29 protein-coding genes and 1 pseudogene (1 of these 30 running past the window's edge) are annotated in these 50,665 nt (G+C 42.3%); 1 reads left to right on the forward strand and 29 read right to left on the reverse strand.

Annotated elements, in window-relative coordinates:
• From NBH14_RS18170 to NBH14_RS18190, 5 genes are all read right to left on the reverse strand, one after another.
• Positions 1–505 carry the beginning of a hypothetical protein gene (locus tag NBH14_RS18170; protein WP_186960443.1) on the reverse strand. 1,565 nt of this gene lie to the left of the window's left edge, so the window shows 505 of its 2,070 coding nt (coding positions 1–505); it begins with the start codon at positions 503–505; the stop codon falls past the left edge of the window.
• Positions 506–676: 171 nt separating this feature from the next.
• A complete protein-coding gene (locus NBH14_RS18175; protein ID WP_250817701.1) occupies positions 677–2,476 on the reverse strand; it encodes a RagB/SusD family nutrient uptake outer membrane protein in 1,800 nt (599 codons plus the stop codon).
• An 18-nt stretch (positions 2,477–2,494) separates the two neighbouring features.
• Complete coding sequence (locus tag NBH14_RS18180; RefSeq protein WP_186960442.1) at positions 2,495–5,980, reverse strand: TonB-dependent receptor; 3,486 nt, start codon at positions 5,978–5,980, stop codon at positions 2,495–2,497.
• 211 nt (positions 5,981–6,191) lie between these two features.
• Positions 6,192–7,160, reverse strand: a complete 969-nt coding sequence (locus NBH14_RS18185; RefSeq protein WP_186960441.1) for a FecR family protein — start codon at positions 7,158–7,160, stop codon at positions 6,192–6,194.
• A 99-nt stretch (positions 7,161–7,259) separates the two neighbouring features.
• Positions 7,260–7,823, reverse strand: coding sequence for an RNA polymerase sigma-70 factor (locus NBH14_RS18190; RefSeq protein ID WP_128133604.1), 564 nt, complete (start codon positions 7,821–7,823; stop codon positions 7,260–7,262).
• 269 nt (positions 7,824–8,092) lie between these two features.
• Between NBH14_RS18190 and NBH14_RS18195 the strand changes: the two genes are divergently transcribed.
• Positions 8,093–8,983, forward strand: a complete 891-nt coding sequence (locus tag NBH14_RS18195; RefSeq protein WP_128133603.1) for an AraC family transcriptional regulator — start codon at positions 8,093–8,095, stop codon at positions 8,981–8,983.
• A gap of 46 nt (positions 8,984–9,029) precedes the next feature.
• On the opposite strand, the gene NBH14_RS18200 is transcribed toward NBH14_RS18195, so the two are convergent.
• From NBH14_RS18200 to NBH14_RS18310, 24 genes and pseudogenes are all read right to left on the reverse strand, one after another.
• Positions 9,030–11,675 carry a glycoside hydrolase family 38 N-terminal domain-containing protein gene (locus NBH14_RS18200; RefSeq protein WP_186960440.1) on the reverse strand — a complete coding sequence of 882 codons (2,646 nt, stop codon included), beginning with the start codon at positions 11,673–11,675 and terminating at the stop codon, positions 9,030–9,032.
• A gap of 2 nt (positions 11,676–11,677) precedes the next feature.
• The gene (locus NBH14_RS18205) at positions 11,678–13,837 is read right to left on the reverse strand and encodes a glycoside hydrolase family 3 C-terminal domain-containing protein (RefSeq protein WP_186960439.1); all 2,160 of its coding nucleotides are present in this window, start codon (positions 13,835–13,837) and stop codon (positions 11,678–11,680) included.
• 75 nt (positions 13,838–13,912) lie between these two features.
• On the reverse strand, positions 13,913–15,901 hold the full coding sequence (locus NBH14_RS18210; RefSeq protein ID WP_186960438.1) for a DUF5054 domain-containing protein: 1,989 nt from the start codon (positions 15,899–15,901) through the stop codon (positions 13,913–13,915).
• 83 nt (positions 15,902–15,984) lie between these two features.
• Complete coding sequence (locus tag NBH14_RS18215; RefSeq protein ID WP_186960437.1) at positions 15,985–17,973, reverse strand: DUF5054 domain-containing protein; 1,989 nt, start codon at positions 17,971–17,973, stop codon at positions 15,985–15,987.
• 125 nt (positions 17,974–18,098) lie between these two features.
• The gene (locus NBH14_RS18220; RefSeq protein ID WP_186960436.1) at positions 18,099–19,109 is read right to left on the reverse strand and encodes a uroporphyrinogen decarboxylase family protein; all 1,011 of its coding nucleotides are present in this window, start codon (positions 19,107–19,109) and stop codon (positions 18,099–18,101) included.
• Between the two features lie 153 nt (positions 19,110–19,262).
• Positions 19,263–21,140, reverse strand: coding sequence for a right-handed parallel beta-helix repeat-containing protein (locus NBH14_RS18225; protein WP_186960435.1), 1,878 nt, complete (start codon positions 21,138–21,140; stop codon positions 19,263–19,265).
• A gap of 108 nt (positions 21,141–21,248) precedes the next feature.
• Complete coding sequence (locus NBH14_RS18230) at positions 21,249–21,944, reverse strand: DUF3823 domain-containing protein (RefSeq protein ID WP_186960434.1); 696 nt, start codon at positions 21,942–21,944, stop codon at positions 21,249–21,251.
• A 17-nt stretch (positions 21,945–21,961) separates the two neighbouring features.
• A complete protein-coding gene (locus NBH14_RS18235) occupies positions 21,962–23,737 on the reverse strand; it encodes a RagB/SusD family nutrient uptake outer membrane protein (protein ID WP_250817702.1) in 1,776 nt (591 codons plus the stop codon).
• A gap of 19 nt (positions 23,738–23,756) precedes the next feature.
• Positions 23,757–27,092: a TonB-dependent receptor gene (locus NBH14_RS18240; protein ID WP_186960432.1), complete on the reverse strand. Its 3,336-nt coding sequence runs from the start codon at positions 27,090–27,092 to the stop codon at positions 23,757–23,759.
• A 228-nt stretch (positions 27,093–27,320) separates the two neighbouring features.
• Complete coding sequence (locus tag NBH14_RS18245; protein WP_186960431.1) at positions 27,321–28,361, reverse strand: FecR family protein; 1,041 nt, start codon at positions 28,359–28,361, stop codon at positions 27,321–27,323.
• A 42-nt stretch (positions 28,362–28,403) separates the two neighbouring features.
• Positions 28,404–28,979, reverse strand: coding sequence for an RNA polymerase sigma-70 factor (locus NBH14_RS18250; RefSeq protein ID WP_186960430.1), 576 nt, complete (start codon positions 28,977–28,979; stop codon positions 28,404–28,406).
• Between the two features lie 489 nt (positions 28,980–29,468).
• A complete protein-coding gene (locus NBH14_RS18255) occupies positions 29,469–29,756 on the reverse strand; it encodes an HTH domain-containing protein (RefSeq protein WP_350464049.1) in 288 nt (95 codons plus the stop codon).
• Positions 29,747–29,833 (reverse strand): annotated as a pseudogene (locus NBH14_RS28845) (AlbA family DNA-binding domain-containing protein); the annotation flags it as partial. The gene NBH14_RS18255 and the pseudogene NBH14_RS28845, both read right to left, overlap by 10 nt.
• A complete protein-coding gene (locus NBH14_RS18260; protein ID WP_186960427.1) occupies positions 29,833–31,065 on the reverse strand; it encodes a glycoside hydrolase family protein in 1,233 nt (410 codons plus the stop codon). The gene NBH14_RS18260 and the pseudogene NBH14_RS28845, both read right to left, overlap by 1 nt.
• A gap of 18 nt (positions 31,066–31,083) precedes the next feature.
• Positions 31,084–33,423: a GH92 family glycosyl hydrolase gene (locus NBH14_RS18265; RefSeq protein WP_186960426.1), complete on the reverse strand. Its 2,340-nt coding sequence runs from the start codon at positions 33,421–33,423 to the stop codon at positions 31,084–31,086.
• Positions 33,424–33,556: 133 nt separating this feature from the next.
• Entirely contained in the window at positions 33,557–34,237 is a 681-nt protein-coding gene (locus NBH14_RS18270) for an SGNH/GDSL hydrolase family protein (protein ID WP_186960425.1), read from the reverse strand.
• A gap of 85 nt (positions 34,238–34,322) precedes the next feature.
• On the reverse strand, positions 34,323–36,212 hold the full coding sequence (locus NBH14_RS18275) for a glycoside hydrolase family 97 protein (RefSeq protein ID WP_186960424.1): 1,890 nt from the start codon (positions 36,210–36,212) through the stop codon (positions 34,323–34,325).
• Positions 36,213–36,342: 130 nt separating this feature from the next.
• On the reverse strand, positions 36,343–38,520 hold the full coding sequence (locus tag NBH14_RS18280) for a glycoside hydrolase family 3 C-terminal domain-containing protein (RefSeq protein ID WP_186960423.1): 2,178 nt from the start codon (positions 38,518–38,520) through the stop codon (positions 36,343–36,345).
• A 4-nt stretch (positions 38,521–38,524) separates the two neighbouring features.
• Positions 38,525–40,792: a hypothetical protein gene (locus NBH14_RS18285; RefSeq protein ID WP_186960422.1), complete on the reverse strand. Its 2,268-nt coding sequence runs from the start codon at positions 40,790–40,792 to the stop codon at positions 38,525–38,527.
• 33 nt (positions 40,793–40,825) lie between these two features.
• Positions 40,826–43,168 (reverse strand): YyaL domain-containing protein, encoded by a 2,343-nt coding sequence (locus NBH14_RS18290; RefSeq protein ID WP_186960421.1) that lies wholly within the window; start codon positions 43,166–43,168, stop codon positions 40,826–40,828.
• Between the two features lie 27 nt (positions 43,169–43,195).
• Positions 43,196–46,168: a LamG-like jellyroll fold domain-containing protein gene (locus NBH14_RS18295; protein ID WP_186960420.1), complete on the reverse strand. Its 2,973-nt coding sequence runs from the start codon at positions 46,166–46,168 to the stop codon at positions 43,196–43,198.
• Between the two features lie 96 nt (positions 46,169–46,264).
• A complete protein-coding gene (locus NBH14_RS18300) occupies positions 46,265–48,160 on the reverse strand; it encodes a right-handed parallel beta-helix repeat-containing protein (RefSeq protein WP_186960419.1) in 1,896 nt (631 codons plus the stop codon).
• Positions 48,161–48,277: 117 nt separating this feature from the next.
• Positions 48,278–49,987 (reverse strand): RagB/SusD family nutrient uptake outer membrane protein, encoded by a 1,710-nt coding sequence (locus NBH14_RS18305; RefSeq protein ID WP_186960418.1) that lies wholly within the window; start codon positions 49,985–49,987, stop codon positions 48,278–48,280.
• A gap of 14 nt (positions 49,988–50,001) precedes the next feature.
• A complete protein-coding gene (locus NBH14_RS18310) occupies positions 50,002–50,442 on the reverse strand; it encodes a hypothetical protein (protein ID WP_186960417.1) in 441 nt (146 codons plus the stop codon).
• Positions 50,443–50,665: the final 223 nt, after the last annotated feature.

Raw genomic sequence — 50,665 nt, forward strand, 5'->3', positions numbered from 1 at the left:
CCTTTTCCGGCAGACCTTCCGGATTAAAACCATCCATCGCCTTCACACGCAATTGCGTACGAATCCCCGGCGCATCCGGGAAAACCCATACAACATGCTGTATCTCCAGCCGGGCAGAATCATAGCGAAGATGGGTTATCAATTCCAAATGGGGATTGATAAAGCCATCATCATCACTCTTACGCGCTTCCAAAGACACAAAGGTTGCCTGCGAATTGGGATTGATAGCCCCCGGCAGATTCCAGTCGCAAGTAATCTCAGGTCTCTCCTTTCCCCATTCTTGATTCAACGACAGGTCTTTTATGGAGATTGTTTTCAATCCGGTTTTATTCCAACACCATTTACGTTCGATCTTCCCGGTCGAGGCGATTAGGGTATCACCGACAACCGATACTTTAGCACCTTTTAGTTTTTTACTATATCCATCGGGAAGGGTTTGAGCTGTTATTCCTCCGGATAATAAAGACAGGATAACTCCTGATACTATCACTAAATTCTTTTTCATCCTATTTCCATTTATAGTTTACGACACCATTTTTCTACTCTTCTCATTATATCTAATTCCTCCTTTTCGAGTTCGTTGCCATCCACAAAATATACTTTTGTTATCCAGGTATAAAAGAACGGGGAAAATCAAGACTCTAATTTTCCCCGAACTACTATGCTCTAAGAACTATCACTTTGGAGAATCCCAACCAGGATTCTGTTTCAAATTCGGATTTATCAAAAGCTCATTTAATGGTATAGGGCTTAAATAATCTCTTTCAGGTTTGAAATGGAAACCTCCACCATTCAAGCTCACTTTATACGGATCAATGTAACCTTCTTCATCGAGTTGTACATTCGGTTGTACCCCGATCTTATCATAATCAGATTGATCGAAACGGAAACCTCTCGGACGTTTTCCGTCAAACAGCTTATGAGCCCTCCACCTTTTCCAATCATTTGAACGTAAACCTTCTCCGGCTAATTCCACCCGGCGTTCCTGCCTGATTATTGCTAAGTTATCAGAGATAGGGTATCCATAATCAGGCCACCATTTTTCAACAACAGGTTTTACCTCCGTTAATGTCGGCATACCGACACGTTTACGAATCAGATCAATGTTATCGGATAAGTCAGGAAATGCTCCATGCAATTCAACATAAGCTTCCACATAATTCAATAATAATTCAGAAACACGAAAACCTATACCTGAAACCAGAGGGTCAGACTGATTGATAATCGGTCCTTCCGGATTATGCGATTTTTTAGGAGAAAAGCCAGTTGTTGTATTTCTGGCTGCTTCCGACAAATGTATTTGAGGCACAGTAAACAGAGAATCGATGAAACCAGCTGTTACCGAATTAATAAGATCTCCAGGAGTAAATACAATCTGCCTGTATCTTGGATCCAGTGTATTTGCCAAATTTAAAAGATAATCACATCCCTTACCCGGTATAACCGAAGAGTTTGTTATATCGACAGATTGTCCGGATTTAGATAAATAACTCTGTATGAGATCTAATGTATAGGAACAATTATAATACCCATAAGACCAAACCTGTACATTCAAATTATTAGGTATTCCTAATGCCCTGGAGTATTTTTTACTCAATGTCACTTCCTGAATATCCGCATAATCAAAACGATTGAACAAGTTATAATAATCCGTATCTGGATTACCTGTAGAATATAATTTGCCTTCAAATCCTCCGCATAGTTGCTTAAACTGCGTATATGCTTCTATAGCCTTTTTGAAATAGGTATCCGGATCTACATCGGAAGCAGAAGGCGTACCCGCATGATATTTGGCCCAAGTCGCTTCAAACAAAGCAACCCTGGATTTATAAATTAATGCTGTTTCCTTATTGAGTCTGTTTACTCCCACTACAGACCGGAGTTGTAAGTGATCAACAGCCTGATCTATCAAACCCATTATAGAATCCACAACCAAAGACCTCGGATCACGCGCTTTATTCAGTAATTCCTCATCTGTATCTGAAATCACAGACGAATACCAAGGAACATCCCCAAAATTCTGAACCAATTCATGATATTTGTACGCTTTCAAAAAGCAAGCCTCACCATACGTTTGTTCATACGAGCTAAAAGGTGATTCACAAAGCGTATAATTGTCGAAAAACATATTTATCTCCCGAATGGCACCCCAATTCCAATTACCACCACTGACCGGAGTCGTGTTGTTCTCTCCATTCATCCAAGCCGGGTGATTGAGACCCACGACCATGTCATCTGAATTTTGGTCTTGAACTAAATATCCCATTCCCCATGCACCAAAATCACCGGGAAGCCAACTGTATTTTCCCATAATATAAGCATCCAACTGTTCCGGAGTTTTCCAGAAAGTTGCTTGTGAAACCTGGTCCAATGGTTCCCTATCCAGAAAACTTTCACAGGAAGAGAATAGCATCGTCACGGTAGAAATGCATAATAAGCGTCCTACGATCTTATTTATTGATTTTATCTTTTTCATATCTTAAATCTTTTACTATTAGAATCCTATATTAACACCAAAAGAATATACAGCCTGTTGTGGATACATTCTTCCTCCCCCAACAAATTCAGGATCTATGTAAGAAGGCAATGCCGATAACACAAACAAGTTTTCACCGGAGAAATACACACGGCAATTAGCCATTCGTACTTTCTGAAGAATCTCACGAGGAAGAGTATAGGCTATCTGTAAATTCTTCAACCTTACATACGCTCCATTTACCAGATATTTCGTGCTCGTCTGGAAGTTCTTTCCTCCTTCGTAAGAATCATAAGGCCTTGGAAAATAGGCGTCCGTATTCATCCCCATATATTCCAATAACCTGGGAGCAGAAGTCTCATCCCTGTAAAAATCCATATGTTTTCCTTCATAAATGGATACGGAATAAGAATTACCGACACTAGATCCCCAGTAAAAATAAGTACTGCCCATAAACAGATCTCTTTTAGCAACGCCTTCAAAGAACAGCGACAAATCCAGACGTCCGGCTTTTCTGAAATTATAACCAGTTGCAAGGTTCAGTCCAAAACGATACCTCGGAGTTGAATTTCCTATTTTACGTAAATCTCCAGGTTCTTCTACCGTACTATTACCTGTTGTTATCTTTCCGTCTCCATCCAAATCTTCATACTTCACATCTCCCGGGAACCAATTCGCATTAATCTGGCTCTGATCTATTTTCAGTTTACCATCCGCATCAAAATCATCTTTAGTCAGGAGACGATCCGCCTTATATCCCCAGATCTCGCCAAATTCTTTACCAACATACCATTTCTCACTACCGTCAGAATTCTGCCCAAAAGAATTTGATTTCGTATTATATTTTGTAATCTTGCTCTTTGCATCCGACAGAGTTACTCCAATACTATAATCCCAGTCAGAATTAATCATATCACGCCATGTTGCCTGCAAATCCCAACCTTTTGTCACAAACTCTGCATTATTTATTTCAGGAGCACTTGTTCCCAACACTGCCGCCTTCGGAGTTGCCGGTCCAATTATATCCCATGATTTTCTATTGAAATAATCAACTTCGGCAGACAGCCTGTTATCTAAGAATTTAAGCTCTAACCCAACATTCAGTGTTGTAATCTTTTCCCATGTTCTCAACATATTCAGAATAGCCGGAGTTTTCACGTATGGATAACGTTTACCATCGATAATCCAATTCGCCTGATCACCCACTTCCATGGTAGGAATATGTATATATCCGGCTGAATTTCCCTGATTACCCAATGTTCCATATGATGCTTTCAATTTTGAAGCATTCACTACCGGTTTGATATTTTGCCAGAAAGTTTCTTCGCTCATATTCCAACCGACAGATACTGACGGGAAAAATCCCCAGCGATTACCACTGGAATATCGTCCGGAACCATCATAGCGTCCGTTCAACTCCAATAGATAGCGTTCTTTATAATTATAGTTCAGTCGTCCAAAGAATCCGGCTACTGCCCAATCATTTATTTTGTCATTAAAAGTTCTTTGTCCTTGAGCTATCGCTACAGCATCTAAATCCGGAACAAACAACTCCTGAGCGGTACCAGACAATTCGCGATAAGATTGTTCTTCTACCTGGGCACCTATCTGCAACCGGAAAGTATGGTCTTTTATTTTCTGTTCATAGGCAGTATATCCCTGTATCGTCCAATATTGGTTCATACCAGTTTGTTTAGCCAAAGAAGATTCCGTACCTCCAAATAGAAACATATCTCCCGATGGACGTGCTCCATAAACAGGTTTTCTATGTGTTTGATAATCCTGAAAATACATACGCCATGTTCCATCGACATGGATTGTCCAGTTTTTGGTCGGATTAATATCAAATGCCAAAATATTATCAACCCGATGCTGCAGATCACGTCTATTTCCGGCTCCCAGTCCTGTACCTATTCTATTCCCTTCATTATAATAACCATCCGGATTCTTAACAGGCGTTACAGGCCATGCCCCATAGGCAAAATCATAGACAGCCTGCCGTCCCCAGTTGTACTCAAAACAAGGTTCCTTCATGGCTGAATATGAATAACGTGAACGATAAGTTAGTTTAAACCAATCCGTCACATCTGTTTCTATCCCACCATTCACATTAAAACGAGAATAGTTATCAATATCTTCTACAAACTCAAAAACACCTGGCTGATACACATATCCGGCAGAAACAAAGAATGATGTTTTTTCACCACCTCCCTTTACAGACAAATCATGCTGATGACGGAATGATGAACGCATCCAGATATCGATATAATCATTATTTTCATACGAGTTATTACCCCACCCCCAGGTATTACCTTCACCCGGATTCAAATCATAAGATGTATATTTGCCCGGATTATTAATGTTATCCAAAATCAAATCCAGCTTTTCATCAGAAAAATGAGCCGGATAACGGGTATTCAGCATAGCCTGGTTTTTCATTAGGGCGAATGTATACGAATCAGCCATCTTAGGCATACGAGTCGGAGAAACGATACCATAATTACCGGAATAATTAACAGACACTTTTTCATTCCTACGTCCCATTTTTGTTGTCACCATTAACACTCCATACGGAGCACGCGCTCCATATACAGCGGCAGCAGCGGCATCTTTCAAGACAGAGACACTTTCTATATCCGTCGGATTCAAAGCATTAAAATCATTCATTTCCGATGGAATTCCATCAATTACGACTAACGGAGGAGTCGTCCCTGATAATGCAGCCTGACCACGTATCTGCAATGTTGGTGTTGCCCCCGGCGTATTTCCACCATTCGGAGTACTGAATGTAATACTGGAAACTTGCCCCTGTAATAAAGAGCTTGCACTGGTTACCGGACGATTTTCCATATCTTTCGAACTGACCACATCTACCGCACCAGTCAAATGCGCTTTCTTTTGTGTTCCATAACCAACTACAACAATCTCTTCTAAAGTTTGATTATCTTCTCGAAGAATAATATTTAACTGAGTATCTTTCCCTATCTTTATCTCTTGGGACAAATACCCGATATATGAAATTTGAAGAGTCGCACCTTCTTGCACATTAATGCTGAAAGCACCATCAATATCTGTTACGACTCCATTGGTAGTTCCTACTTCGATTATATTCGCTCCAATAACAGATTCTCCGGTTGCATCTTTTACATTTCCCGTAATTCTTCGACTTTGCTGGGCTACTCCTGCAACAGCATCTCCACCCCCTTGTCGTGGTGATAAAATAATATAAGCTCCATCCACCGTATACTTCACCTCTGTACCATTGAATAGCTGGTCCAGAACCTCCTCCAACGGACGTTTGTTCAGATTGAGAGAGACCTTGCGGTTTACGTTTACATATTTGTTATACACAAAGAAGTAATCCGTTTGTTTTTCAATATCGCTCAGAATATTTTCAAGTTCCGCATTACTCTTTTTTATAGTAACCCTGACATTCTGAGAATTTGTATTTTCTGCATGTAGACAGAAGATCAACACGAATAAAAATAAAGTGGTTATCTTCATGATTCTGAAAAAGTGTTTACATCGTTGGGTTTTGTCATAAAAAGCCCACGATAAGAATTTTTTATTCATATCTTTGTAATTGTAGTATGTTAATACAGTTATTTATTAATTGTGTTAATTAGATGCCGATGAGTGTGGGGCACTTGTCGGCATTTTTTAAGGTTAATGCTACTTTCTTTTTATTCCATAGGCTATTCCATTTTAATTAGACTTATTTTATATAGATAATAGAGTTGTCTTCGTTCCTTTCAAACGTATACCGTGCATCCCGCTGCAAAATACGAAGCGCATTGTCTACCCCGTCCGATATACGGAATTTGCCACTACACGTGTATTCTTTCAGATGCTTATTTTCCACGATGATCTGTATACCGTAACATTTTTCGAACCGTGTCATCAGTTCATTAAATGCAACATCCTTAAAACAAACCAATCCTTCGCGCCAACGGAAATGATCATAATCGCTAATGGATGAAACCGCCAGCCGTCCACCCTTTAAACGGACTTCCTGATCGGGCTTCAGAAGAACTGAACGGGATGACTTGCCGTTACCCGTCACTTTCACCGAGCCTTCCATCAAGGCTGTAGAAAAATCCCCCGAACCGGCATAAGCTTCCACGTTAAACTTCGTTCCCAACACTTCTATATCACACTTTTCTGTCCGGACAACAAACGGATTTTCCACATTATGTGTGACTTCAAAATAGGCCTCCCCGTTCAACCGTACTTCTCGTTTTCCACTGGAAAAAACGGCCGGATAGACGATCTCGGAACAAGCATTCAGCCAGACCAAAGTACCGTCCGGCAACTTCAGATTCACTCGCTGTCCGATGGGTACAGAGATTGTGTTCATCACCGACAACAACTCCTTCTTATCTGCCAAATGAAAATACAGCCCGCAAGCAACCGTTATGACTACCACAGCAGCCACCTTCAACATTTCACGCGCGAAAGAATGTATCCGGAATCCGGAACGTTTCCGTTTCCGTTTCTGTTCCCCTTCCTCCTTTCCTTTAACGTCTTCAGCACTTCCTGCCAGAATCATTGCATCAAAAAACTCACGTTCCCTAAGCAATTCCTTCTCATTGGCAGGAGTAGTATCCAACCAGTGATAAACAGCCTCCTCTTCTTCACGGGAAGCTATACCTTCAAAATATCTATATAATGTTTTTTTCTCCATTTTTTCGCCTTTCTATTTATTAAGCGTTTAGCAGGAAGATATCCCTAGTGGAAAAGTGATTTATTTTGCAGAATACTTCAAATAAACCTGATTAGTCTTTTATTTCATCAGTAAATACAAAAATACGGGCAGGTAATCTTTCAAGGCGACACGCAATACTTTCAAAGCCTTGGTGATATGAAACTCGACTGTTTTTGTAGAGATACCCAACGCTTCGGCAATTTCTTTATGACTTTGATTATTGTAACGGCTTCTGATAAAAACATCACGTGTCTGTTCGGGAAGTGAAGCCAGCGCCTTGTCGACAAGACTCTGGAGTTCGTCGGAAAATATCCTTTCCGGATTGCAAGCTTCCAGGGTAGCAATACGTAAATTCAGCCTGCGGGTTTCATATTCCTGCAGGTATTCTACAAAATCCTCCCGGGTACGCATCCTGCGCAAATGATCCAGACATTTGTGTTTAACTACCGTCAGGATATAAGCCAGAATATTCGAATGATCATCCAATGTCTTCCTGTTTTCCCAGTAATACATTAAACTCTCGACAGCAATATCTTCCGCCGTCATTTCATCATCCACATACGTCCTCGCAAAGTGGGTAAACCGTCCTTTGTAATTAGTAAACAGATGGTTAAACGTTTGTATCTCGGTGCTCTCCTTCATAATAATACACTAACAAATGATAAAGATAAACAAAATCTGTCCTGCTACACGCTCTTAGCATAAAAACATTGCATCACTCCTATTCCATATCCCTTTCCGGATCGGATTTACTTTAGTGTCGCCTAATACGATCTCCCCTTATTGTAGGCCACACTTTAAGTAAGTTACAAATATAAAGTCCTACCAACCTATAAAAAATAGCAAAATCTTGTCTTATTTGTGGATTATTATTGCTTATTTTATACTGTGAATAGCGAAATACATGAAAAATGGCAAAAGTAGAACTAGGATTTTCCGGTGAACGTTTCATCTATCTTCCTATCCCGATGATCAATCTGATGGAAGATAGTCCACTGACAGGTGACTTGTATCTTTATTCGATGGGATACTTCTCAAGGGCTTCCCATCATTATATCAACCGACCAACCGGGTGCGATGAGTTTCTTTTCATCTATTGTAAGGAAGGATGCGGCTGGATAGAGTTGTACGGGAAACGGCAAAATCTGGAGGCTAACCAGTTCATTATCCTGCCCCGGAATATCCCGCATGCTTACGGAGCCGATGAGACCAGTCCCTGGACGATCTACTGGATTCATTTCCGGGGAAGCAAAGCCCCTCTTTTCTCCAGCCGTTTCGATAAGCCGACGACGGTCTCTCCTTCCGCCCAGTCACGCATTGAAGAACGGCTCGACCTGTTTGAGGAGATTTTCTTTACGCTGAACGAAAGTACCTCTATGGATCATATGCATTACGCCAATCTGTGTTTTGCCCATTTCCTGGGTTCTTTCCTGTTCATCGATGTCTACCGGAATAACTTCCGCCCAAAAGAGTATTCTGAAAATGTGATGAACCGTGTCGTACATTTCATGAACGATAATATCGAAAACAACCTCAAGCTGGCCGATTTCGCTAATTTCTGCGGATATTCGGAATCATACTTCTACCGCAAATTCGTTAAGGAGACAGGCCACTCCCCTATGGATTATTTCACACGTATGAAAATAAACAAAGCCTGCAAGTTACTGATCCAGACAGATATGAAGGTGAATCAGATCGCTCACAAGCTCGGTTTTAAAGAGTCCCAATATTTCTCCCGCACATTCTCCAATGTAATGGGGCTTTCGCCGTTGGAGTTCAGGAGGCAGAATTTCAGGCTGTAAAACTATTGGCATGGACTGTTACAAAACCGCCTCTGCCGCAGATACATTATTCCAATATAAAACTGGCTGGCGCATAAGCACCCAATTCCAATTCAAACTTTCCGGATTTAACGGGAATAGGTTCTCCTTTCTTTTCCCCACGTAAATTTACCGGTACTGCCACTGAAGTATTCATTCCTTTTGGCAATGTTATCATCAGTTTCCCCGAAACTCCGGCCTGTTCCCAAACGCGTAACAACGTTCCAGTATTCCCGTCCGGATCCGCACCAAAAGCAGTGACAGTCACTCCCGGGCGAGATACTTCCAGTCCCGATTGAACAGCAGGCAGATTTCCTCTCTTTTCCTTTACAAGTATAGCTTGTAACGGATTACGTGCTTCCAATGCCGAAGTCATAAACAATCGGGATCTTTCTTCCGGAGTAGTGCCTTTTTCAACCGTCCAGATACGAACACGTGAACTCCACGTGCCGGGATACCAATAGCGAAAATTAGTATTCCACTGATTATTATATAAATTAAGATAAACAACCGGCTGTTCCGGTACGTAATCGTCTGAACATTTCCAGCATCCGGGAACACCCAAACTGATCAACGGATGATCTAGCGGACATACGGCAATACCGGCTCCATCCGTACCGGTAATGGTTAGACCATGTTCTGCTGTATATAAATGGTGATTTGCTCCCGGAAGAATATCGGTTGCCGGATTCATCACACCTAACTGCCGGTACACATTGAATTCCGGACGATCGATCCGGAAAGGCAAACAAAGCCAATCCGCCTCCGGCCAGTTATCTTTTTCTTTTCCCTGTATAACAACTTCCATATCCATGTAAGGCTGATCTTTATATAAAGATATACGAAGTATAGAAGCCGGAAGATGACGGGATTTATCTGACGGCATCAATAATTCTGCCATTTGGACATAACTATCCCCCGATATTTTCAGATTACCATCTTTCGGAGACGCAGCACGATAAGGGACCTCTTTTTCCGATATCATTCCGGGCTTGTGTATTCCCGGATGAGGCCAATCCCCCGCACGTCCCTGCTGATAAGCCAGGGTATAATCCAATGCCTGCTCAAATGTAAATCGTTCATTCAGATATTGTCCGAAACCAAGATCAGCCTTTTTGTCAACCCATTCCCGACCCGTCTTTTTATCAAACAAAGAAACTATACAACCTTTTGCAGGATCAAAAGTTATTTTATAATAATCATTCTCTATCGAATTTCCCGATTGCTCATGCCCTCCCTTATCCATTGATTTTACAGGAATAACCTGATAACCGCTGGAAGGGATGTTCTTCACATATATTTTCCTACCATCTATTTCTACCACTCCCGAACGTTTCCACGGTAACGGATTATACACGACAAAAGAATTCTTTTTACATGTAACATTCGTTGCTAAAGAATACAGGTTCGACTGGGTTATTCCCTGAACGATATCCGACGCATCACGAATATACCCGGTCTTATCCTCCCAGGATGCTTCGAGATCCTTATATTCATCTGCAGGTAACTTTTCGAAAGCCTCGCCATAAGCCTTCACTGATTTTGAGCCGCCCCACGTATGCTCCCCATACAACGCCATTTTCTCATAAGCCGTTGCAATATCTTTCGACATTGAAGCAACCGGAACACCCCAAACACCCAATTGAGTATTCAATACTTCAGCCGAACTGATAAGCGGATGCACTTCCCGCGACAAACGGACTCCTCCCGGATCACTCATTATACCGTGTATCCATGTATCCGGCATGGCGGATTTAACGACAGGCAATTGCGGATTATCTTTCATTAGGGCTTCATAAAAGTCATCCATCGTTCCCATATGCACATTCACATCCGGCATTTTCTCTTTTATCTCCTGAAACAGTTCTTTAATCCGTTCTGCCGTAGGAGGTCCCGAGTTATCACCTGTCACCAAGATAGCCGGCCAAACCGCATAAGGCCAATCTTTTGCCGGCATCAGGTTTACTCCCATCATCGGATCATTCGGTCCTTGCCATCCTTTAGGACACACTGCACAGTTTGTTCCGTAACTGGCCGAATACAAGGTCAAGACCCTTGAACCGTCTGGTCCCTCCCACCAGAACAATCCCGGCGTTTTCACAAATCCGCTGGGCCAGTTACAGCCGATATGTAAAAACTTTACACCCGCATGAGCCAATACTGTCGCCAAGGCTCCCGTGTGTGAAGGTTCATCCGTCATCTTGCCGGAATAGGATAACGGCAAATTATATTTACGACATAAAGCCGATGAAAAATTCAATCCACGTGCCATTTCTTCCAGACCACAAAAATCAGAGATCATGGTAAATGGTAATGCATGAGGCACAATCTGCCCGGACTTTAGTTTATTATCCAGTTTTTGCCTGCGTTCCGGGGTTTGCCCCTTCCAATCCTCCATCGTCTTTGACAAAACCCACCCGGGAAGTGTCCAGGCAAATTGCTGTTCTTTCGGCAAATCACCGGAAGCATCCATCACTTTAAAGGCCCTGTCAATCATCTCTGTCTGATAATAATTGACCACATCATTCACCCGATGCGTGTAACCAATATCAAAATGGGTCTTACAAATCACAATGACCTCTCTTACCTTTGTATTATATTCTTCCATTGGCTGACTTTTCACCCAAAAAGGAAGCATACAACACAACATTACGTATGTGCTTTTTACATTCATATCTATTTCAATTCAAAGATAACTTTAGCTTTTATATCATCCGAAGCCGAACCGACCAATGCCTGGAATTTCCCCGGTTCAGCCACCCAGCCATGTTTTACCGGATCATAATAGCTCAACGATTCCTTATCCACGACAAAAGAGACATTACAAGTTTCACCGGGTGTTAACCTGACTTTCCGAAACCCTTTCAATTCTTTTACCGGACGAGGCAAGGATGCCTTTTGATCGTTGATATACAATTGAACGGTTTCCGCTCCCTCACAAGAACCGGTATTGGTCACAGGAATTGTCACGACCAGCTGGTCAGACTCATTCATAACCTCCTTGCTTAGAGATATTTTCCCATACTTGAACGTTGTATAGCTCAACCCATGGCCAAACGCGAAAAGCGGTTGGATCTTTTCTTTTTCAGTCCACCGATAACCGACCCAAATACCCTCTTTATACTCGACCGTCTTTCCATCCCCGGGATAAGCCCCCATAGCATGAGCGGCATTATCTTCCAAACGAGCCGGGAAAGTAAAGGGTAATTTACCGGAAGGATTCGTCTTTCCAAAAAGAACCGAAGCGATAGCATTACCACTCTCCGTTCCACCGTACCAAGCCTGAAGAATAGCCGGTACCTCCTTGAGCCAAGGCATTGCATAGGCATTCCCGCTAATCATTACGGCCACCAACCTCGGATTAGCGTCGGCCAATGCCGATATCAAGTCATTTTGACCATAAGGAAGTTCATACGATTTCCGGTCAGCCCCTTCGCTATCCAATCCTTCCTCTTTCGCCAGACCACCTATAAACACGACCGCATCAGCCTCTTTGGCCGCCTGAACGGCTTCCCTCTTCAAACTGTCTGCCGACACCCCTTTCCGGGAAGAATAACCAGCTTGATACACAATTTCCGTTTGCCGGCCCACCCAATTACGAATACCTTCCAAGGGTACTACTTCATATTTAGCCTGCACTTCAGACGAACCACCGCCATTGGCAGTTGTCCGAACGGCATTCTCGCCAACAACCAGTATCTTCTTCAAGTTCGCCGGATTTAACGGAAGCATATTCTTTTTATTCTGCAACAAGACAATTCCCTCTTCGGCTATCCGACGGGCCGCCTCGATATGCTCTGCCGAAGCCAACGATCCCCAAGGACGGTCGGCCGACATATTGGTCCGGTACATCATGCGCAGGATACGTCTGACCTTCTCATTCAGCTCCTTCTCTCCCACTTTCCCCTCACGGATCAGTTTCAGATAAGGATCGGCCAAATAATACTTGTTAAACGCTTCGGCAGAACCCAAACGTGTCCCATACTCCAGATCCAACCCATTGAAAATGGCTTCCTCCGTATTATGCGTCCCACCAAAATCAGACAACAGCACGCCATCAAACCCCCATTCCTTACGAAGAATGTCCTCCAACAGATATTTGTTATGACAACAATGCTGCCCATTATACTGGTTGTAAGCCCCCATCACCGTCCAGACTTTTCCTTCCTGAACCGCCGCCTTAAATGCAGGCAGATAGATTTCATGCAACGCTCTTTCATCGACAAGCGTATTGATGCTATTGCGATTGGTTTCCTGATTATTCACCGCAAAATGCTTCACACAGGCAGCCACATGGTTCGACTGAACGCCCTGGATATAGGAAACGCCCATCTTGGAAGCCAGATAAGGATCTTCTCCCATATACTCGAAATTCCGGCCATTCATCGGCGTACGGAAAATATTCACGCCCGGCCCCAAGATGATATTCTTGTTCCGGTATAACGCTTCCTCGCTATATGCCTTGCCAAACAATACCCCCATTTCCGGATTCCAAGTCGCAGCCAAGCAAATCGTAGAAGGGAAAGCCGTACAGGAATCGTTGTTTGCATGGGCATTGTTCCAGTTGCTCCACTCCATTTCCGGACGCAATCCGACCGGTCCGTCCGTGGGGTTATTATCCGGTATTCCCAAACGGGGAACACCCCAAGAACGATATCCGCCATTAGCATGCAACAGTCTCACCTTCTCCTCTACCGTCATACGGGATAAAGCATCCTCGATACGTTCTTCCATCGGCCGGGTTGCATCCTGATAAACAGGTTTCGTTTGAGAAAAACCGGTTAAACTACTTATCACACACAAAAAAAGTATTTCTATCCTCTTTACAAGTTTCATAAGTTTATATATTTTCAATTAACTCCACACGTTCCTCAACGAAAAGGAACAGGTGGAGCTAGTACAAGACAATTATCAATCGATTTGTTCGATTGTGAAACGATAGGTCAACGAGCCCTCGTTCCACATGCAGAAATTTGTATTCCAAAGATTATTACTCAGATTAAAATGAATGCCTCCCTCTTTGGCTGGATATTTCAATGAGTAGTTTATCCCCTTTGCTTCGCCTACATTGACAAGAAAAGCGGCTTCACTCCATATACGGACAGTTCCGGATGAAGTCACCAGATCCACATAACGGTCGATTCCGTGCTGCTGGCGATTCCCCTTTTCCACCACATCAAATAAATCGACACACCCACCGACTTTTTCCGCCACGATGGAAAGGATATCATCCGTATTGAAAGACAACCAATAGGCTTCCGGCAAACGGACAGCGGGTTTCCCTTGGATAGTCAATGCAACTTCTGCCTTTTTCCCGTTCTTATACTCCAATACGTCCACATACATCTTCTCCGGATATACCCGCCGGTCGACACCCGAATGCTCCGGGAAAACAAGTTCGCTGACTGTCCGTATCCCTTTTTTATCTTTACGGATCTCCTGTTTGATAGTCTGCGCGGGAAGAGAAACGCTTACGGCTTTCGATTTATCCAGTCCCGGCTTGCCTATATCTGCCAAAGCCCATCCGTAATGAGCACGCAAGTAGTTGTCCAGATAGTTTTTATAATCATTGGCATCACACATCTGGTAAGACAATCCTTCGATCTTCAACGCACCGTTTTTCAAAACCGATGCCTGCCAAGGAGTAGAAGAGGTCGCTTTCGCTTTCTTCGTGAACGAAGGAGCTTCCACCCGGTCAATCTTTTTCATTTCAGCCAATGCCTCATCTTGCAAATTTTGAGGCAGATACTGGATCGCGTTATAAATATAGTCATCCAATTCTTTCCACGATGCCTCCGCCTTTTGGAAAGGCGCGGTAGAGCGTGCCGGAAGGAAAAGATCCATATCATACTTGTCCCAATTCTGAAGGTGGGTTTTCACATCGACCCCCTGCGTATGTTCGGCTATCAATCCCAGCTCCAATGCAAAATCGAGTGCTGCATCACTGTTTTTATCTATTTTCTTTTCACGCAACCACCGGGAATAGAGTTCCGACAACGCCCTGAATTTCGCCATCCGCACCGGGGCACTTCCATAGCCGTAAATCCAGGTATCCCCTATCTCGGAAGTAACAACCGGCAACTGATCCTGCATGGCGATCAGTTCCTCCGCTATTTCATTGAAAGAGCAGGCTATCAGACGAGCCTTCGGATAGCGTTTATGTAAATCGGCATAAATAGCCTTCACCTTTTCATAGGAGTGAGGACCGTGATTGTCTCCGGTAAAATTGATCGAGATTACCGATTTTCCATCCGGTAGTACATTCTCAGAGCCATAATCCTGCTGATAAACCAAAATCAGTTCACTGCCATCCGTATCCCTCCAACGGCAAAACTCCGGTACAGAAGGAATCGGGCAAGCCGGATTCACGCCTATATGCAGGAAACGGATACCGGCACGGCTCATCGGGGCCACAATACTGCGTGTATGTCCAGGCACATCCGTCATTTTAGCAGCAATCGTTTTCTTTCCGTATTTTTCATCCAGCTTATGCGACAATAGCAGGCAGGTTTCAAACAAATCCAGGTTCATCGATTCCGATTCGACCGTATAGGGAACCGAATTCCAAACGATATCTCCTCGCCGGATAGCAGCTTCCAGGCGTTTCACATCCTGGGGTGATGCCGTATGGAGATATTTCCAGATCAGCCACGCCCCTGTTGTCCAAACATATTTTTCACTAGCATTCTCTGCACGTAGCTTTTCCGACACGTCCAATGCTTTCGGTATAAATTCCGTTATATAACGTTGGGTTACCACGGAACTCAAATCGGTAAAACCGACATCCAAATGTGTTTTGAAAACAACATACACTCTCTCGACAGAGGTATTTACTTCCTGTCCTTTGAGTTGAAAAAATCCTCCCAACGCAATCAGGAGAAATAATACAATTCGTTTCATATATATATAAATTTGTTTTTTATTTCTATTTACAAATATAAAAGCAGGCTCCACCTTCACGTTTTTAGGAAAAACGGCACTTTTCAATCTATCCGTTCGATCTTAAAACGATACGTCAACGAACCTTCATTCCAATAACAGAAATTGGTGTTCCAAAGATTGTTGCTCAGGTTGAAATGGATTCCCTCTTGTTTATCCGGATATTCTAACGAATAGTTGATGCCTTTGGCCTCTCCCACATTTACTAAAAAAGCGGTTTCGCTCCATACGCGGATGGTACCCTTGGTAGTTACCAGATCCACATAATGATCGATCCCGTGCTGCTGGCGATTTCCTTCTGCTACCACATCTAACAGATCCACACGTTCGCCAAGCTTTTCGGCAACGATTGAAAGAATGCCATCCGTATTAAAAGACAGCCAATAAGCTTCCGGTAAACGGACAGCAGGCTTATCTTTAATTGTCAATGCGACCTCTGCCTTTTTTCCGTTCTTATATTCCAACACATCTACATACATCTTTTGGGGATATACTCGACGGTCCACGTCCTGACGTTCGGGGAATACGAGTTCACTAATTGTACGTACTCCTTGTTTCTCTTTACGCACCTCTTGTTTGACCACCTTCGCCGTGAGAGATACACTTACGGCTTTTGCTTTATCCAAACCGGGTTTAGCCATTACATCATTAATCCACAGTTGTCCATCCCGCATATACTTGTCTATAAAACGAGCGAAATCATAGTGGTCAAACAATTGATAGGACAAACCTTCTATCTTCAACATCCCGCCCTTCAACAATGCCGGATGCCAAGGGGTTACAGATACCGGCTGTGCTTTTTCCGAGAATGAAGGAACTTCCACCTGGTCAATCTTCTTTATTTCAGCCAATGCCTCTTCCTGCAAATTTTGAGGCAGATACTGGATCGAGCTGTAAATGTAATCATCCAATTCCTTCCACGATTTCTCCATCTTTTGGAAAGGTTCTGTCGCACGGGCTGATGCGAATTGATCCACATCAAATTTATCCCAATCGGGAAGATCCGGCCTTACATAAATCCCTTGCGTATGTTCGCCAATCAATCCCAACTCCAAAGCAAATTCGAGTGCCACATCACTGTTCTTATCGATTTTCTTTTCACGCAGCCATTTAGAATAGAGTTCCGACAACGCCCTGAATTTCGCCATCCGTACCGGAGCACTTCCATAGCCGTAAATCCAGGTATCCCCTATTTCGGAAGTAACAACCGGCAACTGGTCTTGCATGGCTATCAGCTCTTCTGTTATTTCATTGAAAGAGCAAGCAACCAGACGGGCATTGGGATATCGTTTTTGTAAATCGGCATAAATTTTCTTCACCTCTCCATAGGTGTGAGGACCGTGATTATCGCTGGTAAAATTGATAGAGATGACCGATTTTCCACCAGGAAGAATACTTTCAGAACCATAATCCTGTTGATAAACCAAAATCAGTTCGCTTCCATCCGTATCCCTCCAACGGCAAAATTCAGGTACAGCAGGAATCGGACTAGCCGGATTTACCCCCACATGCAAAAGACGGATACCGGCACGGTTCATCGGGGAGACAATGCTACGTGTATGCCCCGGTACGTCCGTCATTTTAGCCGCAATCGTTTTCTTTCCGTATTTCTCATCCAACCTATGCGACAATAACAAACAGGTTTCAAACAAATCCAGGTTCATCGACTCTGATTCGAATGTATAAGGAACCGAGTTCCAAACAATATCCCCACGCCGGATAGCTGCATCCAGGTGTTCCACTTCCTGAGGAGATGCTGTATGGAGATATTTCCAGATCAGCCATGCCCCCGTTGTCCAAACATACTTTTCATTTGCATTCTCAGCCCGTAGCTTTTCCGACACATCCAATGCTTTCGGTATAAATTCCGTTATATACTGTTGGGTAACCACGGAGCTCAAATCGGTAAAACCGACATCCAAATGGGTTTTAAACACCACGTACACTTTCTCAACAGAGGTGTTTGCATCCTGTCCTCTAAGTTGAAAAAAGCCTCCCAATGCAATCAAGAGAGATAATATAATTCGCTTCATATCTATAGATTTGTGTTTTATGGTATGAATATTTCCATTTCAAGCAACAAAGTATAAAAGCAGCCATCACTATGAAAAATAGCAAATAACTGCTTGTTTTATGGATTATGATCTTGAATAGCCCATTAATATTTATAAATCAAAAAGGTCTTATACATAGCACGAATATTCTCCAAAGGAATATCAGGACCTATTTCGCCACAGGCAATGATACCACCATCCGGAGTCCCTAAATGCTCAAACACTTCATGAATATGCATTTCGACTTCCTTAGGAGTTCCAAATGGTAACACATGTTGACGATCCAAGTCTGTCCGGAAACACACTTTACCTCTGAAGTTCTTCTTCACGTATTCCAAGCCAATCAGATTTACCTGACAATTAATTACTTTTACTCCCATATCAATCAAATCCGGTATGATTTCATTAATAAAACCATCCGAATGGAAATGGACATCCATGCCGGCACTGATTACTTTGTCAAACAATTGCTTATATACTGGTTTAAAAAAGCTCCGCCAAGTTTCCGGCGGTATCATCAAGTTCAATTGTGTTCCCCAATCATCGGCAAAATGGATCCCGTCATAGTCATATTCCAACCATTGATCTAAATAGTTCAAACTCCACTCCAACAATTTATCCCTGAGTTCAAACAGTTCATCCGGAGCCACCATCAGATCCATCATTGTTTCGTTAAAGCCCCTAAGTTGCTGCAACTGCTCAAAGAATGTGATCCATGCCCCACGTGAATAGTATTCTTTACTACCTGAAACATGCCCGCTATAAAGCCTTGTCTTTGGAGGTGTGACACTAAACACCGGCCACTGGTAACCATCCATCTTCTCGTAAGAATTTATCGGATATTCGATAGGTATGCCGCATATACCTTCCTGCTCACAATACCATAGCGTATGGAAACCGTCGTAATCTTTTCCTTTCTTATATTGTGCCGGATAGTTGCTACGTTCCAAATCTTTTAACTGGTTCCAACCAAAATCCTCATCTACTTCTTCTAATATTTCAGAAAGAGCATCACCGTATTTTATTTGTGCCGCAGGCAAAACCGCATGAGAAATAGGTACCCTATCAGGATTTCTGAAATGTATCGCTCTGGAAACTCGTTCTTTACTGTTCATGCATTCTACAGATTAAGTTTGTATTAATTCTATCGTATCTAATTCTTTCCCTTTGTGATAATTAAGATACTTCATCCAACAAAATTACAGGTTTTGCTTCTCACATAGAATAGCTTTTCATTACCTTTTCTGTGGATTATTCTTGCCTAACCATCACCAAACTCTGATACGATTACCTGATAATATTTCAAACGGACCTATAGAAGGCGAAACTGTTGATCTCTCTTTTCCCAAGAAATCCTTATCCAATAAAAACGGAGTGCCATCGGCATTTTCAAATGGATAGGTCGTCAACTTGGCTACTCCCAAACGTTCCGTATTGACCGATTTACCTTTCAACCGAGACAATTTAGTTTCCCCTTCGAGTGTAATATACACTTCATCCCCAACCTCTTCCACTTTGAAAGAGGGGTTGAACGCATCATCCACCACGCCCTGTTCTTTCTCTTTCATGGGATGAGCACCATTACAGAACAGATTGTCTTCGGCATAAATGGGACTTGTCACTTCATTCAAAAACTCCAAACCATATAACTTCTTATCAGCTCCTCCTACAAAAATATTGTTATAAAAACGCAGGTCGCCATGTTTTATCGGACTTACACCTTTAAGCTCGGTAGAATGGTTCAATTGATAAGGGGTAAAACGGGTATAGTCTGCTTGCAGACCCAACTTTCCCCCAAAAAGATTATTCAGATAAGCTCCTCCATCCGTTGATTGGTAAAGCGACTGGGGAGAAAGAAACAGGTTGTTATCCACAATATACGGACCATGAGATACCTCTATGAACAGATCATTCCATGAATTATTATACATCAAATTGCTCGACACCCGTGTTCCTTGCGTCATCCAATCCAACCACATTCCCAACATACAATCATGGATACGGTTGTTCCTTATCACGGCATCAATCGCCCCATGGAACTTGATCCCGGCAATCTCATACCCGTTATACTGATCCTTTACGTGAATATTGTAGATATGATTGCCGTAAACTTCGCTAAAGGCAGCCATCGTTCCACAAATGGCCGTTTGTTCGCAATTATAGATCGTATTGTTACGGACAATGTGAGAACCTATCGTTTCTTTGTTCCAGCCATGGCGTGTCGTGTTGAATACGACTTCTATATAAGAGATATGTCCATCCTTCACGCCGTCGGCATCATCAGCAGGAAGTACTCCGTCGCCGGTTGTACGCTCCTTGCCCAACGTAATGCCTGTACTCTTGGCATCGTGGATGATATTATTTTCTATAATCCAACCTTTACACCAGTGCGTAGCGATTACCCCCACCTGTTCATTCGTCGGCGAAGCCCACTTCGTTCCGGCCTGGCTCATTTCAAACCCTTTGATGGTGATATAGTCCAATTGCTGCTTATCCGGATAGAAACAAGTCGGACGGGCTACCACCTCGACACATTCCTTATTGGGGTCTGCGGTACCGAAACGAGCCCAGATGGTCGTGTTTTTGTCATCCGTTTCACTATACCAAAAGTCGGTCGTTCCCTCCGGATCCGCCTTGCATATATGCGGCTTCGGATTTTGTAATTTACTCAAAAAATCTACTTCATAGAACGCCTCTCCATTCAAGTAGACTTCCCCCAAATGAGTGACACGCCCATCATTGATAATCCAGTCACCATCAAACAGTTCTTTATAAGGATTGAAATCACCGAATAGCGTGTTAGGAATCACCACCTTCCAAATGCCTTTTCCCTCTTTCTTCCACCCTTTGATCACTTCAGAACCTTTAATCTCCACCTTTTCCCCTTCGGCTGCCTGATAAACAATCCGCCGATTGTCGCTGGTTCCGCCATACATCGGTTTTATCCATTCCCGATACACCCCTTCATGCACCGTCACCACATCACCGGGTAATGCCTTTCGAGCTGCCCGATTGATAGTTTTGAAAGGAGCCTCCACCGTCCCGGCATTATTATCACTCCCCTTGGGAGATACATGATACTCTCTTGCTTGCAACATATTACAACACAAGCTGGATACTAGAATAAGATACAGAATTTTTCTCATGATATTAATTTATCGTTTTAAAACAATAACAACAGTTATTGGCTATCATTGTGTCAATAACTGTTGTTACAATTGAATATACACACGTTATCTTAGAGCAAACAACAATTAATATTCCAACTTAACCGTTTCCGCAAAGTTATAACGTTTGCTCGAATTATTCGTTCGCGCACCAATCTTCACATAATAAGTCTTTCCTTTAGTCAGCCCTGTTATAGTCTGTTTATATGTCGCAGACAAGGCTTCTTCGTCCGATACACTGCTCAAATCGATTATCGGACTCAATGCCGTTGTAAAATAATTCGTACCTACATTCGGATTATCATGAACCACAAATACACGGGTATCCAATATTTTATCACCAACTTTCGGTCTTGATATATTCCATTCTACCTGAATCGCATCCCCCACAATCTCTATCCGATTCGGATGGATCGACAGACAAGGAGTCACTCTAAAATCTATATTTTCAGATTTCTTGATCTTTACCGACACCGGATCAACAGGAAAAAAAGCACCTTCAACTGGTTGCACATCATAAGTAGCACTAAATATTTTGGTGTTTTTAAATGTACCATCAGCCTTTCCCCAGAAATATTCCGGTGTTGCAGATTCACTCCAGCTCGTTTCAACCATCTTGATCCTGAAACCATTCGGCTGCTCTGTAATTAAAGGTTTACCTGTAACATCATCAATCAAACAACCGAAAATGGCGGCATCAGGACCATCCATATTATCTATATCACCACATGACATCATGCCCAATGCAAACATCATACACATTAATAAACTTATTCTTTTCATATTGTCATAATTATTAATTAATAACCTGGATTATTGGGTAATAAATTCGGATTCTTTGCTATTTCACCATCCGGTACTTTTGCATAATTTACTTTCACATCATACGTGTAAGTAGTACCTACCTCCTCCTTGGTAAAGATATACTTACCTTCGTCATAGATATAATACGGGCACAAAGCCGTATATTTTTTATTATTCATCAATTTATCAGCAATTCTCCATCTGCGTAAATCCCAGTAACTATGTTTCTCGAATACCAGTTCCATACGCCTTTCCTTACGGACATTTTCTTCTGCCAATTGATCCAAGGTATACAATTTTGCACCAGCTCTTTCCCTTACCTGATTAATTAAATCCAATGCCTCCTGCTTCTTTCCCAAATAGAAAGCAGCTTCTGCCTTATTCAACAAGATTTCAGCATAACGCATTTCGATATATTGTGTAGTAGAATGCCCATGAACGACCTGGCTATTTGGTAAATTAGGATCCTGATATTTTCGAACAAAGAAACCAGTCGTAGTCGTTTCATTATGTCCCATACCACTTTTACCCATGACCGGCATATCTTTATACATCACGGAAAAATCCGTTGTAGTTTTCAACTCACCATCCGGATAACTGGTCCAAATTCCTTTTCTTATCTCAATAACTTCTCCTTTATAAGTATCGTTCGGTAAAATCACGCTAGCTTTTAAGCGTGGTTCTACATCTTTAAAAATATCATACGGATTGTCATAACGAATGGGGGAACCTTTTTCATCCATTGTTTTTAACACGAATGGATTACCATTGATATCATCAAACAATTCAACAATTTCCAATGTGGGGTTCAAAATACTGGAATATCCTTCCGGCCCTCTTATTTGGAACGGTATTTGATGTACATCCCAACTATGAGCATACTCAGGATATTTATAATATTTGGCAAATATCACTTCCGGATTGTCTTCATCCAAAAACAAGTTCCAATAATTTTCAAACTTATCAGTATACTTATTATATAATGAATATTTTCCGTCTAATTTAGAAGCAGCATCGCATGCTGCCTGATAATAGCTTTGTGCTTTAGAAACCGGCATACCTAAAAGTTCTTCATAGCCACTGACCGGAGTATCAAACTGACAAAGAGATGCAGCATAAAGCATCGCTCTTGATTTTAATCCATAAGCTACATATTTATTTACACGTCCTTGCGTCAAACTTTCTTCAGGCAACAGTTCTATTGCTCTATCCAAATCTTCAGCAACAAAATCCCATCCTTCCTGCTGTGTATTTCGAGGAATCTGTAATTCCTCAATGCTTGTTTCCGGATAGTTTTTCACCTCTTTTACCAAAGGTACAGCTCCATATCGGTTTACCATTGCTAAATAGTAATAAGCACGACAAAAATAGGCTTCTCCCAGCCAGGCATTGATCTTATCTTCCGGGAAATCTGCCTTATAAAGAGGCATATTCTCTATAAAGTAATTTATTTTTCTCACCCGGTCGTAAGCCCAAAACTGAAACATACCACCTGAAGGGGAATCCCACACAAAGAAAAGCATATTGTTCAATAATTCTCCCGACATATGCCCTGCCTGAGGCCAACTATTCCAATAGTTATTAAACCCATTAACAGTAGCCTGATGATCTTGTATCGGCATATCGTTATACAGAGAAGCCATATATGCAGTAATACCAGACTCGGATGCAAAGATATCTTTGTCCTGAATGATATTCAAAGGAGGAACATCCAGCGTATTACAACTGGTTCCTAACATCGCTATAAATAGAGAGACTATTAATTTCTTCATGATTATTCATTATTAAAATTTAGAATGTTACGTTCACACCTATATTATACGTTTTTGTAATAGGATATAAACAGCTATAACTATCGCTCGGATGCTCCGGATCTATGTATTTCAATCCCGTCAGAGTAAACAAATTATATGCATTAAAGTAAAGCCGCAAATTTTGCACACCCACTTTCTGCATCCAATTCTGGGGGAATGTATAGCCTATTTCAGCACTCTTTAAACGAAGATAATTGACATTTTGAATACTACGGGAAGAAGTCCAATAGTTCGTTGTTTCGCCACCGTTGTTTGTTGACGGATAATATCCCGGAATCCATTCCGTATTAGGATCCTTCGTATCTGCACCCATCTCTGCTGTATGCCACCGGTCCATAAACATGGAAAGCCCCCCTCGATCCCAAGTCAACGGCCTTTCCATTTGTACCTGGTTTATGACTGTCCCCTTGGCAGCTCCCTGGAATAATAAATTCACATCAAAGCCTTTATATGTTCCTGCCAAAGTGAAACCAAAATTAATACGCGGGTCTCCGCTCAAATCAATAGGTCTTGCATCATTATCATCGATTACGCCATCCTCATTCCAGTCTTCATACATGTAATCACCCGGGCGAAGAATCGAGTTTCCTTTATTATCCTGAATAGGTGCCGACCATATTTGTCCCATATTACGGAAATAATCCACAAATTCATATCCCCAGTAAAAGTCATTGTACCGGTCATTATAATTATCACGCCAATTACGATACGAGTTATTGGACAAAGCTCTTTCCTGATGTTTTACCATCGTTCTGAAATAAGATAAATTACCAGAAACCGTATAACGGAAATCACCAATCGTATTTGTATGTGACAAGCTTATATCAAAGCCTCTTGTTAAATCACCATTCAGGTTTTCCTGAGGTAAAGCGGCTCCCAGCGTTCCAGGTACGGACAACGATCTGGTTGCCAACAAGTTTTTTCTATTACGGCTAAATATATCTCCCTGGAAACTCAACAATCCGTTCCACATGTCAATATCTAAACCGAGGTCAGCGGTATGGGCCTCAAACCACGTTATATTCGGGTTAGCCATGCCACGGAAGCCTAAACCACTGATAAAAGAACCATCAAACATATACCCTCCGCTCGGATACGTATATCCCGACAGGAACTGATAAGTTGATGCATCATCGTCTCCCAAGATACCGTAAGTACCGCGTATCTTCACATTGTTTATAAACGACAATGCTTCCGTATTCTTGAAGAAGGACTCCTCCGATATACGCCAAGCTCCCAAAAATGCTGGGAAGAATCCCCACTGAGAACCTTTGGCAAACTTAGATGAACCGTCATAACGGAAACTGAATTCTGCCAGATACTTCGATTTGTAATCATAGTTTATCCTGCCGACAAACGCTTTATTAGCCATATCGAAAAAGACTTTAGGGTCTGTATTCATTGTTGCTTGCTGATTGGTCGAACTCCCGGCAAATATCTGGTCAACTGCATCCATTGGCAAATCCCTCTGAGCAGCAAAGTTGTCTGAACGGTTTGTCGTTTCTTCATATAAAGCCAGAATCTTCAGATTATGATCCTCATTAAATGTTCTTTCATAATTCAACTTTAATTGTAACAAAGTTCTCTCCACTTTTCCATAACTGCGTTGTATTAACGACGGAGAATAAGCTTTATAAGGCTGATAAGTATCGGATGCCCCGTCATATTCATACAATGTATATTCTTTTCTGGACAAACGGTTATCAGAATTGTCATAATCATAACTATACATAGCTCCCGCATTGAGTCCCTTTACGAAAGGTACCGAATAATCCAAGGTAAAAGTTCCCTGAAACAGTTTCTGTTGGTTTTTCCTGAAGCCACTAATATCTGCGGTAGTCAGCGCAATAGGATGATAAGCGCCAGGTAATTGTTGTAAGTAAGCCGGATTGTCATTGGCATAAACAGGCAGAGTCGGAACATGCATCCACGCTGCTTTATAAACTTCCCAGGCATCCATTACCGGTTCATTCTTGGTTCCCATCATAGCATTCAACTGCATACCGACTTTCAGGTTCTTCGTTATCTGACCGTTAATATTAGCCCTTACGTTATATCGTTCATAGTTCAAGTCGCCACTGGAGTAGAAACCGTCTTGTTTCATATAACCAAAGTTCAGGAAGTAGTCTATCTTTTCCGATTTTCCCTGAGCACTGATACTATGCTGTGTCTGGGGCGCGATCTTATCAAAACCGACATCAGACCACTTGGTTTCAGGTTTTAAACCATTACGATAAGCAGCTATATCTTCTGCTGAAAACATAAGGCTACCGCCCTTATTTATGGAATTCTCGTTTGTCAGTTCCATCCAATCGGCGGCATTCAATGTTTCGGGGATGTTAGATGCCTGTTGCCAGCCAACAGAACCATTATACTCCAATGTTAATTTTGAACTTGTTCCTTTTTTAGTCGTGATGATAATTACTCCATTAGCCGCCTTCACACCATAAATGGCTGCCGAAGCATCTTTCAACACCGTAAACGATTCGATCTCATTTGGGTCCAGGCGATCCATATTCGAACGGGGAACACCGTCAATAATTACCAGCGGAGCACCCATACCACGAATCTGCATATCCGTATTATAACTTCCCGGTTCCCCTGATTTCTGAACGACACGGACACCGGCTATCTTTCCGGAAATCATATTCTTTACATTCTCACTACGAGTCTTTATCAATTCTTCATTACCTATATTGCTGACGGCACCGGTCAATGTGGCCTTCTTCTGAGTACCATAGCCAACCACTACCACTTCTTCCAGATTTTGAGAATCTTCCTTCAGCAATATCGCGAAATCAGAACGGTTGCCTACCGGAAATTCCTGGCTGATATAACCGATATAAGAAACTTGCAACACAGCCTTATTCGCTACTGTAAGAATGAACTTCCCGTCGATATCAGTCACAACCCCGTTCGTTGTCCCTTTCTCCATGACATTGGCACCGATAATAGGTTCCCCGTTCGGGTCTTTTACCGTTCCCGTTATTCGCTTTCCTTGTTGTTGAACTGCTGTATTTCTGGTAAGGAATATATGCCTGTCATTTATCTTATACGATAAATTATATTCCTTTACCAGATGATCCAATATCACAGTGATATTGGATTTAGTCTCTTGGAGACTAACCGGCAAATCATTCGGGATATCTTTACTATTGTAGAAAAAAAGATATTCCGACTGTTTTTCAATTTGTTTCACCACATCATAGAAAGTACCATTTTGTACGTCTACCGATACTTGAGTGGTTTGTGCATAGGTATTAGCAGAGATGTGCAATATGCATAACAGCGTAAATAATAGTGTTAATTTCATGATACGCCTTATTTTTGGAGACAAAAAGCCCCACTCTTGATATTTTTCCATATTTTTGTGTATTATTTTAAGTTTGAAGTCTTTCCGTTACTGTTTTGCCGACGTTGCCGGAAGGACTGAAATGAATAATAGTTCGGGAGGTGCCTCGCATTTCCCGAATTTTTCTTTAGGCTGATCAGTAGGGTGGTTCCATGGTTCTGTTATTTTAAAGTTAAACATCAGGGATTGTTATTTAGGGTAAATACGGATAACCTGTCCTTCCATCCTGTACCGGAACTTATTATACTGCCCCAAAGGTTTCAGCACTTTTTCTATAGTATTCTCCAGTACAAAACTTCCTGTAAAAATGGCCCGGGCTAGTTTTTCATCTTCAATCAGGATCGTGACGTCATAAAGACGTTCCAACTCCGCTACGACTTCGGAGAAAGGCTTATCCTTGAATTTATAAAGTCCCTTCGTCCAAGCCAGCTGAAAGTCTTCATCTCCCCGATAGGTCGTAATAACTCCGCTCTGCCTGTCGATTCGGGCAGTCTCGCTCGGCCGCAGGACCTGTTCGTTACAGACAACGCCTTCCGTATCATAGGAAGTCAAAAACACTTTTCCGGAAATAAGGGAAGTAGTCGAATAATCCATGTCCGGATAAGCCTTAACGTTAAAGACAGTTCCCAGAACTTTTATATCATATCCTTTCAGCCGGACGACAAACGGCTTCTGTTCATTCTTTGCCACCTCAAAATAACCTTCTCCCTCCAACATGACAGTCCGTTCCTTCTGATCAAACCGTGTCGGATACTGAATCGTCGTTCCGGCATTCAGCAGCACCTTTGTCCCGTCCGGCAAGAACAGGGAACTTTTCCCACTGCCTTTTTCCACCACAAACCGGGTATAACTATCCTGGGGTACTGCCCGCAGACTTTTATTCTGATAATAAAAATATTGTCCTGCCAGTAATACAGCCAGTAAAAAGACTGCGGCATACGACCACAAAGTGGTAATATTCCTGATTGTCGGACCTTTCGGCTTTGTCGCAGGTATTTCCGAATCTATCTTCTGCCTCATCTTTTCCCAGCTGGCATCTATCGGATACTTCAATGCATCGACCTGTACAGACAAAGAGTCATAAATTGCTTTCAGCCGTGCCAGTTCATTCTTCTTGTCTTCCGACTTCCTGACAACCTCCAGCAATTGTTGTAAAGACTGAGAATCAGCCGTACCCTGAAGATACCGGATCAACAACTCCTCAAAATCGATATGTTCTTTATTATCCATGATTTTTGCATTTCTATACTCAAAACGTGCTTTATCCTGTATTTACTTACTCAAAAGAGAAAAAAATAAACTAAGTAGGGTCAGTGCACTGCGGAGCATTTTCAGGGCTTTATACAATTGTGCCTCCACAGTCCGTTGTGATATACATTTCTCACGGGCAATCTCTGCCGATTTTTTCCCGTCAATATAAGATTCAAGAAATATCTCCCTGCATTTTGGTGGCAATTTATTCACTTCCCTGAAAAGAGCATCCAGGTTATTATTTTCTTCTGCATAATAAAAAGGCTGGTCGGAACAGGAAAGGATCTCCATTTCCAGGTTCTTTTTATAGTAATCGATATATCCAAGCTTCACTTCTTCATGTCTCAACACGTCCAGACAGGAATTTCTGAGAGAAGCAAACAGGAAGTAACGAAGTTCCGATGCCTTAACACATAAAAAGAGCTTCTGATTCCACACTTTCAAAAACAATTCCTGCACCAGGTCCTCCGCCACAGACATACTGACATAGCGTGCCGCTGTAGCCACTAAATCAGGGGTATAAGCGACATAAATCTTTTTAAATAATTCCACCTCGTCCTGTGGCTTCAGCTTTCCCTTTTCTCCACTCGCTCTCATAAGATTAGAATCATCGGTATAACAATATTCAGTACGAAAACGATCTGAATAGTTTATTTACTTACTTCTTTACCAAATAAATTATCATGATGTATATTATTTATTACAAAGTTAGTCCCCCATTCCCCCACAAAAAATAGCATATAATTGCCAATTCAGTGGATTATTTTGTACAAATAGGGCTGCATTCACCCATTCGGATACATGCAGCCCTATACCTTATCAACAGAACAGTTTCAATGCCACTGCTCCAATCAACAGCCACCCCATCAAATTGCCGGCCGTGGTTGCCGGAGGAGGTTCCTCTAATGCGGATTCTGCGGCGTATGGGTCCCCGGCGGACTCCCCGGACGGATGATCGGATACAAGCAGGACTATAGTGCCGGATATGTTAGCACTATAGTCCTATTTTTTTCAGATTGTCTCAAAATTATGTGCAGAGAATGATTGGTCAAGCATATAATATAACTATCAAGTTTATTTTGTGTATTATCCCATTGTTATTAGTATTTGCCACAGGCCATCATTATCTTTACCCTCACGCTTTAAGACTCCCTTCTTTTTTAATGCAGAAAGATCGCGTTCTACTGTGCGTTGGCTCACCGACAAAGTCTCCGACATTTTCTTGGCGGTGATTGTCGGTAACTCTTTTATAAGATTAAGTATTTTCATCTGTCGCTCTGTGAGTTTAGTCTCCGACACGTCTCCGTCATGCTCTCCGACATTCATTACAGTAAGGCGGTCATCATAAATATCAAGATGAACCTCACTCCCCATAACAGGGAACCGCCCAAACCATTGGCAAAAGCACTTATACTCTTTACCCAACTCTTGGGCTTCCTTTCTTCAAGCATCAATTTAAAATCGTATGCGGTGCATTCTGCTGCCTCACTATCGGAATCTGTATATTAAACGAACTACCATCTTTCTTCTGATTCAACGGAGTGATGGAACAGGCGGAATAAAGGACTATAGGGTCATCGTTCTCATCTAAAAACAATTGGGGACGTTCGAGACGGTCCACATCGACATGTTCGCCATTCTTCAGGATAATCTCCTTGTTCATAAATAAAGAGTGCTCGGGCAAATCCCAATGAAGGCCGTCTTTTGAATACATGATAGCCAGACCAGGCTTACCTTGAGTAAATCCTCCGGTAAAATCTTTGAAGACGGCATAGAAACATCGGTCTTTCCGGTGATACCAAACATACGGGTCTTCTGCATTCAACTTCTGTGCCGTGCCTGTTTCAAATTCAAAGACATTATCGTCCAATACCCGGAAAGGGCCGGCGGGTTCATCGGAGATGGCCACCCCATGCACACCACGCCAGCCGGGGTCATAGACATTCCCTTTAAAATAAAGGAAATATTTCCGGTTTGTCGGACAATAAACGACAGCCGGATTCACCATGATAAGGTTATCCGGTTTCACCGCTGTTCCTTCCGGAGACGGCTCCAACACATTATTCGGTTTTACCCGCGAACGGGGAATAAGCAACGGTTGTTCATTACAGGTATATTTACCCTCCAGCAATTCTTTTATGGAGTTAAAACACAGCACTCCCAGTTTCTGGTTTTGCTGGATACGGTCCCTTTTACTCAGCGTCCCTTTTATACGGGCATCCTCTCCCGGGTCTACCGAACCGCAGTAATACAGGTAATATTTCCCATTAAAGCGCTTGATATGTGTATTCGAAACGGTCTGGGCATCCCACGAGCTCCGGTCCGGAGTATAGCCGTCCTTATTATAGACAAAACCAATATTTTTGTATCCCCCATAAGGAGAATCGGAAACAGCGACCCCTATTTTCGACCCTAACAGCCAGGCATCGACAAAAGGCGGCTGTCCAGGCCCAGACTCCATGGCAGAATAAAACAGATAGTATCTTCCATCCTCTTCCGCCCGGATAGCCGAACCACACCAGACAAAATGGCCCTCCAACGAAAATGCCGAAAAACCGACAGGGAACTCCGAATCACCGCGTTGCACAACCTCCATGTCAACAGGTCCGGCCTGGTAGGTGTGTTGAGACCAGACCAACGGGCAACAACAGCCGATCGCCAATAATACTGATCTTATTTTCATCTTATCATTTATAAATACTTAATTTCCCCAATTCTTATTCGGCTCAGGCCCCAGTTCAATTTCCAGTAGTCCCCCCTTTACCAATTCGGAATGAGGGAAGTGAAAACTGTTCAGAGCCTGACCGTTCAGACATACCGATTGTATATAAACGTTTTCTTTTGAATTGTTTTTAACCGCGATAACGAACTCTTTCCCCGGATAATACCGGTTGTCCAGCTGAATGGTTATCTTGTCAAAAACAGGCGAAGTTATTTCGTAACGAGGTTCCACGGAGGCTCCTCCCTGTACATCAAACAGACCGATTGCCATCAAAACACCCAGAGCTCCCATCTGTCCCTGGTCTTCATCCCCGTTATAGCCTCCGTAAGGGGTTATATCACCAAACACATCCTGCTTGATTCTTCGTACCCAGTACTGGGTGAGCCAGGGAGCACCGGCATGGCTGAACAAATGAGCCATATGCAAGGAAGGCTGGTTTTCATAATCGACCCAATTACGAGCATGGCTTCCATGTGGAGTAATAAAATTAGTAGGAGCAGCCAACTCAAACTGCCGGTTCAATTTGTTCACAAACGAATCCTTTCCTCCGATCAAATAAATTAAATCCGGCATATTTTGCGGCACATAATACGTAAAGATAGCGGCATTACTCTCTACGAATCCCGGCATGTTAAACCCTTCCCCCACCGGTGCAAAATCTTTCAACCAACTTCCGTCTTTCATACGAGGTCTCATCCAGCCAGCCTGAGGGTCAAACATGTAACGGTAATTAAATGAACGGTTATAATACTTTCGGTATATACTGTCATTCCCCATTCCCTTGGCTAATTGGGACAAACACCAATCCTGGTAAGCAAAGAAAAGCGTCATCGCACATCCTTCCCGATGGCCACCATTGCCCTTTATTCCTTCAGGAACAAAACCTTTTTCAACATAATGCGTCATATAGTCATTCACTTCCGTCTCATATCCGGCATGGTCGCGTATACCACCCGGTTCGGCGTTTTTGATACTACCTTCCAGTGCGGCATCCAATTCAAAATCACGTATGCCTTTATTATAAGCAGCGGCAATCAACGGGATTGCCTGGTCGCCCACCATGACATACGTATAGTTTCCACCACTGGGTCCACGGGCAATCAAGCCACCGGTGGGATAGTAGCCGACCAAAGTCGACACGAAATCGCTCATTACTTTGGGATAAGCGATAGACCAGAGAATATTCAAGTTAAATTCCGATCCCCACAAACCGTCTGAGTTATATACCGTCCGTGTGGGTACCCCGTTCTCCAACGGGACTTGGCAAACCAACGGTTTATCCCCTGTGTTGTCCGTGTATTTACCATTCACATCCGAATAGGTATGACGTCCCAACAAGACATGCCACAGGTCGGTGTAAAACTTGACACGCTCCTGCTCCGTCCCCCCTTCGACTTTGATCTTTCCCAGTTCACGGTTCCATTCGGCATACGACTCCTTGACCACCCGATCGAAGTTCCAATGATCCAGCTCCGTATCCAAATTCAAGCGGGCTTGCTCTTCATCCACATACGACAAGGCAACTTTCATCAGCAAAGGCGACTTTCCCAACCGTTTGAAACGGGCATAACCGCCCACATGCTGTCCTTCCAATGCCTGTTTGCCGGTCAGTAGCTTTTCCTTCCCATTCTGTTCCCAACCGCCAAATTCATCCATACGTTGGTTGAAGCGGGCGACAAAATAGACCGTACAGTTCTTTTTCCGCCTCATGGTAGGCGCCATTACAGCATATCCGGCAATCTCTTTGTCCGATACCTTCCGAATAGCCGCCTTCTCCATGGCTCCATGCCCCAAAAAGGCCCCGACATCCAGTAAAATATTAGCAGTCTCTCCTTTCGGAAACGTATACCGGTGCATCCCCACCCGGGAAGTCGAGGTCAGTTCCGCCGTTATGCCATACCTGTCCAATATCACCTTATGATACCCGGGCCTGACTATTTCCGTATCATGTGAAAAACGGGATTTACAAGCTTCCATGCCTTTATGCCCTTCCACATCACCAGTTGTCGGCATCACCGGAATACCCGAAATTTGCCAACAATGAACATGGCTGAAACATCTCACTTCGGTAGAGTCATACAAATATCCGGAGTTCCAACTCCCCTTCACCCAAGTATCCGGACTTAAACTAACCATTCCATAGGGCCGGCTAGCCGAGGAAAAATAAAACCAACGTGATTTATGGGAATCGATACGAGGTTCGACATAATCAACGGGCGTTTTTACCTGTTTGTCCCGGGCACTCAACTCTCCAAACGAGAAGATGAGCAAAAAGGAAATGGCACAAGACCAAAACAATTTACGACTTCTATAATTCATCTCTTACTTTTTTGATACAAAACAATACACATTACCTGAAATGACTTTTTCACTTATCCTAAACTCACGTATATCTTACCCCTCACACCATCAACTTCCATGGCTTGCTACTGAAGAGGCATCGGTCTCCGGATTACTTTATACCCAATTCTTTCAAGATAAAAGGTACCGTATACGTTTTCCATGCCAACGCCCGGGGATGTATACCATCCGGCACATATTTCAGGAACTCTTCTTCGCCTTGTTTTAATATGCCAGTCCAATATGCATAATGGTCGATAAGTTTCAAATTCCTTTTACGGGCTATTTTACGGTAAACATCATAATATGCATTGATATGCGGTCGTTTTTCCAAATGCTCCCGGATCGGCATATTCATAATTTGAAGAACAATTTCGCACTGCGGGTTCGCTTCCTTTATGCGGTCTATCATATATTCGACATTGATACGGCAAACCTCCAGAGAGGTATGATAAGGCAAATAGGCATCATTCATGCCAAATTCAATCAATACCATATCCGGTTTTTTCGACAACACCTTCTCGTCCAAATTTTGAACACCCCATGTCGACCACATTGCACTGCGGGCAGAGTTTATCACCTCCACGGCATCCGGGTAAATCGCATTGATGCTGTCTTGTAACATGGCAGGCCATGTCAGTGTACCGTCAGGAAGTGCACAAAGACTTGTCCCGTAAACAACAATCGTCTGCTTCTCTCCCTGCTTTATCCGGTTGACAACTTTCTTTTGTGCCGACAACATGCAAGCACACAATAGTTGAAATAACAGACAACTCAAAAATACACGTCTCATATAGAATAGTTTCTTATTTATATTACTCGACTGACTTCCGACAAGGCACGCTCTACTGTAGCAAAAGGAATTTCATGACACATATTTATTTTTTACACGGAGTAAGGTATAATACGCAGCCACTGTTACCTTCCACATCCAACGTCAGGTTTTCCTGTCCCTGCAATTTGATTTCCTTTACGCTGATAACTTCTTTCTTTTTACCCGGTGCCTGATAATATAAGGTCGCTTTATACCGGGACTGGTCTTTCAACATATCAAGCGGCAATACGACCTGCCGTTTATCGCCGGCATTCAGGACGCTGACATACCAGTCGGATGCCGAACGACGGGCAACTACCGCATACGAATCCATATCCCCTTCATAGAAGCGGGTATCATCCCATACAACAGGAATCGAACAATAAAAGTCGGTTATGGCATCCGTCTTAATCACCGATTCGGTTGAACCGGCACCTCCGTCACGTGCCGGAGCCTTGTAAGGACGGTCATACCAGAAAATAAACTGCCAGGGACTGTAAATGGCAATACGTTTAGCCAATTGAGCCGCACGACCGCCCATCTTTTCCGTGACCCTTTCGGCAAAGAAACAGTTTGTATTATCGCCGGCTCCACAAATCATACGGTTATACAATGTATAAACCGACTGATTCAAGTTCGGGCTTTCTTCATCGCCCCGGATACCTTCCTGTGTAACCAGGTTGGGATAAGTACGGGAATAACCGGTAGGGCGGTATTCGTCGTGAATATCTACCATCAATTCATATTTGGCCGCTTTACGAACGGCCTGATGCAGCCAGGCTGTCGAATATTGGTCGCCGACATCGACAAAGCCATATTTCAAGCCCTTTACTCCCCATTGTTTATATAAAGGAAGTATTTGATCCAATTGTTTCGATAAAGCTTTCATGTTGACATACAAAATAATGCCAATCCCCTTCTGATTCGCATACTCTATCACTTTATGAAGATCCAGCGGACCTTTTGAGCGCTTGGGATCGACAGTTATAGTCGATGCATCCGATTCCGGATTATACTCATCCCCATACCAACCGGCATCAAACTCCACATATTCAATTCCGTTTTCTGCAGCAAAATCCACACAAGCCAATCCTCCGGCTGTAGTCAATGTCACTTCACGAATCACCTGCCCCGGTTTGATCCAACTCGTATTCTCTATTTGGTTAGGTTCATTCAAATTCAAGACAAAATAATTGTTCTGTACCAACAGCCCTGGATGATCGGCCACCATCACATAACGCCAAGGAGATCGATAACCCGCCAAATCAAGATTTACCTTACCTGACAAAACCGATTGTACACCGATTCCCGTTTCACTCTTACCTAGCTTCATACGGGAATAATCCACCAAGGCCGCTTCGCCGATTGCCACAAACTTCCGGTCGTTTACCTGTATTACCTGCGGACGGTCTCCTACGCCTTTCAATGCACTTAGTTTCGTTTTAGAATAAGCTCCTTGTGCATTGCCAGTCACCCAAGTATCACAATCTTTCGCAAACAAAAATTGTGTTTTCTCATTCACCAACGTACAGTTCCAGAAATCCAGCTTGTCGAAGGCATAGCGAAAAGCAAGCCCCTCGTCATATAAGCGGACAAACATCGTCATTTCCTTTTGGTTTTCATCGGAACGAAGCAACAGTTCCAATTCGTTGTAGCGGTCTGTCACCAGCGACCGTTCCCCGTAAACCGGTTGCCAGGTCTGGTCGACCGAAGTCCTCGTCTGGTTAGCTATCTGCCAGTTTTCCGCCAATATGTTTTTATCCAGCTCCAGTTGCAAAGTTTTCGCCTCCACAACCTTCCCTCCCTTGTCGAACAAAGCGATTTGTACCGACTTTTCATTCACCTGAATATCCGCCTTCAACTTGTCTGAAGGGCTTGCCAATGGCAACACCGTTTGTGCACAAAGCCACAACGGCTGCAACAAGGCACACAATAATACGTTTACTTTTTTCATGATATGAATATTCATTTCCAATGTGACACATTTATCGATTACAAAGATAAAGCAGCTACCGCTATGAAAAATAGCAAATAGCTGCTTATTTGGTGGATTATTATTGCCTATCCCAACCGATACATCTCTTTTATTCCAATTCAAAAGAAACTTTCGTTCTTATATCATCAGAGGCTGATCCGATTAAAAACTGGAACTTACCAGGCTCCGCAACCCAACGATGAAGCTCCGGATCATAAAAGCTCAAAGCGTCTTTATCAATACTAAAAGAAACATTACAAGTTTCACCTGCTGCCAACCGGACTTTACTAAATCTTTTCAACTCCTTCACTGGACGAGGAAGTGATGACTTATCATCACAGACATACAACTGCACTATTTCGGCCCCCTCACGTGTCCCCACATTCGTTACGGGAACTGTTACAACCAAGCCTTCCACATCATGCATATTCTTTTTGTTCACCGTTGCATTTCCATATTTAAAAGTTGTATAACTCAATCCATGTCCGAAAGCAAAAAGCGGTTTAATCTTTTGCTTTTCAATCCAACGATAACCGACATAAATACCTTCTTTGTATTCTACCTTCTTTCCTTCTCCCGGATAAGCATTTAGGACATGTGCCCCATTATCTTTCAAAGAAACCGGAAATGTAATGGGAAGTTTACCCGATGGATTCACATCTCCAACAAGGACAGATGCTATAACATTTCCACTTTCTGTTCCGGCATACCAAGCCTGAACTATACCGGGGACTTTCTTTACCCAAGGCATTGCATAAGCATTCCCGCTGATCATCACAGCTACCAGTTGAGAATTTACTGCAGCCAACTCTTCAATAAGTTCATTCTGATTGTATGGTAATTCATATGATTTCCTATCCCAACTTTCACCATCCTGATCCGGCTGTTTATTTAATCCCCCTACAAATATAACCATATCAGCCAGTTTGGCTGCTTCGACCGCTTCCATCCTCAATTTTTCATTTTCTTCCGGTTCCACTGCAGAAGAATATCCTGGTTTGTATATAATCTCCACCTTATTTCCCAACCGGTTACGAATACCATCCAAAGGTAATACCTCATATTTAGCCTTTACCTCAGAAGAGCCACCTCCGCAACTCATTTTAGTCACTGCATTCTCCCCGACAACAACCACTCGTTTCAACCGGGAAATGTCCAAAGGAAGGATATTATCTTTATTTTGCAATAAAACAATCCCTTCTTCTGCTATCTTTCGCGCATCATCCGCATGCTCCGGTGAAGCTAATGATCCCCAGGGCTTGTCTGCTGACATATTTGTACGATACATCATGCGCAAAACTCTCCGAACCTTTTCATCAAGTTCTTTAACCCCGACTTCCCATTTCTTTATCAATTCTAAATAAGGGAAAGCCAGAAAATAATTATCATAAGATTCTATTGAATCGATAGCCGTTCCGAATTCTAGATCCAGGCCGTTGAATATGGCCTCTTTCGTATCGTGTGTACCACCGAAATCAGAAGCAAGCACACCGTCATAATTCCATTCTTTCCGAAGAATATCATTCAACAAGTACTGATTATGGCAACAATGCTGCCCATTATATTTATTATATGCTCCCATAACCATCCAAACGTTTCCTTCCTGAACGGCAGCCTTAAAGGCTGGCAAATAAATCTCATGCAACGTGCGTTCATCCACGATTGTATTTATATCCGCACGATTGGTTTCCTGATTATTCACCGCAAAATGTTTTACACAAGCCGCTACATGATTGCCCTGTACCCCCTGTATGTAAGAGACGGCCATTTGCGATGTTAAATAAGGATCTTCTCCCATATATTCAAAACTACGTCCATTCAATGGCGTACGACAAATATTCACACCCGGCCCCAGAATAATATTCTTATTCCGGTACAATGCCTCCTCGCTGTATGATTTCCCATACAACCTTCCCATTTCCGGATTCCAGGTAGCAGCCAAACACACCAATGCCGGATAGGAAGTACATGAATCTCCGCTTATTCCCTCATGTACAGGCGCATTCCATTTCATTTCCGGACGTAACCCCAACGGACCGTCTGTCGGATGATTTTCCGGTATTCCCAAACGGGGAACACCCCAGAAACTATATATTTCATTGGCATGAATCAACCGGATCTTTTCTTCCAGTGTCATTCGTGCAAGCGCATCTTCCACGCGCTTTTCTATCGGTTGAGCAGTATCCTGATAAATCGGTTTTTGTGCACCAAGATTCAAAGCACAAACTGTACTTAACAAAATCAATCCTATTTTTTTCACCTTAGTTAATTTAAATTCATAACACATTATTTTACTTGGAAGCCTTTTTTAACGGATACGATTGGGCCTTTTCCCCATCAATCATTCGATACAATACCCAAGTATCCTTTTCCACTCCCTCTTCCAAACGCCAATCATAAGATGGGTTGGTAAGCATTTTCTTTATCTCTTTCGGGAAAGCATCTGCCCGGCGGGCATCTTCCCAGGTGCGTATTGCTTTAAAAATGGCCTCTTTTTGCGGACAACTTTCCACGTCTTTCTGGCTTAACTTCAGAGCATAAGTTACTCCCCAACCCACCGACATGGCTTCGACGTGCTCATATGTCTCCACTGTAGATGTTTCCACTATCGGGAAATTTGAGCCGAACGAGATCGGGAAGAAGTTAGCAAAGCATTGGTCTCGGGCATCCTTCCCCTGGCTGGTGGTACTACCCCATACCCTCAATTCCGTATCATACAAATTTTTTCCGCCACCGGCATTATTGATACTTTGATAATGCCATGAACCTTCGTTGAACCCTGCACCGGTGAAACGAATGTAATCCACTCCCAGTTCTTTGGCATGTTCAAACATTTTCCGCAAAAAGCGTTTTGTAGAATAATAACCATGACCGCTGTTCCAAAAAAACTCAAAACCATCAAAATCGTAATAACGGATACCATTGACTGACGCTATTTCCGCATATACCTCAGCTATTTCATCCTGAAGAGCCATATTAGGAATCACTCCGTCATAACCGTAATTCAACGTAACCTGTAACTTATAAATAGTGTCATTGGTTGAATGACTGCTTGCTTCCGTATTCCAATAACCACGGGTTACGTTCAACAGCCTGTATGGTTCTGTATCCGAAACACCCAGATAATGGATCAGTTCTTTCCCTATTTTTACCATGTTTAAGTTTTTGCAATGCCCTTCCCAGCTGGCTATTTCTTCCAAGTACTTCGGATCATCCACAATGATGATTGTATCTGTGGCTGACAGATTATTCTTCAGCACCCGTTTTTGCTGGTAACACAGGCTATCGCTAGGCACAGGGCTTGCATCTTTAGTGCCTGGTGCCAACGCATTCGTTATATTGGCACGACCAACCAAGATATTCTTTTCTTTTGCTTTATCCGTAAACTCTTTATGTGACATATTCCCGCCTGCACAGGTAAAAGGTTTTTTAGAAAAATCTTTTCCATCTATATAACCTCCCACATTTCTATCCGGTCTTACGAAACCTAGATCATAAGCACTGATCGCTTTAAAACCCAACCGATCGGCGTAAGAAATGATACTATCATACTGATTCCCATAACAAATGACATCGGGTACAAAGGCTGTCGGATCTTTTACCCATTTACCATTCACTGTTGGATAAGGCAATCCTTCCGACAATACAATGTTTTGAATCACATCCATCAAAGCGATATCATCCGGGCTTCCCCAAAGAGCCACGGAAGATCCTATGAAATCCACTCCGGGTATCGGTTCCACCTCAATATGGTTCGGCTCATTGTTTATTTTGTTAGGAAGCAACGAGTAACAGACCTCCCTCGGAAGCGTCCGGTTACGGGAATGATACTGTATGAAAACACGACCTTGTTCATCCACCATAGCCGTATTTGCCGCAACAAAACGATAGTAAGGCTCCTTATAGGCGAAGAAAGCCACATCGCTGATGCCATCTCCACCTAAAGGAATTTCCTGTCCTTCATGCAAGTTGTCCGGCAACGGATAGAGCTTCGGATCCGGACTATGGACCACATACTGTGTAGGACCGGCATCGCCTTCCACATCCGAACTGCCGCCAATCGTATTATCGTCGAGAGCCAATACACCTATCGCATAATTGACAGTGGCACTCGTATCACGTGCCACACCAATAATATCTCCGAACAAATTGGTTATATTCGTATTATAACGCCCCCACTGTACATCGTCCACTCCATTCCGAGGTGATAAATCCAGCAAAGTCATCTTTATATATTTCCCTTTCGGCTCCATCGCAATTTCTGCTACCGAACCATTTGGATAATCTACTGTCAGAATGTTTGTCTGACTGTTGAATGCCGCATGGAAAGGATAATAATATTCCTTTTCCCCACTATTATATAATGACAAGACAGGAGATGGTTTATCCTCGATCGCGAACTCCCGGCAAGGAGATACCGTCGTGTTTTGCATCGAAGTGATATACCCTTTGTCATTGACTTCTATTTCAAAATAATCGGTCTTGAAATTCCAAGACCCTTTGGACGTACATCCGGTAACCAGCAAGGTTATTACAAAAAACAATATTTTCTTAAGCATAAAACTATGTTTATTTAAATGAGAAACTCTGTTTTATTGACAAGGCAACATACATTGCACGGTTTCACCCGATTTTATGTCAACCTTTTTCCAACCAAGGAAGTTATGGTATCCTAACGGCTTCTTTGCTTCTTTCGATGCTTCCGCAAAAATACTTACAGAGGCATCAAACCGCGTCGGATTGGTGATCTCCAAAGTTATACCCAACTTATCACGTTTGACTACTTTGGCATCCACATGATCGAATACATACATTTCATCTTTGTCCGTCCGGAGGTAAATACCCGGAATTTCGATACCCATCAACATACCATTCCCTTCCGTCCAGCCATTGGATGTATGAAGGATAACACCGACAGCTCCTTTGCCATCGGCATCTGTTGTCTGGATACGTTCCATCGAAGAGCCCGGTCCCATGCCAGTGGTAGGTCTTCCCGGTGTTTCCATGACTTCCGCATGTGTATGGTTTATATCCCGAAGCAAATCCGCATACCGCCGATCGCCTGTTGCCCGGTAAATCTTAAACAAATGGTCTGCCGACATCGTACACACGCCGGGCGCCGCATGTTTGTTTTGGGTACTGGCCCATACCGCACCGGCCACATGGCCGCCTAACTTGCTAATGGTAGAGTTTACGGGGAATTGGTAATCGTATGAAAGTGTCCATGTAGCGGCTATATTGGCTACATTACAAGCCATATCCAGCCATTGTTTATCGGAAGTGGCATAATACAACGCCATCAACGACTCAGTAAAAGCGAAGTTCGACTCTGAATCGGCATCCTGCATGATATCACCGCAAGCACCGGAAGTAAATCCCAAACCGACAATTTCTCTATCATACATAAATTGGGCCGATTCTTTGGCTACCTCTAAGAATTTGGGCTCATTGAAATAACGGCTTGCCATGACCAAACCGGCTGGAACCATAGCTCCTGAAGCAGAATGGTAGATAATCACATCCCCGGTTTCCGTATTTACATAGTTCCCGAATTCTCCACACTTTTTCCAAGTATTCACAAAAGCCATAGCCAGTTTATGGATCGCTTTTTCCCATTCCGGTTTTATCTGGTCTCCATACCCTTGTTGTTTTAATAACTCGAAATGTTTTATCGACCAGAACAAGACATCGGCATTCCTGCGTACTAAAGAAGAGTTGGGTAACTCTTCGCGTTCAAAAGTAGGTATTTCACCCTTTTCATTATTCGGACCATAAAAATATCCACTTTTACTTTGGTATTTCCCGAACGCAAAGTCGCAGGTCGTAAGAACCCGTTCGCGCGACAAAGGATCGTTCATGGCTAAAAGAGCGTATGTGTCCATCAATCCTCCTACCCATCCGACCAAATAACCATCCCCATTTCCGGTACGGTAAAAATGGCCGAAAGGTAATTCCGCCCAACGGTTCTTGTTTTTATACACTGCCGTAAGTTCCAACGTCTTGCTAAAAGGTGTCAGATTCCTTAGATGGTTCGGACCGACCAATGCCTTACGTTCATCCATAAACCGCTCGTATAAATCCTGCTTGCTATTAGCCTTGAAGCTATACACGCGAAATTTTAGGTTTATCTTGTCTCCAGACTTCCAATCAGTTCCCTTATCGCCACTTGGAGAAAAGTCGCCGAACCCGGCACGCAATTCACGTACGCCCGGTGCGCTCACGACAAATGAAGCCTCGTTTTGCGCCGCATTCTCTTCTACAAATATTCCATGATCGCCAAATTCTGAGCGTTGTTCAAACAACAGGATGAATGCCCGCTTTTTGGATGGGGAGAAGAAACACATAGCGGGCGTAGAGGCATTCCCGGTAAGTCCCTCTATCTTTCCCGGTATGTTCTTCGCCAAAGCCAACCGTGGATTATTGGCAAACAACTGGGTCGGGACTTCTTTATTATACAGATAATGTTTCGGATAAGGAGAGCAATAACCATTTGTTTCTACATTGAAACGATTGCCATTGTACACATACGCCGGTATCAATACAAAATTATCCCGACTCCAGTCTTTGAAATCAAAAGCGACGGCAATACCTCCGGATTGTAATTCGCCTTTATCCACATTAAAACAGATCTCCAAATCCAATACATCTCGATTGGGTTTTACTGGTTTCAGATCGCAACTCCATTCCGAAGTGTGCAGGGTTGCTTTCCCTTGATTGAAAACTGCTTTTTCGCGAACGACCGATCCGTCGTAGCTTACCAACATCGGCCGGAAACTACCGCCGAGTGATTTCAGGAAGGCGGTTATCTGTTTAAAATCACCAGTCTGTTCCGTATCCGGCATCCAACTTCCTTTTAAGTTGTCTTGCGCCACCACAGCTGTGGATATCAAAGTAATCGATAAAGATATCAATAATGTCAAACTATTAATTTTCATGCTTTCATTTCTTTCAATTTCTACTTTCTATTCTTCAATCAAAAACCACGATGCTCCCTGTGCTTTTATCGATACTGGGAACAGCAGATTTCCTTTTTGATCCAATGTATACTCTGAGCTGGTCCCATCCGATGCCACAACTGTCGCTTTATCTTTTAAGCCTGAATAATAAAGCGGAAGTCGCATTTCTTTGGTTATGTCACGATCTGTCGGATTAAAGACAATTACCATACCCTTATGTTGAATAAAAGGATTTACGTGCATGATACAATCCAAGTCACGTCCGGTCGGACGACTTACGTGAATAATATCAGAGGTCAGGATATCGCGATATTTCTTAAACCAGTCAATATAGGCGGACAATAATTTTTTAGTCTCCGGCGTATCGTACAAACGATTGCCGCGGATAGTCAACTGACAGCCACTACCCAACAATTGAATCAGATTGGCTTCATATTTATCCAGGTTGTCGCACAGAGGTTCCAAGCCGATTTTAGGATCATTGGAATAAAATCCGACCAACTGCAAAGTCATCCATCCCATCGTTGGAAGTTTTGTACGGGTGCCATCATATATGTATTGATGCCCTAACAACATCTGTTGGGAAAGTGTCAGGTTACTTGCAGCTTCACGGTATCCCATCCCCGTAGCCGTCGAACCATGCCAGAAATAATTATCCGGCATCAGTACAAACATACCTTTATTTTGCATTTCGCGTGTAAAATCGCGCATGATACTCCATTGTTTCCATTGAGAATCTTCCAATCCTTTATGGTGAGGGTGATTTTTTGAAGCACAGGCATCTCCATGATACGGACCATCAATAGGGTATACATCCAAGCCTGTCTTTTCTTTAAATTCCCAGAATTTAGGGAAGAAGACATCTTTCCATTCAGATGCCAGACAAACACTCTGTCCGAAATTACAACCGGGTTTATTTGTCTTCGGATCAATGCAGTCATACTTTTCCCCACGTCCTCTACTTGCCACCATCAATTCATATCCCCCGGTGATAATACCACGTTCTTTGGCATAGGAAGCGATGTCTTTCCACATATTTACATATTCCGCATCCAGCTTGTCGTACTGAATACCGGGCCAGGCCATTACATCCAAACGTTCCATCCCTACTTCTGCCATTTGATCGATAAATCCTTTTAGTTTTACCGGATCATTGCTTGTGATGCCTCCACATAAAAGCGATTCAGTGGTTTGAGGGGCCAGTTTCCGATATACCCGGCGCCATCCTAATGTGTTCCGCTCCAAATCATCTGAATCCATCAATAACTCGAAAGTACAGAACGATTGGAAAGGCTCTGTTTTCGTTACATCTACATTGGGCCCCATCGGAACACTGCTGACAAGCAGGTTTCGTGTTGCTTTTCCACCAAACAAGATCTCTTCGTCATTGCGCACTCCGGCCCAGGTGTTATAATCCGTATCATCTATCAGACGAACCGGAGAACCGCTGAACGGGACATGCTCGTTCGTCCACATATCCACAATATCTGCTTCTGTATGAGCACCTCCTACCATTGCAAAAGAATAATCGGACTGTGCATAAATACGGCGGAACTGATCCTGTGACAACGCTAGAATTTCACTTTCTATCTTATTAATGACTTTTGCCTCATCCGAATTATTAATGACTTCTACCCATTTTGCGACAGTTGGAAGACCTTCATAAATTTCATAATTCACTTTTACCGTTATATTTTCTACTTCCGGCATCTGTCCTGTCGGCTTATAAATCATACTGACATGTAAGCCTTTTGCCGGCCACGATGTTGTTATGGAATTAAATTTAGGTTTCCAGTCATAACGTTTGACGATATCTCCAATTTCCAGTTTATCAAATTGAAAAGAACGGGGAGAGCTATATAAATCTTTATACCAACTATCCAATAAATAAGCGTATTCAGGTTGCCCTTTCAACCCACCGACTTCATACCAGACGCTATCGATCATAATGCGTGCTTCAGGTTTGATTCCCCGCAAATATTCTGCGCCATTACTCAGATTACGATAACCTACACAAGCCAGATTGTCTGAATAATAGAAAGTCCGGTCTATTAAACCGTTTTCAATTCTTATCCGGGCCGTCTCACCGTCTTTCGATTTCTCCACAACCAGTTGACAAGGTTCTTTCAAATCATGGATAAGCCAGTCTTTCTCCTGAAGCCGTTCTGTCAACTCTTTTGTATGAACCACATTACCGCTCAGTGAATTAAACATTTTTATTATCTGTCTCCTATGCTGCTTATTCTGAGTATATGTTGCTTTCTGTGCCTGATAATCAATTGCAAAATCCGACAGCCCATCAAATTTGCCCGGTTGGAAGGTTGAAACTCTCGCCTGATATAAGTCACCATGAAATACATTTCCTTTTGCAGACCCACCTACATACAATCCCGGCATAATAATCGGGGTAGCATCTAAAGTCTCTTTCTCTTCACCATTTAGAAAAAACACAGCTTTACCATTTTCCTGTTTTACTGCAATATGTACCCAAACTTCCGGAACAATAGGTGCCAACGTAACACTTCCTTTTTTCGAACTATATACCTGCAGATTCTTTCCCACTTGTGCAAAAGTATATCCTCCTTCTCCCGATCCGATAGCAGCTATCACATGTACATGACTTTGATGCTGATCACCATGATCCACCAACCGAGGCCGCGCCCATACTTCAAACAAAATATTACCATTTTGGGGATAGGCTATCTCTTTATTTTCATACCAGTCTTGTTGCGTCTTAAAAAAGATACAGCCTTCTCCCTTCATTCGATGGGATTCCGGTGCATCCATATAAATCAATGGTGCTCCCTGAGCAGACAGAATATCTTCTCCTGTCTGGGATTTTATCTGAGAAGGTGCAGCCGTAAAACTAACATTACCACTCTTTCCAAAATTAAAATTAAATACTTCTTTAATAGTTGCAAATGTATTTATAAACACCCCTAACAACACTAATACAAACAAAAATCTCCTATTTATCATATAACTAGCATTTTAAACATGATCATTTCTAAAACAAATCCGGACTGGTTCACTAACATATAATCATACCGATTCGGATTTTTCTTGAATAAATTATTATTTTAGACTAGGCCATACTTTTATTCGCATGGAAGAGGATAATTTCTCTATCGCCCCTACAACCGGAGTAACAGAACGCCCATTACCTAAAAAGTCTTTTTCCAACTTAAAAGGGGTTCCGTCAGGGTTCTCAAACGGAAGTCCTGTCAGCTGCGTAATACCAAGGCGGTCGGCATCAATACTTTTTCCTTTAAAAGAGGACAGTTCCTGTAATTTGATATCACTTACCAAATAGACTTCCCCTTCAGGAGTTTCCTCTACTTTAAGCTTCGGGTTGACAGTTTTCTCTACCCAATCTTGTGTCTTATTTGTCATCGGAAGGGAACCGTTCAAAAACAGGTTGTTCTCGGCATAGACAGGACGTTGCGAAACATCGAATACGACCATTCCATATTTCTGCTTACTGTTGTCACCACCAATAAAGATATTGTTAAAGAAACGATGGTCACCTTCTGTAATCGTCCGTATGCCTTTCACTTCTGTCGAATGGTTCAATTGGTACGGGGTGTAACGTTGATCGTCCATACGCCAGATATCTCCTGAAATAATATTATGTAAGTACGCACCTCCATCCGTATTTTCCACAATTGAACGACTGGACAGAAGAATATTGTTATCCACTATATACGGGCCATGAGACACTTCAAAGAACAAATCCTGTGCCAAGTTATCATACAACAAATTAGATGATATCCGCGCCCCCTGCGCCATCCAGTCCAACCAAATGCCAAAATTACCCGATGTATGAATCCGGTTATGATGAATATAAGTATCTATCGCTCCGTGCAATTTTATACCTGCCATTTCGGCTCCGCTAAATTGTTGCTTTACCAGAATATTATAGATATGGTTTCCGTAAATCTCACTGAACGCTGCTCCCATACTACCACAGATACCGGTTTGCTCGCAATCAGAAATAACATTATTCCGAACGATATGAGAACCGACATAGTCTTTACTCCATCCACGTCGCAATGTATTAAAAATAACCTCTATATAATGAGCCGTACCATCCAGCCGCTTATCGTTGCATTCCAGATTATGTCCACTGCTTCTCTCTTTTCCCAAAGTAATGCCGTTAGCACGGGAATTTTTAATGATATTATCCTCGATAATCCATCCCTTACACCAATGGGTAGCAATCATACCTACCTGTTCGGCTGTCGGAGCTGCCCATTGTGTAGCGGCCTGGCTGATATGAAAACCGCGAATCGTTATATAATTCAATCCCTCGCGGGTCGGATAGAAACAAGTAGGACGAACCGATACCTCCACCGTTTCCTTGTTCGGATCGATATCTCCAAAATTTACATAAATCGTTGTATTATCCGCATCCACTTCTGCGAACCATACATTCGTACACCCTTGCGGATCACGAATCGTACGGATCGTATCCGGTGTAAATACTTTATCCAAACTGAATTCTTCATAAAGTGAAACATCATTTAAATAAACATCCCCTGTATGATGAATCCGATCAGAAGAAAGCCAATCTCCATACAAACGGTCATTGAACGGATTGTAATTTCCAAAGATAGAGTTAGGCAACACCACCTTCCACACCCCTTTCGCTTTCTTCTCTTTTCTCCAGTTTGTGACTAATTCAGAGCCTTTAATCTCTGCTTTTTCACCATCTGCTACGCGGTACAGGATACGTTTCCCTTCCCATTCCCCTCCACTCAACGGATTTACCCATTCCCGGTAAGTTCCGTTATGAACTGTGACCGTATCTCCGGGTAATGCTTTCTGGGCAGCCCAATTGATCGTTTTAAATGGTGAAGAAATATCTCCGTTATCAGCATCACTTCCTTTTACCGATACATGATATTCTTTGGCAGATAACACATTTCCACACAAACAGAATATTGAAATTAAGTATAATACTTTTTTCATGGTATGAATTATATTATAAAACTGATTAATCACACAAATATAAAAGCAGCTACCCCTATTAAAAATAGCAAATAGCTGCTTATTTAGTGGATTATTAATACCTAAAAATCAAACAAATTACTCCAGCGGATCAAAGGCTCCATTGTTCCAACCTACATTTTGTTCCAACTTTGAGTTTTGATCCAAATGCTTCTTTGGTATTGCGTAAAAATAATAAGAGTCTTTCACTTTAATTGTTTCGACATCTACATTGACAACCTGAGGATCAAAAGAGTCGATAAAATCATCAGGATTATCCATACCAGTTGGAGCTTGTTTCCCTTGAAGTAGATTCAAGATCAAACCTTTTCGTCTTTCCAACTTCCTTAAATAATCAAACTTCCTCAATCGACGTAAATCATCCAAACGTTTTCCTTCAAAAGCGAATTCAACAAAACGTTCATTAAAATATGCTTCTGCAATTTCGTCTTCCGAGGTAGCTTTAATACCATAATTATTATCTACTCCCGGTGTTATATTAGCTCTTTTACGAATTTGTTTCAAAACATCAAGAGCAACATCCGATTTACCTATTCTATTAGCAGCCTCTCCCATATTCATCAAAACTTCAGCAAAACGAATTTCAATCCAATCTACATCTGCGTCATAAACAGTACTCTGTGTTATATCAGGATCTAATCCTTTTACCCTATAAAAGCCAGCTCTACTAGTCATACCATCACCACTTGATGGAGAATCCGCATACCTCCCATTTGACAATTTATACGTCCACATTCTTGTATTAAGATCCTTCATATCTTTTAAATAAGGTTCAGCCCCATTATATGCAATAGTAGCATAGAAACGATCGTCTCTTTCTTTATATAATTGCGCATAAGAATCTCTTTGCGAATTATATTCAGAACCATCTTTCATAGGGAAAGCATTTACCAAATTTAATGTTGGATGATCAGTTCCCCACATATCTTTAGAATAAAGAATAGGGCGAATACCATGTTGAGCAAATTTTGCATCTGGTGCAGAATATCTTCTTGACATTATAATTTCGCAATTTCCATCCACAGTCCAAATATCCCCAAAAGTTGGATATAATCCTTTTCCCTGAACAGTCAGATATTCTAATGCCTCCTTATTTGCATCATAGGCATTTTCCCATCTCTTCTTATCTGATTGAGGATTAAATAACGGACTAGCCCAAAACAAAAGAACTCTCCCCTTGAATGCAAGAATTGCACCTTTATCAATTCGTCCGGTATTTTTATCATCCCACTTTTCATCACCTATTAAAGAAGCTGCATTATCCAAGTCTTTTATAATTTGTTCTATACACTCAGATGTCTTATTTCGAGGAATAAAAGCTTCTTCATAATCAGCAGCTGATAATGTTTTTAACATAAGAGGTACGCCCCCATAACTTTTTACCATATTAAAATACATCCATCCTCTAAAAAATAGAGCTTGAGCTTTTAAACGTTTTTTGAAATTATCAGAACAAGTTCCCCCTTCTATTTCTTCCAACAGCTTATTTACATTCCTTATTTGATCATACGGCCAAATATCCTTAAGATCAATAGTGGCTGTACCTCGTAAAAGATCAGGCATATTTAATGAATCACTTGCAGCTTCATCACACTCACTGCCGCTACCATCAGGCCAGCCTGGCATAACTTTTGCATAAATATTATTCATATAAGCATCCGCCAAAGCCTCACTATTCCACACTTCATCAGGACTAATACCGTCCAATTTATCCTTATCCAACACATTTTCGCATCCAACCGTAAGAATGGATAATAAGAACAATAAATATATAGATTTCTTTTTCATAATATATTGCTTTTTTATAAAGTTACATTAAGTCCAAATGTAAATGATTTCATTACAGGATAACTCATCGCACTCTCAACTTCCGGATCATAAAATTTAAACGGAGAGAATGTAAACAAATTAGTCCCTGAAAAATACAATTGTATATTACCTCCAAATCCCGTTTTACTCAAGACAGAACGAGGTAAAGTATAAGACACATTTACATTTTTCAAGCGCAAATAAGATTTATTACACATCCAGAATGTTGATTCATATGTATCAGGATTTCCCCAATCATCTTTAGCTTTTGGATAACGGGCATTTATATTATCCGGGTTCCATGAATCTGCCCAAAATGCTGGAGACAAATTTCCACCTAAAGAAATATTACGGCTAGCGCCATCATTATAAAAATCTTTAGCCCCTGCAGCTAGGGTGTTCAGTAAAGTGTTCTCAAAAACGCATTTTAGCATGGCAAAGTATAGACTTCCTCTAACGGAAAATAGGGCAAGTATTGTCTAATATGTTCACCGTAAAACTTGTTTTATCGGTTGATTATCAGTATCTTTGAACATTAACAACAAATTAATTAATCATGGGGAAGAATAATCAAGAAGTGGAAAATATCCGCCTTCGAGAAGAAGTAAAACAACTAAAAAAAGCGAATAAGTCTCTTGAGAAAAAGTTGGCCACTGC

This window comes from Parabacteroides caecihominis, from assembly GCF_023656785.1.
Taxonomy (GTDB): Bacteria; Bacteroidota; Bacteroidia; order Bacteroidales; family Tannerellaceae; genus Parabacteroides; species Parabacteroides segnis.

Bases quoted from the DNA above. Each gene is read 5' to 3' on its own strand.
- NBH14_RS18175 (WP_250817701.1), bottom strand. From the start codon at position 2,476: ATGAAAAAGATAAAATCAATAAATAAGATCGTAGGACGCTTATTATGC.
- NBH14_RS18180 (WP_186960442.1), bottom strand. From the start codon at position 5,980: ATGAAGATAACCACTTTATTTTTATTCGTGTTGATCTTCTGTCTACAT.
- NBH14_RS18185 (WP_186960441.1), bottom strand. From the start codon at position 7,160: ATGGAGAAAAAAACATTATATAGATATTTTGAAGGTATAGCTTCCCGT.
- NBH14_RS18190 (WP_128133604.1), bottom strand. From the start codon at position 7,823: ATGAAGGAGAGCACCGAGATACAAACGTTTAACCATCTGTTTACTAAT.
- NBH14_RS18195 (WP_128133603.1), top strand. From the start codon at position 8,093: ATGGCAAAAGTAGAACTAGGATTTTCCGGTGAACGTTTCATCTATCTT.
- NBH14_RS18200 (WP_186960440.1), bottom strand. From the start codon at position 11,675: ATGAATGTAAAAAGCACATACGTAATGTTGTGTTGTATGCTTCCTTTT.
- NBH14_RS18205 (WP_186960439.1), bottom strand. From the start codon at position 13,837: ATGAAACTTGTAAAGAGGATAGAAATACTTTTTTTGTGTGTGATAAGT.
- NBH14_RS18210 (WP_186960438.1), bottom strand. From the start codon at position 15,901: ATGAAACGAATTGTATTATTTCTCCTGATTGCGTTGGGAGGATTTTTT.
- NBH14_RS18215 (WP_186960437.1), bottom strand. From the start codon at position 17,973: ATGAAGCGAATTATATTATCTCTCTTGATTGCATTGGGAGGCTTTTTT.
- NBH14_RS18220 (WP_186960436.1), bottom strand. From the start codon at position 19,109: ATGAACAGTAAAGAACGAGTTTCCAGAGCGATACATTTCAGAAATCCT.
- NBH14_RS18225 (WP_186960435.1), bottom strand. From the start codon at position 21,140: ATGAGAAAAATTCTGTATCTTATTCTAGTATCCAGCTTGTGTTGTAAT.
- NBH14_RS18230 (WP_186960434.1), bottom strand. From the start codon at position 21,944: ATGAAAAGAATAAGTTTATTAATGTGTATGATGTTTGCATTGGGCATG.
- NBH14_RS18235 (WP_250817702.1), bottom strand. From the start codon at position 23,737: ATGAAGAAATTAATAGTCTCTCTATTTATAGCGATGTTAGGAACCAGT.
- NBH14_RS18240 (WP_186960432.1), bottom strand. From the start codon at position 27,092: ATGAAATTAACACTATTATTTACGCTGTTATGCATATTGCACATCTCT.
- NBH14_RS18245 (WP_186960431.1), bottom strand. From the start codon at position 28,361: ATGGATAATAAAGAACATATCGATTTTGAGGAGTTGTTGATCCGGTAT.
- NBH14_RS18250 (WP_186960430.1), bottom strand. From the start codon at position 28,979: ATGAGAGCGAGTGGAGAAAAGGGAAAGCTGAAGCCACAGGACGAGGTG.
- NBH14_RS18255 (WP_350464049.1), bottom strand. From the start codon at position 29,756: ATGGGGAGTGAGGTTCATCTTGATATTTATGATGACCGCCTTACTGTA.
- NBH14_RS18260 (WP_186960427.1), bottom strand. From the start codon at position 31,065: ATGAAAATAAGATCAGTATTATTGGCGATCGGCTGTTGTTGCCCGTTG.
- NBH14_RS18265 (WP_186960426.1), bottom strand. From the start codon at position 33,423: ATGAATTATAGAAGTCGTAAATTGTTTTGGTCTTGTGCCATTTCCTTT.
- NBH14_RS18270 (WP_186960425.1), bottom strand. From the start codon at position 34,237: ATGAGACGTGTATTTTTGAGTTGTCTGTTATTTCAACTATTGTGTGCT.
- NBH14_RS18275 (WP_186960424.1), bottom strand. From the start codon at position 36,212: ATGAAAAAAGTAAACGTATTATTGTGTGCCTTGTTGCAGCCGTTGTGG.
- NBH14_RS18280 (WP_186960423.1), bottom strand. From the start codon at position 38,520: ATGTGTTATGAATTTAAATTAACTAAGGTGAAAAAAATAGGATTGATT.
- NBH14_RS18285 (WP_186960422.1), bottom strand. From the start codon at position 40,792: ATGCTTAAGAAAATATTGTTTTTTGTAATAACCTTGCTGGTTACCGGA.
- NBH14_RS18290 (WP_186960421.1), bottom strand. From the start codon at position 43,168: ATGAAAATTAATAGTTTGACATTATTGATATCTTTATCGATTACTTTG.
- NBH14_RS18295 (WP_186960420.1), bottom strand. From the start codon at position 46,168: ATGATAAATAGGAGATTTTTGTTTGTATTAGTGTTGTTAGGGGTGTTT.
- NBH14_RS18300 (WP_186960419.1), bottom strand. From the start codon at position 48,160: ATGAAAAAAGTATTATACTTAATTTCAATATTCTGTTTGTGTGGAAAT.
- NBH14_RS18305 (WP_186960418.1), bottom strand. From the start codon at position 49,987: ATGAAAAAGAAATCTATATATTTATTGTTCTTATTATCCATTCTTACG.
- NBH14_RS18310 (WP_186960417.1), bottom strand. From the start codon at position 50,442: ATGCTAAAATGCGTTTTTGAGAACACTTTACTGAACACCCTAGCTGCA.